This window comes from Entomohabitans teleogrylli (assembly GCF_001484765.1).
GTDB lineage: Bacteria > Pseudomonadota > Gammaproteobacteria > Enterobacterales > Enterobacteriaceae > Entomohabitans > Entomohabitans teleogrylli.
In genome coordinates this window covers 57,672-114,377 of sequence record NZ_KQ947378.1, presented here as the reverse complement: position 1 = coordinate 114,377, position 56,706 = coordinate 57,672, and the positions used below count along the sequence as shown (strand labels likewise).

The window sequence follows — 56,706 nt, the reverse complement described above, 5'->3', positions numbered from 1 at the left end:
TGCGTCGCCGGCGTGGTGGATTACGTGGTGAAAATCATCGAACGCGATCTGCTACCCAAATATCCGAATGTTGACGGCGTGGTGGGACTTAACCACCTGTACGGTTGCGGCGTCGCCATCAACGCGCCCGCCGCGGTAGTGCCGATCCGCACGATTCACAACATCGCCCTGAATCCCAATTTCGGCGGCGAAGTCATGGTTATCGGCCTGGGTTGTGAAAAACTCCAGCCGGAGCGCCTGCTGCAGGGCACCGAAGACGTTCAGCCTATCGCCGTGGATAGCGCCAGTATTGTGCGCCTGCAGGATGAACAACACGTCGGTTTCAAATCGATGGTCGACGATATTCTCCAGGTGGCTGAACGCCATCTGGCGAAGCTGAACCAGCGCCAGCGCGAAACCTGCCCGGCCAGCGAACTGGTGGTCGGCATGCAGTGCGGCGGCAGCGATGCTTTCTCGGGCGTCACCGCCAATCCGGCGGTGGGTTATGCCTCCGACCTGCTGGTGCGCTGTGGCGCAACGGTGATGTTCTCGGAAGTGACGGAAGTACGTGACGCTATCCATCTGTTGACGCCGCGCGCCATCAATGAAGAGGTTGGAAAACGCCTGCTGGAAGAGATGGCCTGGTACGACAACTACCTGGATATGGGGAAAACCGATCGCAGCGCCAACCCTTCGCCTGGCAACAAAAAAGGCGGGCTGGCGAACGTGGTAGAAAAAGCGCTCGGTTCAATCGCCAAATCCGGCCAGAGCGCCATTGCCGAAGTGTTGTCGCCGGGTCAGCGCCCGACCCGACGCGGCCTGATTTATGCCGCCACGCCGGCCAGCGATTTCGTCTGCGGCACCCAGCAGGTGGCCTCAGGTATTACTGTGCAGGTCTTTACCACCGGACGCGGCACGCCATACGGCCTGCTGGCTGTGCCGGTCATTAAGATGGCGACCCGCACTGAACTGGCCAACCGCTGGTATGATTTGATGGATATTAACGCCGGCACCATTGCCACCGGCGAGGAGACCATTGAGGATGTGGGCTGGAAGCTATTCCACTTGATTCTCGACGTGGCCAGCGGGCGGAAGAAAACCTTCTCCGATCAATGGGGGCTGCATAATCAACTGGCGGTCTTCAACCCGGCACCGGTGACCTGATTCCCCGCGCTTATCTGCCTGGCATGGCCTGCGGGCCATGCTTTTTTATTCCCCTTATCTTGTTTACCTTGCCACGCCAGCCCCCAACTTTCGAATATCAGCGTTTGACCCTCATTAGCCTTCGATTACACTGGCAGGAATTTATTATCGGGCAAATCATAATGAACTCATTCGAACGACGTAACAAAATCGTTGAGATGGTAAACGAGCAGGGCAGCGCGCTGGTGCTGGAGCTTTCGAATACTTTTGGCATCTCTGAGGTGACTATCCGCGCCGACCTGCGCTTACTGGAGGAGAAAGGCCTGGTCACGCGCTTTCACGGCGGCGCCGCTAAACCCGGCAGTCCGCTTGGGGAAAGCGAGGAAGTCCTGCCGGAAGACCACTACAAATTGACCAGCGATCCTAAAAAACGTATCGCCCGGACCGCCGCCGCCATGATTGAGGAGGGGATGACCATCATCCTCGACAGCGGCAGTACTACCCAGTTGATCGCCGAAGCGCTGGCCAAAAAAACCGATATTACCGTCATTACCAACAGCCTTCCGGCGGCTTTTACGCTGGCGGAAAACAAAGACATTACCCTCGTGGTCTGCGGCGGTACGGTACGTCATAAAACCCATTCGATGCACGGCACCATCGCGGAACGTTCTTTACAGGGCATCAGCGCCGATTTGATGTTTGTCGGCGCCGATGGTATCGACACCAGCAATGGAATCACCACCTTTAACGAAGGTTATTCCATCAGCGCCGCTATGGCCGCCGCCGCCCACCAGGTGATAGCGGTTCTGGACGCCACAAAGTTCAAGCGCCGCGGCTTTAACCAGGTACTGCCAATAGAAAAAATCAGCTGTGTGATCACCGATCGCGGCATCAGCGCGGAGGATAAAGCGGAGATGCTGGCCGCCCATGTCGAATTGATTGTGGTGTGACGACGAAGCGCCTGCATCTCCCTGGGCGCAGGAGAGTATTCTCCAACAGCGATTACGACACGATCTCCGGCAATGATGGCGGAGATCAGACGTTCAAGGCCGGCCTGGTGAGTGAATAAAAATCGCCTTCGCCCGGACCAGCACTACTGCTGCGCCAGGGCATATTTGTACAGGGCGTTCTTCTTCACCCCGTGGATCTCCGCCGCCAGCGCCGCGGCTTTCTTGAGCGGTAATTCGGCCTGCAGCAGCGCCAGGGTACGCAATGCCTCGGCGGGCAGCGCGTCCTCCTGTTTCTGGTAGCCTTCCACTATCAGCACCATCTCGCCTTTACGGCGATTGTCGTCTTCCTTCACCCATGCCAGCAGTTCTCCGATCGGCGCGCCGTGAATCGACTCCCAGGTTTTCGTCAATTCCCGGGCCAGCACCACATAGCGGAACTCCCCGAGCACCGCGCAGATGTCTTCCAGACTATCGAGCAGGCGGTGAGTGGATTCGTAGAAAATCAGCGTGCGCGGCTCCTGCTCCAGCGCCTGTAGCGCATCGCGGCGCCCTTTCGACTTCGCCGGTAAAAAACCCTCGTAGCAGAAACGGTCAGACGGCAGGCCGGCAGCGCTGAGCGCGGCAATCGCCGCACAGGGCCCGGGCAGCGGTACCACAGGAATTCCAGCCTCGCGACAGGCACGCACCAGGTGATATCCGGGATCGTTAATCAGCGGCGTACCGGCATCGGACACCAGCGCAATACTCTGCCCTGCGCGCAGCTTCGCCAGCACACTTTCGGACTTTTGCTGCTCATTATGGTCGTGAAGCGCGAAAAGGCGCGCATTAATGGCAAAATGGGCGAGCAACAGCCCGGTATGTCGGGTATCTTCGGCAGCAATAAGATCAACAGCCTGTAACACTGATAGCGCACGCTGCGTGATATCACCAAGATTGCCGATGGGCGTCGGAACAATGTATAGCGTACCGGGTGAAATCACCGCCAAATCGTGTTGTTTCATTGTTTCATCCGTATTGCCGATTTAATATTGAACATTGGGTAAAATAAAACCATGCCCATCAGGCCTGGTATTGCCGTCAGTTTGAACATGGAAAGTCGCGCCGCAACGCATACTACGTAAAGATGCGAGCACTGCCCAGGGTCAACATGGCGTCGGCAATCGCCCTGATGGACCTGGCTACAACACTGGATACAGTATGGTACCACTAACCTTTTTACGTTCTAATGCCAGGCGCTGTTTGCCGGTCGTACTGGCATCATTGCTTTTCGCTGGCTGTAGCACACAACCGCCGGATCAGTCGGGTACTTATCTGCAGGGCGGCGTTCAGGCCGACTCCGCATTCTATCTGGATCAGATGCAGCAAAGCGCAAATGATACCAGGATCAACTGGCAATTACTCGCCATTCATGCCCTGCTGACCGAAGGGAAAACCCAACAGGCTGTCGATCTGTATAACCAGTTACCCCAGTCGCTGAACGCGATACAGCAGCGCGAGCAGTCGCTGCTGGCCGCAGAAGTCCGGCTGGCGCAGCGTGATTATGCCGGCGCCAGCAATCTGCTGGCCGATATGCAAATCGGGCAGTTCAACCAAAGCCAGCAGGCGCGCTACTGGCAGGCGCAGATCGACGCCAGTCAGGGGCGCCCCTCCCTGCCGCTACTGCGTGCGTTGATAGCCCAGGAACCGCTGCTCAGCGGCCAGGCGAAACAGAAAAATATCGACGCCACCTGGCAGGCGCTCAGCCAGATGACCCGCGAACAAGCCAATAGCCTGGTGATCAACGCCAATGAGAATGTTCTGCAGGGCTGGCTGGATCTCCAGCGTATCTGGTTCGATAACCGCAACGATCCCGACATGATGAAAGCCGGAATCAAAGACTGGCAGATTCGCTATCCGCAAAACCCCGGCGCGCGACTGCTGCCCAGCCAACTGGTGAATGTCCAGCAGTTTAAACCGGCCTCAACAGAAAAGATTGCCCTGTTGCTCCCGCTCAGCGGCCAAGCGGCTATTTTTGGCCAGACGATCCAGCAGGGCTTTAATGACGCCAAAAATAATGGCGTAACGCCGGTTATGGCAACCGCCAACACGATGCCGCAAATCCCCGTTCCACCGCAGGAGCCCGCCGATGCTCAGACGCCGACCGTCGCGGATAATGGCATCGCCAGTCCATCCGCGGCATCGGTCAACGATCTGACCGGCGAACAGCCGGCGCCGGCAGTGCCGTCAGCCCCGGCTCCGGTTCAAACGGTAGCGGCCACGCCGGCCAATCCCGGGGCGGAAGTGAAGGTGTATGATACCAGCGCCCAACCGCTGGCGCAGATTCTGGCCCAGGTCCAGCAGGACGGCGCCTCTATCGTGGTCGGTCCGCTGTTGAAAAACCAGGTGGAACAACTGCTGGCCAGCAATACGCCGATGAATGTTCTGGCGCTGAACCAGCCGGAAAGGGTAGAAAATCGCCCTAACGTCTGCTACTTCGCCCTCTCCCCGGAAGATGAAGCCCGGGATGCCGCCGGCCATATCTGGCAGCAGGGGCAGCGCTCGCCGCTGATCCTGACCCCGCGCAATAACCTTGGCGAGCGCGTGGCGCAGGCCTTCGCCAGCGAGTGGCAAAAACTGGGCGGCGGCACAGTGCTACAGCAAAAATTTGGTTCGGTGGCCGAGCTGAAAGGAAATATCAACAGCGGCGCCGGCATTGCGCTTTCCGGAACGCCAGTGACCGTAAATCAACCCCAGTTTGCAACACCGGACGGCATGTCCATGGCCTCCACGGTCAGCGATATGGCGGTGAGCGGCGGCGGCGTGGATGCGGTTTATATCCTCGCCAGCCAGGATGAACTGGCGCTGATCAAACCGATGATCGCCATGCGCGCCGGCAGCCGTAGCGGCGCGCAACTGTACGCCAGTTCGCGCAGCGCCCAGGGCAGCAACGGCGCCGATTTCCGTCTGGAGATGGAAGGTCTGCGCTACAGCGAAGTCCCGATGCTGGCCGGCGGCAACCCGCCGCTGATGCAACAGGCGCTCTCCCGGGTACGTAACGACTATTCGCTGGCGCGGCTGTATGCCATGGGTGTGGACGCCTGGTCGCTGGCTAACCACTTCTCACAAATGCGTCAGGTTTCCGGTTACCAGATCAAAGGTAATACCGGTACGCTGAGCGCCACATCGGACTGCATCATTAACAGGAAGTTATCATGGCTGCGCTACCAGCAGGGACAGGTAGTCCCGGAAAGCTAAGCCGCCAGCAGTCAGGGGCGGCGTATGAACAGCGCGCCCGCCGCTGGCTGGAAAGCAAGGGACTGCGCTTTATCGCCGCGAATATGCGTACCCGCGGCGGCGAAATTGATTTGATTATGGCGGAAGGCGCCGTCACGGTATTTGTGGAGGTTCGCTACCGGCACAGCGCGGCGTTCGGCGGCGCGGCGGCCAGCGTAACGCGCCACAAGCAGCAGAAAGTGTTGCAGGCGGCCCGGGTGTGGCTGGCAAGCCACAATGGGAGCTTTGATACTGTGGATTGCCGTTTTGATGTGATAGCCTTCACCGGTTCCCACGTCGAATGGCTGAAAAACGCCTTCGCCTGACGCCAGGCCGCCAGCCGGCCCGGCATCAACAACCGGCGTTAATTGCTAAGGATCACCGTGCTCGAAAGAATTAAAGTCTGCTTTACGGAAAGTATTCAAACCCAGATTGCAGCGGCGGAAGCGCTGCCGGATGCCATTTCCCGGGCGGCCATGACGCTGGTTCAGTCACTGCTGAACGGTAATAAAATTCTCTGTTGCGGCAATGGTACCTCCGCAGCGAACGCACAGCATTTTGCCGCCAGCATGATCAACCGTTTTGAAACCGAACGGCCTGGCCTGCCGGCGATCGCACTTAACGCCGATAATGTGGTCTTAACGGCAATCGCCAACGATCGTCTGCATGATGAAGTGTATGCCAAACAAGTCCGCGCGCTGGGTCAGACCGGGGATGTACTGCTGGCTATCTCAACCCGCGGCAACAGCCGGGATATCGTTAAAGCCGTAGAGGCGGCGGTAACCCGCGATATGACGATTGTCGCCCTTACCGGCTACGACGGCGGAGAGCTCGCCGGTCTGCTCGGGCCGCAGGATGTGGAGATTCGTATTCCCTCCCATCGCAGCGCGCGCATTCAGGAAATGCACATGCTGACGGTGAATTGCCTGTGCGATCTGATTGATAACATGCTATTTCCACACCAGGATGATTAAGGAGTACTTATGAAGGCTTTCAGGCCGCTGGCAGTCCTTATTACGGCATTACTGCTACAGGGTTGTATTGGCGCCGTGGTGGTAGGCAGCGCCGCGGTAGCGACCAAAACCGCCACCGATCCGCGAACGGTCGGCACTCAGGTGGACGATGGCACTCTGGAACTGCGCGTCAATAACGCCCTGTCGAAAGATGAACAGTTGAAGAAGGAAGCCCGGGTTAGCGTCACCGCTTACCAGGGGAAAGTCCTGCTGACCGGCCAGGCGCCGAATACCGAACTTTCCCAGCGGGCAAAACAGATAGCCATGGGCACCGAGGGCGTAGCGGAAGTGTATAACGAAATCCGCAACGGCAGCCCGGTTGGACTGGGCACCGCCTCATCCGATACCTGGATCACCACCAAAGTCCGTTCGCAGTTGCTGACCAGCGATCAGGTGAAATCCTCGAACGTGAAAGTCACCACCGAAAACAGCGAAGTGTTCCTGCTGGGCGTCGTTACCGAGCGTGAAGGCAAAGCTGCCGCCGATATTGCCAGCCGGGTCAGCGGCGTGAAACACGTTACGACCGCATTCAGCTACCTGCAGTAATCTATGCCTGTATCAGCGCTGCCCGGACGCAGCGCTGATACGTCCTACTGCCACGCCCTGTCTGTTCAGCGCCGCTTCGCCGCCATGTCGTGCATCTGTTGATTGGTCAATACCGTAACGCCATGCTGCGCCGGCGTCAGCATCTCTTCCAGCATAGCGCTGGCGACATCGCTGGCGGCAATCGATCGCCAGCCAGTCGGCAGCATCCGGAACAGCGGCGCCAGCAGCTCTTCGCTCCAGCGCTTTTGCTGGCGTTCCCCCAGCAACATAGAAGGGCGGGCGATGGTCAGATACGGCCACTGCTGAGCGATCAGCGCCGCCTCCATCTCCCCCTTTACCCGATTGTAGAAAAAGGGCGACACGGCGTTGGCCCCCGCAGCGCTGACTACCAGCATATGGCTGGCGCCCAGTCGCCGGGCAGCCAGCGCGGTATCAATCACCCTGTCCTTATCCACGGCGCTGAACGCCTCGCGACTGCCGGCCTGGCGGCGCGTAGTGCCAAGACAGCAAAAAGCGCTATCCAGCGGCGTCTCAAGCTGGCTCAAAGCCTCTTCGAGGCGCGGATTGACGATATTGGTGACGTTGTCCAGCGGCGGCAGCGCGCGGCGGGTCACGGCGATAATCTGGCCGACGCGCGGTTCCGCCGCCAGCTTATTCAGCAGCGCCTGCCCGACCATCCCCGTCGCGCCGGTTATCAGTACCCGGCTCATAACGGCCTCCTTTTGCAGAGTAATCTGTTGGTCATTCTCCCCCCATGATCCAGGCTTACTGGTCTGTGTCGTTAATTATTCATCATCTGATAAAAAATGTCGGCACAGTTTCTGAAACCAAAACCACGGAGGCGCTATGAACAAGCGTATTGCTGTACTGATCACCGACGAGTTTGAAGATTCAGAGTACACCTCGCCGGCCCAGGCACTGCTGGATGCCGGGCACGACGTGATCACCATCGAAAAACAGGCCGGGAAATCGGTCACCGGCAAACGTGGCGAGGCCCACGTGATGATTAACGCCGCCATTGATGATGTCAGCCCGGAACAGTTTGACGCCCTGCTACTGCCCGGCGGTCACTCCCCGGATACCCTGCGCGGCGACGATCGCTTTGTACACTTCACCCGTGAAATAGTGAACAGCGGTAAGCCAGTATTCGCTATCTGCCACGGACCGCAGCTACTGATCAGCGCCGACGTGGTACGCGGCCGCAAACTCACGGCAGTGAAACCGATTGTCGTGGATGTGAAAAACGCCGGCGCCGACTTTGTGGATCGGGAAGTGGTGGTGGACAGCGAACAACTGGTGACCAGCCGGACGCCGGACGATTTACCGGCCTTTAATCGGGAAATGATCCGCTTACTCAGCGCCTGATTCGCGCTCCCAGTGAAGTTTCTTGCCAAAACCCAGCGTGTTGTCGGTAAATTTCAGCTCATCGATGCGGATTTCCCACAGCGGCGCCGACATCGCTCTGGCGACCGGAAAACGCTGGTTATACAAACTGCGCAGCGCCGCGCTCTCCTCGCCGTCGACCAGACGAATTTCACCGCGAAACTGGACGCCGCGGATCAGCGCCACGGTTTTTGGCTGGCCGTTCACCGTACCGGCGACCGGCGCGCGGCGGCCGGCCATCTTACCGTGGCGGGTATCCGTATCGCTCAGCAGATAGAAGGCGACACGCCCGGCATCATAGACATAAAAGGCATTGGCGCACCACAGTCTGGCGTCTTTTGCCACACACCAGGTCACAACGTGCTGTTTACTGAGCCAGCGGCTAATCGCGGCGAGGGTTTCCATAATGACTCTCTGAAAAACGGCTTTACGATGCGGCGGATGCCGCCGCCCGCTAAAGCGTGATAAGGTGGTGCGACTGATTATCCCGCGATTTTACGCCCATGTCTGACTGGTTTTTGTATTTGATCCGCACCGCCGATGACCGCCTGTATACCGGCATCACCACCGATGTCACGCGCCGCCTTACCCAGCACCAGCGGGGGAAAGGCGCCAAAGCGCTGCGGGGAAAAGGCGAGTTAATCCTGGCTTATAGTACGCCGGTCGGCGATCGCAGCCGGGCGCTGCGCGCGGAATATCGCATTAAACAGCTGAGCAAAGCCCATAAAGAGTCGCTGGTGGCGGGGCAGATGGCGTTTGAAGATCTGCTTGCCGACCTGCCAGCACCGCTTAAAAACGATTAAAGTGGTCGTGATAATCCACCTGACCGCTGACGCCATTAAGCGCATCGTCCGCCAGCCGATGCACCTGGAAAGCCGCTTCGCTCCCCGGCCAGCGGCAATGCAGACCATAGCGCGCCGCTGGCTCAAACCCCAGACGGCCATATAAAGCCGGGTCGCCAAGCGCCACCGCCGCCGCATAGCCAAACTCGTTCAGCGAGTCCAGCCCTTCATACACCAGTTGCCGGGCCAACCCCTGGCCGCGCCAGGCTTCGTCAACCGCCAGCGGCGCCAGACCGACCCACTGGAGATCTTCGCCGTCGACGCTGACCGGGCTAAAGGCGACATAGCCTACCACCTGACCATCATCATCGGTCGCCACCAGCCCAAGGGTTAACAGGCCATCCTCCCGCAGGGAATGGACCAGTTGCGCTTCGTCGTCGCGTTTGAACGTACGCCGCAACAGCGCATCAATCCCCGGCGCATCAATGGGAATCTCAACACGAATTAACATGGCTCACCTACCGAATGTTCTCTGGATGTCGGCGTCGCTTTCAGCCCCGCCTCCACAAAATCCGCCAGTTGCAGCAACACCATGCGTAATGGCTTCGGCATTGCCTCCAGCTCAATGGCGTCCATTAAATTTTTGACATACAGACCGAGTTCCGTGTCCCCTTCAATCACCAGACGCCGCTGGAAAAACAGAGTATCCGGATCCTGCTTGCGGGCGGCGATCATCAGCAGATCGTTCGCGTCAGCGCTGAAGCTGACATCGGCGGCGGCGTTATCGCGCACCACCAGTTTGCCGTCTGCCACCGACGTGAACCACTGCAGGCCGATATCCCGCACTTCAATACTCAGCCAGCGCCCGTCGAGGAACGCCAGATCGCCATCTTCCAGCGCCTGGCGGAACTGCCAGCCGAGCAACTGTTCCAGAACCTGGCGTTTTAGCGCAAAAGGCGCCAGCCTGACCGGCGTTCTGATTAATGACGGCCCAAGGCGCACCAGGCGCGCATGCAGTTTCTCCAACACGAACTTTACTCCCTGAAACGAAATATGCCGTTATTGTGCCACAGTGCTGAAATGGCATCGCGGCGTAAAATCAACAATTGCGCTGCTTGTGATACCACTAAATTGCCGGTCCGCGCTATTCATCAATACGCGATTAACTGCCTTAAATCAAAAATTGTTGCCAGCAGGTTAACTAGAATCGCTCATCACTCACTTTTTTAGCCGCCCGGCGACGGCGCGGCGTAGCCTGCATTGAATGCAGCCAGGATATGTTATGGAGTTACTTTGCCCCGCGGGTAATCTTCCGGCCCTTAAGGCGGCCATCGAAAATGGGGCCGACGCGGTCTACATTGGCCTGAAAGACGATACCAATGCCCGCCACTTCGCCGGGCTGAATTTTACCGAGAAGAAACTACAGGAAGCAGTCAGTTTTGTGCATCAGCACCGCCGCAAACTGCATATCGCTATCAACACCTTCGCTCACCCGGACGGCTATGAGCGCTGGCAGCGGGCGGTGGATATGGCCGCGCAGACTGGCGCCGATGCGCTGATCCTCGCGGATCTGGCGATGCTGGAATATGCCGCCGAACGCTATCCGCATATTGAGCGCCACGTCTCCGTGCAGGCTTCCGCCACGAATGAAGAGGCAATTCGCTTTTACCAGCGCCATTTCGATGTCGCCAGAGTGGTGCTGCCGCGCGTTCTGTCGATTCACCAGGTGAAACAGCTGGCGCGCGTGACGCCGGTTCCGCTGGAGGTGTTTGCTTTCGGCAGCTTGTGCATCATGGCGGAAGGCCGCTGCTATCTGTCCTCGTACCTGACCGGTGAATCGCCCAATACCGTCGGCGCCTGTTCGCCGGCGCGCTACGTTCGCTGGCAGCAAACCCCTCAGGGGCTGGAATCGCGGCTCAACGACGTACTTATCGACCGCTATCACGACGGCGAGAACGCCGGTTATCCGACGCTGTGCAAAGGGCGCTACCTGGTCGACGGCCAGCGCTATCACGCCCTCGAAGAGCCGACCAGCCTGAATACCCTGGAGCTGCTGCCGGAACTGCTGGCGGCGAATATCGCTTCGGTGAAAATCGAAGGACGCCAGCGCAGCCCGGCCTATGTCAGCCAGGTCGCCAGAGTCTGGCGTCAGGCCATCGATCGCTGCATGGCGGATCCGCAGAGCTATACGCCGCAGGCCGCGTGGATGGAAACCCTCGGCGCCATGGCAGAGGGCACCCAGACCACGCTGGGCGCGTATTACCGGAAATGGCAGTAGAGGAGCCACAATGCAATATTCATTAGGGCCGGTACTGTACTACTGGCCAAAAGAGACCCTGGAAAGTTTTTATCAGCAGGCCGCCGCCAGTAGCGCGGACGTTATCTACCTCGGCGAAGCCGTATGCAGTAAGCGCCGCGCTACAAAAGTCGGCGACTGGCTGGAAATGGCGAAAACCCTTGCCGCCAGCGGCAAGCAGGTGGTGATATCCACCCTGGCGCTGGTTCAGGCCCCTTCAGAGCTGGGTGAGTTGAAGCGCTATGTCGACAACGGCGAGTTCCTGATCGAGGCTAACGATCTGGGAGCCGTGAATCTCGCCGCTGAGCGCAGACTGCCCTTTGTCGCCGGCCATGCCCTGAACTGCTACAACGCCGTGACGCTACGCCTGCTACTCAAACAAGGTATGACCCGCTGGTGCATGCCGGTGGAACTCTCCCGCGACTGGCTGGTGAATCTACTCGACCAGTGTGAGGCGCTGGGGATCCGCCGTCAGTTCGAAGTGGAAGTGCTCAGCTACGGCCATCTGCCGCTGGCCTATTCGGCGCGCTGTTTTACCGCCCGTTCCGAGAACCGCCCGAAAGACGAATGCGAAACCTGCTGCATCCATTATCCAAACGGCCGCGATATGCGTTCCCAGGAAGATCAACAGGTATTCGTACTCAACGGCATTCAGACCATGAGCGGCTATGTCTATAACCTGGTCAACGAACTTCCTTCCATGTCCGGGCTGGTGGATATGGTGCGTCTGTCGCCGTTAGGCAGCGAGACTCTGGCGATGATCGATATTTTTCGCGCCAATGAAAACGGCGCCGCGCCACAGCCGCTGGCGGTGAATAGCGACTGTAACGGCTACTGGTGGCGGCTGGCCGGTCTGGAGTTACAGGCCTGAGAAAAAGCTCGCTTTGTTAACAGCAATCGTCAATGCTTAATGCAGTATTAGAAATACAGCTTTCCGGCGCTCTGGCGGGCAAAAGACACCCGCCAGAGCAATCCGGAAGAAGACCTTCAATCTGACGTAATGCTGTAATCAAGTGAGCTTATTATGCCTGCACAATCTGTTATTCCTTTTTCCGTACTTGATCTGGCGCCGATACCTGAAGGCTACGCGGCGGCAGACGCTTTTCGCCACTCGCTGGATCTGGCGCGCCTTGCCGAACGCCTCGGTTACCATCGCTACTGGCTGGCCGAACACCACAATATGACCGGCATCGCCAGCGCGGCGACCTCAGTGCTGATCGGTTATCTGGCCGCGAATACCCAAACTCTGCATCTCGGTTCCGGCGGCGTGATGCTCCCCAATCACTCACCCCTGGTGATCGCTGAGCAGTTCGGCACCCTCAACACCCTTTACCCGGGGCGTATCGATCTTGGGCTGGGCCGCGCGCCGGGCAGCGACCAGCGCACCATGATGGCGTTACGTCGCCATATGAGCGGCGATATCGACAATTTTCCCCGCGACGTTAGCGAGCTGGTCGACTGGTTCGACGCCCGGGACAGCAACCCGCCGGTGCGGCCGGTACCCGGCTATGGCGCCAGAATCCCGGTCTGGCTGCTGGGCTCCAGTCTGTACAGCGCCCAGTTGGCCGCACAGATGGGGCTTCCGTTCGCTTTCGCCTCTCACTTCGCGCCGGATATGCTCTTCCAGGCGCTGCACCTGTACCGCAGCAGTTTCCGGCCTTCAGAGCGGCTGGCGAAACCTTATGCGATGGTATGTATCAACATCATCGCCGCCGACAATAACCGCGATGCGCAATTCCTGTTTACCTCCATGCAGCAGGCGTTCGTCAAACTGCGGCGCGGAGAAACCGGCCAGCTACCGCCGCCAATCGACAATATGGATACCTTCTGGAGCCCGGCGGAACAATACGGCGTCGACCGGGCGCTGGGAATGTCGCTGGTAGGCGATCAAGCCAAAATACGCCATGGATTGCAGTCGCTGCTGCGCGAAACCGCGGCCGATGAAATCATGGTTAACGGCCAGATTTTCGATCACGATGCGCGCCTGTACTCCTTTGAACTGGCGAAGCAGGTACATGAGTCGCTGACGGATTAATCGTCACCATCGCTTCACCTCCGGAGCCCCTTTGCTCTGGAGGTGATGATGACTCTCCGCAGGATTGAGAATATTTACCCTCAGCCATCATCACTCTGGAGGGTAATGACGCGTGCCCGAAAATCTCCCCTTCGTGGAAGAATTTTTGACAAATATGCCCGGAGCCAGACTAAAAGCCTGGCGTTCAGGAATTAATGATAAACCGGCAGTAAGTTAAAGCTGGAAAGGATATGCACCAGCGCATTGCCAATACCGAATACCAGAATAAGCGCGATCATCCCTTTCCCTCCCCATACCCGAAAAGCCGGGCTGCCAAAACGTTTCCGGGAAGCATTCGCCAGTAGCGCAGGCACAATCGCCGCCCAGATGGTCGCCGCCAGCCCGGCATAGCCGATGGCGTATAGAAAACCATTCGGCCACAAAACCCCGCCAATCATCGGCGGCAGGAAGGTAATCAGCGCCGTTTTAAAACGCCCGAAGGCAGAGTCGTCAAATTTAAACAAGTCGGCCAGGTAATCAAACAGGCCCAGCGTAACCCCAAGGAAAGAACTGGCTACCGCAAAGTTGGAAAAAATCACCAGCAGCAAATCAAGCATGCGGCTGTTCAGTACACCGCTCAACGCCTGGACCAGCACATCAATATTACCGCCTTTATCAGCAATATCGATAAAGGCCGGTCGGGCAATATTTCCCATGGTGCCCAGCAGCCAGATAACATACAGGCCAAGGGCGATCAACGTTCCCCATACCAGGCAGCGGGTGATAATGCGCGGATCTTTACCATAATATTTCATCAGGCTCGGGACATTGCCGTGATAGCCGAACGATGCCAGACAGAATGGTAACGTCATCAGCAGATAAGGCGCGTAGCTCGGACTCGCCTCCGCGACGTTGAACAGTGTCGCCGGCGTGACATGCCCCAGCAGACTGCCGAAAGTCAGGAAGAAGGTGATCACTTTGGCGCCGAGGACAATCGCCGTGAGGCGGCTGACCGCTTTTGTGCTCATCCAGACCACCAGCGCAACAATCAGCGCGAACCCCAGCCCGGCGAGACGCGCCGGTACCGCCAGCGACATCTCCGCGAAGGTGTGTTGCAGAATAGAGCCGCTCGCCGATATGTAGGCGTAAGTCAGGATATACAGCACAAAGGCGATCGACAGGCCGTTAATCGCATTCCAGCCTTTACCCAGCAGATCTTTAGTGATGGTGTCAAAACTGGCGCCGGCGCGATAGTTAAGATTAGCCTCAAGGATCATTAACCCGGAATGCAGCATGCAAAACCAGGTAAAAACCAACGCCGCCAGCGACCAGAAAAACCATGCCCCGGACATGACTACCGGCAGGGAAAACATACCGGCGCCAATAATGGTGCCGGCAATAATAACTACGCCGCCCAGTAAACCCGGCGTGGTGGTGCTGGTTGTTGCCAGTGTTGCCATAACTCTCTCTGCTGTGAATAGATGTTTTATTTTTCAGTGATGATACATCGTACCAGTACATGAGTACAACGCAGAGAGAAAATTTACTCTATATCTGAAACGTAAATTTATCGCTACACGTTACGTCAGATTTACAGTATAAAATATAACCACCGACGATCGCGGAGCAAAAAAAAGCCCCGACTCGCGTCAGGGCTCAGATTTATTTTCTGGTGATTCGGGTAAGTTCTGAAGCCGGGTTACTGTTTATCTCCGGCCTTAGTATCACTTACGCATCGCCAAAACGGCGACGACCACTGGAATCATCACGGCGCGGGCCGCGACCTTCACGACGTTCGCCGAAACTACGTCCACCTTCACGGCGCTCACCGCTGAAACGGCGTTCACCACGCGGTGCGCCTTCACCGCGACCACCTTCACGACGCTCGCCGCCGCCGAAGCCACGACCACCGCCACCGCCACGACGTTCGCCGCGCGGCTGTGCATCGCCCAGCAACTGCATGTTCATCGGCTTGTTCAGGATGCGTGTACGGGTAAAGTGCTGCAGCACCTCGCCCGGCATACCTTTCGGCAGTTCGATAGTCGAATGGGAAGCGAACAGCTTAATATTGCCGATATAACGGCTGCTGATATCCCCTTCGTTAGCAATCGCACCCACGATGTGACGAACTTCGACACCATCGTCACGGCCGACTTCGATACGGTAGAGATCCATTTCACCCACGTCACGACGTTCACGGCGCGGACGTTCACTACGCTCGCCACGCTCACCACCGCGGCGCTCAAAGCGATCGTCACGATCGCGGAATTCACGCTTCGGACGGCGCTCAATAACCTGATCCGGCGGCAGAATCAGCGGACGCTCGCCCTGAGCCATTTTCAGCAGCGCTGCAGCCAGGGTTTCCATATCCAGCGACTCTTCAGGCTGCAGTTTCTCCAGCAGAGCACGATACTGGTCCAGATCGCTGCTTTCCAGCTGCTGCTGAACTTTAGCGGCGAATTTTTCCAGACGGCGTTTGCCCAGCAGTTCCGCGTTCGGCAATTCCACTTCCGGAATGGTCAGCTTCATGGTGCGCTCGATATTGCGCAGCAGGCGACGTTCGCGGTTTTCGACAAACAACAGCGCACGGCCTGCACGACCGGCACGGCCAGTACGACCAATACGGTGCACGTAGGATTCAGCGTCCATCGGGATATCGTAGTTCACCACCAGGCTGATACGCTCAACGTCGAGGCCGCGAGCGGCAACGTCGGTGGCGATCAGAATATCCAGACGCCCGTCTTTCAGGCGTTCCAGGGTCTGCTCACGCAGCGCCTGGTTCATATCGCCGTTCAGCGCCGCGCTGTTATAACCGCTGCGCTCCAGAGCTTCCGCTACTTCCAGCGTGGCATTCTTGGTACGTACGAAAATAATCGCCGCGTCAAAGTCTTCCGCTTCCAGGAAACGCACCAGCGCTTCGTTTTTACGCATCCCGTAAGCCGTCCAGTAGCTCTGGCTGATGTCCGGGCGAGTGGTCACGTTAGTCTGAATGCGCACTTCCTGCGGCTCGTTCATAAAGCGGCGGGTAATGCGGCGAATCGCTTCCGGCATAGTGGCGGAGAACAGCGCGGTCTGGTGACCTTCCGGAATCTGCGCCATGATCGTTTCTACGTCTTCGATAAAGCCCATACGCAGCATTTCGTCGGCTTCATCCAGCACCAGACCTTTCAGGTTAGAAAGATCCAGCGTACCGCGCTTCAGGTGGTCCAGCAGACGACCCGGCGTACCGACGACAATCTGCGGCCCCTGGCGCAGGGCGCGCAGTTGAACGTCATAACGCTGACCGCCGTAAAGGGCCAGTACGTTCACGCTACGCATATGTTTAGAGAATTCCGTACAGGCTTCCGCCACCTGCACCGCCAGCTCGCGCGTCGGAGCCAGCACCAGGATCTGCGGCGCACGCAGATCCGCATCAATATTGTTCAGCAGCGGCAGAGAGAATGCCGCTGTTTTACCACTGCCGGTCTGAGCCATACCCAGCACGTCGCGGCCGTCCAGCAGGTGCGGGATGCACGCGGCCTGAATCGGTGACGGTTTTTCATAACCGAGATCGTTCAGTGCTTCAAGGATGGGAGCCTTCAGGCCCAGATCGGAAAAAGTGGTTTCAAATTCAGCCATGTAGTACAAATGCCTCTGGTTCATTGGCGGCCAGTCTACATAACTCGTCGTGAAAATGTTCTGCAATTTTCATTGAAAAGTGTGAACCGGCTCAAAGTAGGTTAATCGACGAACAAAACGCCCTCGCCTGTTAAGGCGATGACTTACAAAACGTTTTGGGCTGATAATGTCCGTCAGCTATTGCTGGTCCGATTCTGCCAGGTCGTCTTGCTCCTGGCCCAAGAGCGCTAATTCCAACAATGCATAACGGTGCTCAACAAAATTATGGACGTTGTTGGCAACCGCTAATTTGAACAGAGCCGCAGCGCTGTCCCTATCCCCCAGACTTAGGTAATACTTACCTAAATAGAAGTTGGTTTCACTGAGATGCTCAGCGAGCGAGGTGTTATCCGTTGCGTCTGCCTGAAGGCGCTCCATTAGCGTTTTCTCGCTAATATTGCCCAGGTAGAATTCGACGATATTCCATCCCCATTGATCTTTGGTCGCCTTATCGAAGCGCTGCTGTAGCGCCGCTTTGGCCTGTTTTCCATCCAGTCTGCTCTCTACAACGTAGAGCCAGAGACTGCGGAAAGGATCATTGGGATCGTCTTGATAAAACGCCAGCAGATCATCTTGCGCTAACCGGTAACGGCCCCCGTAATACAGGGCGATACCACGGTTCAAGTACGCGTAGTTGTAAGTTGGATCAAGCTCAAGTACAGAATCAAACGCTTCATAGGCAGCATCAAAATTGCCTGCCTGCGTTAAATAAATGCCTAAGTAATTGAATACTTCAGGCATATCAGGTCTTATGGCCAGCGCTTGCGAAAAATCGTTACGCGCCAGTGCCCGCAGACCGAGGCTATCATACAATACTCCGCGCTCATATAAAAGCTGTGCGCGTTCGTCATCGGTTAAAGCCCGACTGGCAAGAATCTGCTCCATGCGCGCCAGAATGACTTCTTGCTGCAAAGTCGGCTGCAATGGCACCGCGAGCACTTCGTTCTTACGCCAGGCAGAGTTGCTGCATCCCGCCAGCGTAAGAGCTGTCGCAACAAGACACCAGCGCAAAAAAGGCTTCATTTCCCACTCCCGAAGACAACAATTGGATGAACGTCCTGTCCCCCGGCTGCAAAAGGGCGTGTCCTGCCCTCTAATAAGCAGCTCTCCATGTCGCCACAGAGAGCTGAATCAGCGGCCTGAATTACTCGGCTTCAGGCGCGGCTGGTGCTGCAGACTCCGCTGCCGGAGCCGCCGCAGTGGCTTCTTTAATGCTCAGACGAACGCGGCCCTGGCGATCAACTTCCAGTACCTTCACCGGCACTTCCTGACCCATCTGCAGATAATCAGTCACTTTCTCTACGCGCTTGTCGGCGATCTGAGAAATATGCACCAGACCTTCTTTACCGCCGCCAATGGCCACAAAGGCGCCAAAGTCAACGATACGGGTCACTTTACCATTGTAGATACGGCCAACTTCGATCTCCGCGGTGATCTCTTCAATGCGGCGAATCGCGTGCTTCGCTTTATCACCGTCGGTCGCAGCGATCTTCACAGTACCGTCATCTTCGATTTCGATAGTCGTGCCAGTCTCTTCGGTCAGCGCGCGAATTACCGAACCACCCTTACCGATCACGTCTTTGATCTTATCCGGGTTGATCTTAATGGTATGAATACGCGGCGCGAACTCAGAGATATCGCCGCGCGGGGCATTGATAGCCTGTTCCATTACGCCCAGGATGTGCAGACGCGCGCCCTTCGCCTGGTTCAGCGCAACCTGCATGATTTCTTTGGTGATACCTTCAATTTTGATATCCATCTGCAGGGCAGAGATACCATCGCGGGAACCCGCTACTTTGAAGTCCATATCGCCCAGATGATCTTCGTCGCCGAGAATATCGGACAGAACAACATAGTTGTCGCCTTCTTTCACCAGACCCATGGCAATACCGGCTACCGCCGCTTTGATCGGCACCCCGGCGTCCATCAGCGCCAGTGACGCGCCACAGACAGAAGCCATTGAGGAAGAACCGTTGGATTCGGTGATTTCCGACACAACGCGAACGGTGTACGGGAACTCTTCCATCGTCGGCATCACGGCCAATACGCCGCGCTTCGCCAGGCGACCATGACCAATTTCACGGCGCTTCGGCGAACCGACCATCCCCGTTTCACCTACGGAGTATGGAGGGAAGTTATAGTGGAACAGGAAGGAATCCGTACGCTCGCCCATCAGTTCATCGATAACCTGAGCGTCGCGCGCGGTACCCAGCGTTGCGGCAACCAGCGCCTGAGTTTCACCACGGGTAAACAGCGCGGAACCGTGAGTACGCGGCAGTACGCCGGTACGTACGTCCAGCCCACGGATCATATCTTTTTCGCGGCCATCGATACGCGGCTCGCCAGCCAGCACGCGGCTACGCACCACGTTTTTCTCGATAGCGTGCAGAATTTCGCCCAGCTCATTGGCGTCGAGAGTTTCATCTTCGGCAGTCAGAGCGGCGATAACGTCAGACTTGATCACATCAACCTGAGCATAACGTTCTTGCTTGTCGGTGATGCGGTAAGCATCGCTCAGACGCGCTTCGGCCAGCGCAGCAACGCGCGCGTTCAGCGCTTCGTTGACCGCTTCCGGCTGCCAGTCCCAGCGAGGTTTGCCCGCTTCTTTCACCAGGTCATTGATGTTCTGAATCACGATCTGCTGCTGCTCGTGACCAAACACCACGGCGCCCAGCATCTGATCTTCACTCAGCAGATCGGCTTCTGATTCCACCATCAGTACTGCCGCTTCTGTACCGGCAACCACCAGATCCAGTTTGCTGGATTTCAGCTCTTCGGCCGTCGGGTTAAGGACATACTGATCGTTGATGTAGCCCACGCGCGCCGCGCCAATCGGACCATTGAACGGGATACCGGACAGTGACAGCGCAGCAGAAGCGCCAATCATCGCGACGATATCCGGGTTAACCTGCGGGTTTACAGAAACGACAGTCGCAATCACCTGCACTTCGTTAACAAAACCTTCCGGGAACAGCGGACGAACCGGGCGGTCGATCAGACGGGCGATCAGGGTTTCCCCTTCGCTCGGGCGACCTTCACGGCGGAAGAAACTGCCCGGGATACGGCCGGCAGCATAAGTACGTTCCTGGTAGTTCACCGTCAGCGGGAAAAAGTCCTGACCCGGTTTAGCTTTTTTGGCGCCAACCACGGTAACGAATACCGCGGTATCGTCCATGCTGACCATTACGGCGGCCGTTGCCTGGCGCGCCATCATACCGGTTTCAAGCGTAACCGTATGTTGACCATACTGGAATTTACGAACGATCGGATTAAGCAAAATGTTGTCCTTTCAAATGAATAGCGGCACGCCACCGGCCATGCCACTGTTAACACCCGATCTCCATCGCATCCTCGCGACTAATGACAACCCTAATCCGCCTGGCGGATAAAGCCTCTCATTAGCCGCGCGAACCTCTGCAACAGAAATCCATTTTTGCAACAATACATGACTTTCCACGAAATTGCTGCGGTTTGGTTGAAAAAAGGGGCCTTTCTGAAGGCCCCTTTTCCGAAACTGGCAAGAGTTAGCGACGCAGACCCAGGCGCTCAATCAGCGCAGAGTAGCGAGCCACATCTTTACGTTTCAGGTAGTCGAGCAGCTTACGACGCTGAGAAACCATACGCAGCAGACCACGACGGCTGTGGTGATCTTTTTTGTGCTCTGCAAAGTGACCTTGCAGGTGGTTGATCTGGGCAGTCAGCAGGGCTACCTGAACTTCAGTAGAACCGCTGTCATTAGTGCCACGACCGAACTCAGAAACGATTTTAGCTTTAGCTTCAACGCTTAGAGACATTTTTCAACTCCAGAATTATAGATAAAAAATTAAGGGTGCCGATCTCTAATTCAGCAACCCGAGCAGGCGGCGAAAATGCACAGCAAATTACCGCCTGGTTAAGCCGGAACATTCTACCCGTCACGGCCTGTTATCGCAAGGTGACGACGGTTTATGCCGGGAACTCCACCACCAGACGGCGGGGCGCCACCCGGCCTTGATCGTCAATTTCACCCATACCGATAAATCGTTGCTCATCCCCTTCGGTCACCCGCACCAGCCCGGCTGCCGGCGCGCCGGCGGCCCGGACAGCCTGTCCGTTCCTGAAATATCCCGCAACCGCCGGGGGAATATTCACCGCCGGGAATTCCGCCGCCGGACTGTCCATCGGCATCAGCAGCGGATCCAGCAATTCATCTGCCGCAATGCCCTGCGCCTCGGCCTGCTCCTGCAACATTCTTAACTGTTCCAGGGTAACCATTTTGTCGACCGGATATTTACTCACCGCCAGACGACGCAGGAAAATCACATGCGCGCCGCATCCCAGCTTCTCACCCAAATCGTCAATGATGGTGCGAATATAGGTTCCTTTGGAACAGTGGATCTCCAGCTCCAGCTCATCCTCTTCATGGCGAATAAACAGCAGTTCATACACCACAATAGGACGCGCCTCTCTGGGCACCTCGATGCCCTGGCGAGCGTATTCATACAGCGGCCTGCCCTGGTGTTTCAGCGCCGAATACATCGACGGAACCTGTTGCGTGGCGCCGCGAAAGCAGTCCAGCGCCTCAAGCAATTGCTGATTGCTGAAATTTACCGCCCGCTGCTCGACGACTTTGCCGTCAGCGTCGGAAGTATCGGTGCGCTGACCGAGCTTCGCGATTACCCGGTAACGTTTGTCAGAATCCAGCAGGTAGCGGGAAAATTTCGTGGCCTCGCCCAGGCAAATCGGTAGCATACCGGTAGCCAGAGGATCGAGCGCGCCGGTATGACCGGCGCGGTTAGCGTTAAAAATCCGCTTAACTTTTTGCAGCACATCGTTTGACGACGCGCCCTGCGGCTTATCAAGCAACAGCACGCCGTGAACGTCGCGACCGCGACGACGAGGACGACTCATCAGTCCTCCTTCGAATCGTCCGCCGGATTTACGCGGCGCTCTTCATCATGTTTCACCACGTTGGTCACCAGATTGGACATACGCATCCCTTCCACCAGCGAGTTATCATAGAAGAACGTCAGTTCCGGCACGATGCGCAGACGCATCGCTTTACCCAGCAGCGTACGGATATAGCCGGACGCGTCCTGCAATGCCTTTACACCTTCTTTTACTGCTTTTTCGTCCTGATCGTTCAGGAAAGTGACGTACACTTTGGCGTAGGCCAGATCCCGGGAGATCTCCACCCCGGAAACGGTTGTCATCAATCCGACGCGCGGATCTTTAATTTCGCGCTGCAGGATGATGGCAATCTCTTTCTGCATTTCCTGCGCCACGCGCTGCGGGCGACCAAATTCTTTCGCCATGATGTTATTCTCCAGACTAATAAGGGGGCCATAGCCCCCTTCAGAGTATTACTTACCTTGTCACTACCGGGTGTATCAGGAAATGGTACGCTGAATTTCGATCACTTCGAACACTTCGATGACATCGCCGGTGCGTACGTCGTTATAGTTCTTCACGCCGATACCGCATTCCATCCCGTTACGGACTTCGTTCACGTCATCTTTGAAGCGGCGCAGAGATTCCAGCTCGCCTTCATAGATAACCACGTTATCGCGCAGTACGCGGATCGGGTTGTGACGTTTGACCACGCCTTCGGTAACCATACAGCCTGCGATGGCGCCGAATTTCGGTGATTTGAACACGTCACGGACTTCAGCCAGACCGATAATCTGCTGTTTCAGCTCCGGAGACAGCATACCGCTCATCGCCGCTTTCACTTCGTCGATCAGGTTATAGATGACGGAGTAGTAACGCAGATCCAGGCTTTCCGCCTCAATCACCCGGCGGGCCGAAGCATCGGCACGGACGTTGAAGCCGACCAGAATCGCGTTGGACGCGGCTGCCAGGGTAGCATCGGTTTCGGTGATACCACCAACGCCGGAACCGATAATCTTGACTTTCACTTCGTCAGTAGACAGTTTCAGCAGCGAATCGGTAATAGCTTCCACAGAGCCCTGAACATCGGCTTTCAGCACGATATTCACTTCGGACACTTCGCCTTCGGCCATGTTCGCGAACATGTTCTCCAGCTTGAGTTTCTGCTGGCGAGCCAGTTTCACTTCGCGGAATTTACCCTGACGATAGAGCGCCACTTCACGGGCTTTCTTCTCGTCACGCACCACGGTGACTTCATCACCGGCAGCCGGAACGCCGGACAGGCCGAGGATCTCCACCGGAATAGACGGACCGGCTTCAGAAACTTCCTGACCCAGTTCGTCGCGCATCGCGCGCACGCGGCCATACTCGAAGCCACACAGAACGATATCGCCTTTATGCAGAGTACCTTCGCGTACCAGTACGGACGCAACCGGGCCGCGGCCTTTGTCGAGGAACGATTCGATAACCACGCCGCTGGCCATGCCACTGCGTACCGCTTTCAGCTCCAGAACTTCCGCCTGCAACAGGATAGCGTCCAGCAGCTCATCAATACCGGTACCGGCTTTCGCGGAAACGTGGACAAACTGGCTTTCGCCGCCCCACTCTTCCGGAATGATGCCGTACTGGGACAGTTCGTTTTTCACGCGATCCGGATCGGCTTCCGGCTTATCGATTTTGTTCACCGCCACCACAACCGGCACCTGCGCCGCTTTGGCATGCTGGATAGCTTCAATCGTCTGCGGCATCACACCGTCGTCCGCGGCCACTACCAGTACCACGATATCCGTCGCCTGGGCGCCGCGAGCACGCATAGCGGTAAACGCGGCGTGGCCTGGGGTATCCAGGAAGGTGATCATACCGTTGTCGGTCTGCACGTGGTACGCACCAATGTGCTGGGTAATACCACCCGCTTCGCCGGAGGCCACTTTGGTGGAGCGAATGTAGTCGAGCAGCGAGGTTTTACCATGGTCGACGTGACCCATGATGGTCACAACCGGCGCGCGCGGCTCAGCCTGAGCACCGGTATCACGGTCGCTCATTACCGCCTCTTCCAGCTCGTTCTCGCGACGCAGAATGACTTTGTGGCCCATCTCTTCAGCAACCAGCTGTGCGGTTTCCTGATCGATGACCTGGTTAATGGTCGCCATTGCGCCCATCTTCATCATTGCTTTAATGACCTGAGAACCTTTCACCGCCATTTTGTTGGCCAGTTCAGCCACGGTGATGGTTTCGCCAATCATTACGTCACGGTTAACGGCCTGAGCGGGCTTCTGGAAGCCCTGCTGCAGCGCGCTGCCTTTACGCCTGCCGCCTTTACCACCGCGGATGGCAGCGCGGGCCTCTTCGCGATCGGCTTTAGATTCCGCATGCTTGTTGGTTTTCTTCGGGCGGGCCGCTTTCGCGTTGCGGCCGCGGCCACGGCCGCCTTCCACTTCGCGATCGCTGTCGTCTTCCGCCTGACGAGCGTGCTGGGATGTCGTGACGTGATAGTCGCTCCCCTCATCGCTCTCATCTTTATTGGTCCAGCGGCTTTCGCTTTCTTCCGCCAGACGACGCGCTTCTTCCGCCGCCAGACGGGCACTCTCTTCGAGTTTACGACGCGCTTCTTCTTCCGCCTTACGCTTCAGTTCCGCCGCTTCAGCTTCACGACGGGCTTTCTCGGCCTGGGCGCTTTTGGTCGATTCGTCAGATTGTTGGTTAATCACTTTGTCTTTTTCCGCAGCTTCACGTTTCGCCTGTTCAGCGACGTCACGCTTAGCCTGTTCTTCAGCTTCGCGTTTCGCTTTTTCCTGCGCCTCGCGTCTGGCAGTTTCTTCTGCCTCACGACGGGCTTTCTCTTCCGCCTCACGCTTCGCCTGTTCTTCCGCGGCGAGACGCTCAGCCTCCAGCGGATCACGTTTTACAAAGGTGCGTTTTTTGCGGACTTCAATTTGTACCGACTTACTTTTACCACCGGTACCCTGAATGCTCAAAGTACTGCGCGTTTTGCGCTGTAAAGTCAACTTGTCCGGCCCGGAACCATGTTCACGGTTCAGGTGAGCAAGCAGCGTTTGTTTCTCTTGTGCCGTTACAGAGTCTTCAGCGGACTTCGGGATCCCTGCATCAGCAAATTGCTGTACCAGGCGATCCACGGAGGTCTGAATCTCTGCAGCCAGCGTTTTTACGGTTACATCTGTCATGCTGTTCCTTCCTGCTACAGTTTATTACGCTTCATCGCCAAACCAACAAATATTGCGGGCAGCCATGATCAATTCACCGGCTTTTTCATTGGTGAGCCCTTCAATATCTGACAGGTCGTCCACGCCCTGTTCGGCGAGGTCTTCCAGCGAACAAACTCCACGGGCGGCCAGTTTCAGTGCGAGAGTACGATCCATCCCCTCAAGGTTGAGCAGATCTTCCTGCGGCTTGTTATCGCCGAGGCTCTCTTCCTGGGCCAGCGCCAGGGTGGTGAGCGCGTTTTTAGCGCGCTCGCGTAATGCTTCTACGGTCGGTTCATCCAGGCCATCGATCTCCAGCAGCTCTTTCATCGGCACCCAGGCCAGTTCTTCGAGCGTGGAGAAGCCTTCTTCTACCAGTACTGTGGCGAAATCTTCATCGATATCGAGATACTTCGTAAACGTATCAATCGCCGCATGCGCTTCAGCCTGGTGCTTGGCCTGCAGGTCTTCAACGGTCATAACGTTGAGTTCCCAGCCGCTCAGCTGCGACGCCAGGCGTACGTTCTGGCCGTTACGACCAATGGCCTGCGCCAGGTTACCCGCTTCAACGGCGATATCCATGGTGTGCTTATCTTCGTCCACCACGATAGACGCTACGTCTGCCGGCGCCATGGCGTTGATCACAAATTGCGCCGGGTTATCGTCCCACAGCACAATATCGATACGCTCGCCGCCCAGTTCGGTTGATACCGCCTGAACGCGCGCACCACGCATACCGACACAGGCGCCGACCGGATCAATACGCTTATCGTTGGTTTTCACAGCGATTTTGGCGCGGGACCCCGGATCGCGGGCTGCGGCTTTAATCTCAATGACTTCTTCGCCAATTTCAGGCACTTCAATGCGGAACAGTTCGATCAACATTTCCGGTTTGGAACGGGTGACAAACAGCTGAGCGCCGCGCGCTTCCGGGCGAACAGCATACAGCACGCCGCGAATACGATCGCCAGGGCGGAAGTTTTCACGCGGCAGCATATCTTCGCGCAGAATCACCGCTTCGGCGTTATTGCCCAGATCCAGAGTGATGTTTTCACGGTTCACTTTTTTCACCACGCCGGTGATTATCTCACCTTCATGCTCGCGGAATTGATCCACAACCATTGCGCGTTCAGCTTCACGAACCTTTTGAACGATTACCTGTTTCGCCGTTTGCGTCGTAATGCGGTCGAAAGTGACAGATTCAATCTGATCTTCTACATAATCGCCGACATTCAGGGACGGGTCTTCGAAACGCGCCGCATCCAGGGTGATTTCCCGGGTCGGCATGGTCACTTCTTCAACCACGACCCAGCGGCGGAAAGTATCAAAATCGCCGCTCTTACGATCGATGCTGACGCGCACATCAATCTCTTGCTCGTATTTCTTTTTTGTCGCCGTTGCCAGAGCACTTTCCAGCGCCTCGAAAATCTTTTCGCGCGGAACCGCTTTTTCGTTAGAAACAGCTTCTACAACAGCCAAAATTTCTTTGTTCATCCTGGGTTTCGCCTCAATCCGGACTGTTTAAAAGTGGGGAACCAGGTTCGCTTTCTGGATATTGCTCAGCGCGAACACTTCATCTTTGCCTTCGACCGTGACTGTGATCATTTCACCCTCAACGGCTTTGATTACACCCTGCCACTTGCGGCGATTTTGTACCGCCATCCGCAGTACCAGCGAGACGTCCTCACCCAGGAAACGGGTGTAATGATCGGCCGTAAACAGGGGGCGGTCGAGGCCGGGTGAGGAGACTTCCAGGTTATAAGCCACCGTAATGGGATCTTCTACGTCCAGTACCGCACTCACCTGGTGGCTGACATCAGCACAATCATCAACATTGATGCCATCTTCACTATCAATATAGATGCGCAGCGTGGATGTGCGACCCCGAACGAATTCAATGCCGACAAGCTCAAAACCCAGCGCTTCGACCGGTGCTGTAATCATCTCTGTTAATTTTTGCTCTAACGTGGACAACGCCACCTCCAGGACATAAAAAAAGGGCCTAAAGCCCAGTTATACTGTTGTCAGATAACAAAAAACCCCGATAAATCGGGGCGTTATATAACTGAACCCTTGTAAGTCGGATGCTTTCCGGGAGAATTCTTTTCAAAATCGACAATAAAAGCGCCAGTGACGCGTAACTGCCTGCTTGAAAAACAACTCTCAGGGAAAGTGGTTGCGGGGGCCGGATTTGAACCGACGACCTTCGGGTTATGAGCCCGACGAGCTACCAGGCTGCTCCACCCCGCGTCCGAAAACGTGGCGAATTCTACGCCGATAATGCAAAAAATGCAAATATTGTTGGGATTTGGTACCGAAGACGGGACGTAAAACCGGGGGAGATTATATTGCCTGAATTCACATTCTGTCAACACAGCGTTCCATGTCCGACATTGAATGATTCCCCGGCGGTTTCTGGCTGATGGATAAGCCCCTCCGCCAGTAGTGGCCACCAGGGAAATTTTAACTAAATATGCACGAATCCCTTCCGGTAATAGATAAAAGATGATTAAATGAAAACTCATTTATTTTGCATAAAAATGCAATAATGGCGAAAATGGTCACTCATCAGTCAATTAAGCAGGGTTTTATTTTATGACGACGATTCTCAAGCATCTACCCTCAGGACAACGTATTGGCATCGCTTTTTCCGGCGGTCTGGATACCAGCGCTGCGCTGCTGTGGATGCGACAAAAGGGAGCTGTGCCCTATGCATATACTGCAAACCTGGGGCAGCCGGACGAGGATGACTATGAAGCGATTCCTCGTCGTGCAATGGAATATGGCGCGGAGAATGCTCGACTGATTGATTGCCGCAAGCAACTGGTGGCGGAAGGCATTGCGGCGATTCAGTGCGGCGCGTTCCACAACACTACCGGCGGCCTGACCTATTTCAATACCACTCCCCTGGGACGCGCCGTAACCGGCACAATGCTGGTTGCGGCAATGAAAGAAGATGGCGTGAATATCTGGGGCGACGGCAGTACCTATAAAGGTAACGATATTGAACGTTTCTATCGTTACGGTCTGCTGACCAACGCCGAACTACAGATTTACAAACCCTGGCTGGATACCGATTTTATTGATGAACTGGGCGGCCGCCAGGAGATGTCTGAGTTCATGGTCGCCTCCGGCTTTGACTACAAAATGTCCGCAGAAAAAGCCTACTCGACCGACTCCAACATGCTGGGCGCGACGCACGAAGCGAAAGATCTTGAATACCTCAATTCCAGCGTGAAAATCGTCAACCCGATCATGGGGGTAAAATTCTGGGACGAAAGCGTCAAAATCGCCGCTGAAGAAGTCACCGTGCGTTTTGAACGCGGCCACCCGGTCGCCCTTAACGGCAAAACCTTTACCGATGATGTGGCGCTGATGATGGAAGCGAACCGTATCGGCGGGCGCCACGGTCTGGGCATGAGCGATCAGATTGAAAACCGTATCATTGAAGCGAAAAGCCGCGGTATCTATGAAGCACCGGGAATGGCATTGCTGCATATCGCTTATGAGCGCCTGCTGACTGGCATTCACAATGAAGACACCATTGAGCAGTATCATGCTCATGGACGCCAGTTGGGCCGTCTGCTCTACCAGGGCCGCTGGTTCGATCCGCAGGCGCTGATGCTACGTGACTCCCTGCAACGCTGGGTCGCCAGTGCGATTACCGGTGAAGTCACTCTGGAACTGCGTCGCGGCAACGACTATTCGATCATGAATACGGTCTCAGACAATCTGACCTATAAAGCGGAACGTTTGACCATGGAGAAAGGCGAGTCGGTGTTCTCTCCTGACGACCGTATCGGCCAGTTGACGATGCGCAACCTGGACATCACCGATACCCGTGAGAAGCTGTTCAACTACGCGGAAACCGGCCTGCTCACCTCTTATTCTGAAGCCTGCCTGCCGCAGATTGAGAACCTCGACAAATAATGGTCTTATCCACTATCCCGGGTCGCCTTGAGCCCGGGATAGTACATGATCAGGATGAGATAGCCGTCGGAAAGTATGCTGAAGATTCATCCGTTTGTCGTGGACCAAAACAACCCTGAGACTTTGCTAATCCAGTATCACTAACAGGATGAAAACATTCCGGAACGCGACCACTCGGGGATATGGCTACCGTGAGAGTGAGTTAAACTCTTCGGTTTACACCCTCATTGATATCACTCAAGCGCAGACCCTCTGCCATCATTCAGCACCGGAGGCAGATTCACCGTTCACGGTATCCCCGGTTTCTTCTTCGTGCATCGGCCCCACCACAAGGTGAAATACGGATTGACACTAAACCCGCTATCCAGGCAGCGGCATGCCCTGAATGATACCTGACAGGCACTTCTCAACTGACCATGATTTGCCGTCGCTGCTGGCTCAGTTTGCGGTATTGCAGTGGCGACATGCCGACAAATTTGCTGAATGTGCTGTAAAAACGACTGCTTGAGCGAAACCCGGCAGTATGAGCTATATCAAGAATCGTTTTGTCAGTATCGCTCAATAATGCACGAACATGATTAATGCGCATTGCCGTAATGTACTGTTTCATCGTCAGTTGCATCACGCGCTGAAATATCCCCATCGCATAGTTAGCATTGAGCTTCACATGTTCAGCGACATCATTAATAGTCAGAACCTGATCGTAGCTACCAGCAATAAATTCCAGCATCTGGCTCACGTAAAACTGCGCGTGGCGCGAGACCCTGTTTTTATGTGTGCGGGTGGTTTTGTTGAACAGAATGGGCTGCCAGCCAGAAAGACTAAAGCGCTTAAGCATCAGGCCTATTTCATCGATTGCCAGTTGGCGAATTTGCTCGTCATGACTTTCCAACTCTTGCCGCCAGCGCTGGACTTCAAAAGCGCTTAACTGCTGGTGGGACAGCGATTTAATGACCATCCCATGAGTGACATGGTTAATGAGATCCCGGTCCAGCGGCCAGGAGAGGAACAGGTGCATCGGCAGGTTGAAGATCGCCATCTGCTGACAGGTACCTGTCCGGGTAAGCTGATGAGGTGTACAGGCCCAGAACAGGGTGATGTGTCCTTGTTCTATCTGCACAACATCATTGTTGATCAGGTATTCCACATCGCCATCAAAAGGAACATTCACTTCCACCTGACCATGCCAGTGGCTGTTGCTCATAACCTGCGGCGATCGCAATTCAATATCCATTCGCTGACTTTCTGAATAAAGCGACAAAGGACCGCGACTCTGCTTTTCATCGCTACAGCACATATATAGATCAGGCGAAAAACGAGATGTCAGAGGTGTATTCATAGCCTTTTCCTGAATTATAAGAATCATACCCCCTCGGCAGAGGCTGGGCCGGGAATAAGGACACAAAATCAACAGCCAATTTCGATAATAAACTGATTTTCAGACCGGATACTCTTCTTTTTCAGTCATTTTATCCCAAAAAGTCATTTCGCTTTACTTATAACACTGGATCTGGATTTACGGGAATACTCATCCGGGAAGACGGAGGCTTTCACCCGAAGTCCGTGCCACCATGGCGTTGTTCAACACATTCGGGAGAGTCATGGTGAGAGAACCTAAAATTACCTTTATCGGCGCAGGCTCCACGATTTTCGTGAAAAACATCCTGGGCGATGTATTTCAACGTGCAGCCCTTAAGTCTGCGCATATTGCCCTGATGGATATTGATGATGCGCGTCTGGAAGAGTCGCATATCGTTGTCCGTAAGCTGATGAGTTCTGCTGGCGCATCCGGACAAATCACCTGCCATACCGACCGCAAAGCGGCGTTACACAATGCGGACTTTGTGGTGGTCGCCTTCCAGATTGGTGGTTACGAGCCCTGTACAGTCATCGATTTTGAGGTCTGCCGTCGTCATGGGCTGAAGCAAACCATCGCCGATACGCTTGGCCCGGGCGGTATTATGCGAGCGCTGCGCACTATCCCGCATCTGTGGCAGATTTGCGAGGATATGACGGAAGTCTGTCCAGATGCCACGCTGCTCAATTATGTTAACCCGATGGCGATGAATACCTGGGCGATGTATGCACGCTATCCGCACATCCGACAGGTGGGCCTGTGCCACTCCGTGCAGGGGACAGCGGAAGAATTGGCTCGCGACCTGAATATTGATCCCGCCTCGTTGCGTTATCGCTGCGCCGGTATTAACCATATGGCTTTTTATCTTGAACTGGAACGTAAAACCACTGGCGGTAGCTACGTTAATCTCTACCCCGAACTGCTGGCGGCATATCAAACCGGACAAGCACCAAAGCCAAACATTCACGGTAACGGGCGCTGCCAGAACATTGTGCGCTATGAGATGCTCAAAAAACTGGGCTATTTCGTAACGGAATCGTCGGAGCACTTTGCCGAGTACACGCCGTGGTTCATCAAGCCCGGGCGTGAAGACCTGATTGAACGTTACAAGGTGCCGCTGGATGAGTATCCGAAACGCTGCGTGGAACAACTGGCAAACTGGCATAAAGAGCTGGAAGAGTTCAAGACCGCAGAACGAATCGAGATTAAGCCTTCGCGGGAATATGCCAGCACTATCATGAACGCTCTCTGGACTGGAGAGCCGAGTGTGATTTACGGCAACGTACGTAACGATGGCCTGATAGACAACCTGCCACAAGGGTGCTGCGTGGAAGTGACCTGTCTGGTGGATGCTAACGGTATTCAGCCGACCAAAGTGGGCAAACTGCCAGCTCATCTGGCAGCCATGATGCAGACCAATATCAACGTTCAGACTCTACTGACCGAGGCAATCCTCACTGAAAATCGTGACTACGTCTACTATGCGACCATGATGGACCCGCATACGGCGGCAGTGCTGAGCATTGAGGAGATTTATACGCTGGTAGATGACCTGATCGCGGCCCACGGCAACTGGTTACCAGCCTGGATACACCGCTAATATCTGGCTACACCGGGCATACATTTTGGTGTGCAAATTCTCTGATAACAGAAGGCGGGCGCTGGTAACAGCGGCCCGGTACCTTATGAGCATCTCCCTGACAACAAAACTAAGTTATGGGTTCGGCGCGTTTGGTAAGGATTTTGCCATTGGCATTGTGTATATGTACCTGATGTATTACTACACCGATGTGGTGGGACTATCGGTCAGCTTCGTCGGGACTCTCTTCCTGATTGCACGGATTTGGGATGCGGTTAATGATCCCATTATGGGCTGGATTGTTAACGCTACGCGTTCGCGGTGGGGAAAATTCAAACCCTGGATATTAATCGGTACGCTGACGAATTCACTGGTGCTGTTTCTGCTCTTCAGTGCGCATCTTTTTGAAGGGAACGCACAGATAGCTTTTGTCTGCGTGACCTATATTCTGTGGGGTATGACCTATACGCTCATGGACATTCCGTTCTGGTCGCTGGTACCGACCATTACCCTTGACAAGCGTGAACGTGAGCAACTGGTGCCATTTCCCCGGTTTTTCGCCAGTCTGGCCGGATTCGTCACCGCTGGAGTAACGCTGCCATTTGTAAACGCGGTGGGTGGTGTGGACCGAGGATTTGGCTTCCAGATGTTCACATTGGTACTGATCGCATTCTTTATTGTTTCGACGATCGTTACTCTACGTAAAGTACATGAAGTTTACTCTTCCGATTGCGATGCAACAGCGGACAGTTCGCGTCTGTCATTAAAGGCCATAGTGGGATTAATTTACAGGAATGACCAGCTTTTATGCCTGCTGGGAATGGCGCTGGCCTACAATGTTGCAGCCAATATTATTACCGGCTTTGCGATTTACTATTTCACCTATGTGATTGGTGATGCTGACCTTTTTCCTTACTACCTGTCCTACGCAGGCGCTGCCAATTTGCTGACGCTGATAATCTTTCCCCGGCTGGTAAAAACGTTGTCCCGACGTATTTTATGGGCGGGTGCATCGGTGATGCCGGTTCTAAGTTGCGGAGTGCTTTTTGCAATGGCGCTGGCAAGTTACCACAATGCTACCCTGATCGTTATTGCGGGGATCTTCCTGAATATCGGTACGGCACTGTTCTGGGTACTACAGGTAATTATGGTGGCGGATACCGTCGATTATGGTGAGTTTAAGTTGAATATTCGCTGTGAGAGCATTGCCTATTCCGTACAGACGATGGTGGTGAAAGGCGGCTCGGCATTTGCAGCGTTTTTCATCGCCATAGTGCTGGGGCTTATCGACTATATCCCTAATGTGGCGCAGCCCGCTCACACGATCCTGGGAATGCAGTTCATCATGATAGCCCTGCCCACACTATTCTTCATTGTCACCCTGACTCTCTACTTTCGTTATTACCGCCTGAATGGTGATACGTTGCAGAAAATACAGATCCATCTACTGGATAAGTACCGTAGAACACCGCCGCCAGTTGTGCAGCAGGAAATACCGGAGGCCCTTGTTGGAACGACCGGAGATGTGAAAGCGTGAACATGGAATGGACTTCACTAATTGGCTACATTGCGGCAAGCCTGACAACGCTCTCTTTTTTACCACAGGCAATTAAGGTTATCACCACCCGTAATACGCAAGGGATTTCCCGGCTGATGTACATAATGTTCGTCTGCGGGTTGATGATGTGGCTGATTTACGGGCTGTTGATTGATGATGCAGTCGTTAGCGTAGCGAACTTTCTGACACTGGTGTTCGCCCTGCCGATTCTGGTGATAAAGTACCGTAGCGAGTAATACCGGCTGACGAATGGTATGTGGACCAAACTATCCGATGAATCGTACCGCTAACACTATGCCTGGATGATCAATCCAATAACCTGTGGATTGTACTCACAAACATGTCGATGGATGTTGAATTTTGTTGATATGGGAAGATACAGAAGAGCCGGGACTTACGCGGATTGCAACTAATTGCACATAAAAAAAAGACGTCCTGCGACGTCTTTTTTCCGGAATATTGGTACCGAGGACGGGACTTGAACCCGTAAGCCCAATCGGGCACTACCACCTCAAGGTAGCGTGTCTACCAATTCCACCACCTCGGCACTTCATTTACCTACGCGATGACACTTCACCGCGTTAAAACTGGCAAGTTACTGCGGGATATCGCTAACCGGTTTATTGGTTTCCGCCGGCTGCGTGGTCTGCTCCGTTTGTGCGGGCTGAGACAGATTATCCCACTCGCTTCCTTTATTCGTCTTGTTGCTATTGATGTTCCCCAGCACCAGGCTGATGATAAAGAACAGCGTCGCCAGCACCGCAGTCATACGGGTCATGAAGTTGCCAGAACCACCTGAGCCGAACAACGTGGCGGATGCGCCTGCACCGAAAGAGGCTCCCATATCCGCACCTTTACCTTGCTGCAGCATGATCAGGCCAACCAGGGCCACTGCCACAATAAGGAAAACTATCAGAAGAGCTTCGTACATAATCGACCTATTCCTTGCGGTATCACCGCACACCAATTGCTTCTTACCAGACAAAGCAGGGTTTATTTGTCATTCCCCACTGAAGCGGGTGTGAATACTAACCAAAGCGTCTGCCCTTAGCAAGGGCAATTTTTTAATAACGCTTTGATTGCGGAAAAAATGGTCACGGCAGTCGCGGCTGCGCCAGTTTCTCCCAACAGCGCTGTAATACCGACCGGTTTTCCCCGCGATTGCACCAGACAGTAATCGGCACTTCACAGGTTAACGCGCGCTCATCAGGGCTATACTGTACCAGCTCGCCGCTGGCCAGTTGTTCCGCCACCGTCGACGCCGGCAACCACGCCATCCCGATATGGCGTAACACCATCTCCCGGACACTCTCGCTCAGTCCGCTCTCAAACACTTTGATCAAACGCGATTGCAGCTTTTCCTCTGCCGGGCCGACAATGCGCCGCACAATCGTATAATCGCTGTAGCTCAGCCAGGGAATCGGCGCGTTCTGACGCTCAATGCCGTTAATCAGCCGTGATGAGATGACCGGAATAAAGCGTTCATAGCGCCACACAATGTTCTGTAACTGTTGCGCCACTTCCGGTTCCGGACGCGCCTGCAGTGAATCGTAGGTGATTAGCAGATCGATCTGCCGATTGAGCAAGGCTTCAAAATGGTTATCCACCCCCTGCACCGATGAGTTCACATTAAAACGCAGCCCGGACTCGCTCTGGCGTAAAAAGCCGATAATATCGGGCAATACGTTGATCGACAGGGTGTGAAGACTGACCATAACGATAGTATTTTCCGAAGCGGGCGAGAGGGTTCCCAGCTCATAGCGCGCCTGGGAGAGGGTCTCCAGCACGCGCCGGGCATAGGGTTCGAAGCGCACCCCGAAACAGGTCAGGGTGACCGGTGTGGTGGTGCGATCAAACAGCGGCGCGCCGAGGGTTTCCTCCAGCGTTCTGATGCGCCGGCTCAGGGCGGGCTGGGTCACATGGCGGGCGCGGGCCGCCCGGGAAAAGCTACCGTACTGGCTCAGACATAAGAAATCTTCCAGCCATTTACTGTCCATGGGTCATTCCTGGCAATCTGTGTCGTTTCACTGGCGTACATCTCTGGTACGTTTCTGATTTTTATCGCCGCGTAAAGCCGGGCATTACTCCGCCGTATCACATAAAAAAGGCCGGAATAACCGGCCTTAAACACTATGCTGCGGTTAGACGTTTTTTACTGCATCAGCAATACGGTTGGCAAACGCCGTCACCTGCCCCTCATCTTCGCCTTCCACCATCACGCGAATCAGCGGTTCAGTACCGGATTTACGCAGCAGCACACGCCCACGCTTACCGAGCGCCGCTTCCACTTCGGCAGTGACGTTTTTCACCGTCTCATTTTCCAGCGGATCGACGGAACCCGCGGTGTAGCGCACATTCACGAGGATCTGTGGGAATAGTTTCATGCCGCTGCACAAGTCATGCAGACTCATATTATTACGCACGATTGCAGTAAGTACTTGCAAACCTGCCACAATACCATCGCCAGTGGTGGTCTGGTCCAGCAGGATCACATGGCCCGAGTTTTCGGCACCGATTCGCCAGCCTTTCTCCTGCATCAGCTCCATAACATAGCGATCGCCGACTTTCGCCCGGGCAAACGGTACCCCCAGTTGCCTGAGCGCGACCTCCAGCCCCATATTGCTCATCAACGTACCGACCGCGCCGCCGTGCAATTGCCCCTGACGCAGCGCCTCCCGGGCGATGATATACAGGATCTGATCGCCGTCGACTTTATTGCCTTCGTGGTCAACCATAATCACCCGGTCGCCATCGCCATCGAAAGCGATACCAAGATCGGCCTGTTCTTTGATCACCCGCTCCTGCAACATGCGTACATCCGTGGCGCCACATTTGTCGTTGATATTCAGGCCATTGGGCTCACAGCCGACGGTAATCACCGTTGCCCCCAGTTCGCGCAATACATTCGGCGCGATGTGATAGGTCGCCCCATTGGCGCAATCAACGACAATTTTCAGGCCGTTGAGGCTAAGTTCGTTAGGGAATGTGGCTTTACAGAATTCGATGTAGCGACCGGCGGCATCAACAATACGGCTCGCTTTTCCGAGCTCAGCGGAATCCACGCAGCTAATCTCTTTTTCCAGCTCCGCCTCGATAGCCTCTTCAACGTTATCCGGTAGCTTGGTACCGTCAATGGAAAAGAATTTGATGCCATTGTCATAGAACGGGTTGTGCGAGGCAGAGATAACAATTCCCGCTTCGGCGCGGAAGGTGCGCGTCAGGTATGCCACTGCCGGGGTCGGCATCGGACCAGTAAAAGCGGCGGAAAGGCCGGCAGCGGCAAGGCCAGCCTCAAGCGCGGACTCCAGCATATAACCAGAAATGCGCGTATCTTTACCAATAATCACTTTACGCGAACCATGACGCGCCAGCACTTTACCGGCCGCCCAGCCCAGCTTCAGGACAAAATCAGGGGTGATAGGCACATCGCCAACCCGCCCGCGGACACCATCGGTGCCAAAATATTTACGGTTACTCATAACGTTTGTTATCCCTTGCTGACAGTGTGGCTTCAACCACCCTCATCGCTTCAACTGTCTCTTTCACATCGTGTACACGAATAATCTGAGCCCCCTGCATCGCGGCAATCACCGCACACGCCAGACTACCGCTCAGACGCTGATCCGGTCCAACATTCAGCAACTGCCCCACCATCGATTTACGCGACATCCCCACCAGAAGCGGCAGGCCGAAATGGTGAAGTTCAGAGAGTCTGGCCAGAAGCTGATAATTATGGTTGAGATTCTTACCGAAACCGAACCCCGGGTCGAGTAACAATTTTTCTTTTGCGATGCCTGCGGCTTCGCAGCGGGCAATGTGCTCAACGAAAAAACGCTGCACATCAACAAACACATCATCATAGACCGGCGCCTGCTGCATGGTCTTCGGCTGCCCCTGCATATGCATCAGGCACACCGGCAGCCCACTCTGCGCCGCCGCCTCCAGCGCCCCCGGCTCGGTCAGGGAGCGAATATCATTAATAATGTGAGCGCCCACTCGCGCCGACTCGCGAATCACTTCAGGTTTCGAGGTATCCACAGAGATCCACACCTCAAAGCGCCGGGCGATCGCCTCAACGACCGGCACCACGCGCGCAAGCTCCTCTTCCACACTGACTTCCGCTGCGCCCGGGCGCGTGGATTCGCCTCCCACATCGATAATCGTTGCCCCGGCATTAAGCATCAAATTAGCGTGTTTGACCGCCTCAACCAGCGTGTTGTGAGTTCCGCCGTCGGAAAAGGAGTCTGGCGTGACATTGAGAATCCCCATCACATGGGGGTGTGAAAGGTCCAGTGTTGAGCCCTGGGCAAAGAGTTTCATTGCTATCCCTTGTAAATCCTGAGGTTAAGGCAAAAGAAAAACCCCGGAGCAGGCCCCGGGGTTTTCAGTTTCAAACAATATCATATGGCGCGGTAATTACTTATCGCCCAACTCTTCTGACATGGTATTGCCCGGGTTTGGCGTACGCGGTTCATCAACCGGACGCGGCGCTCGAGGAGTACCGTTATTGTCAGAATTACCGTTTGTATTCGGATCTTCCCAGCCAGCCGGCGGGCGCACTTCACGGCGCGCCATCAGGTCATCGATCTGCGGCGCATCAATAGTCTCATATTTCATGAGCGCATCTTTCATCGCGTGCAAGATGTCCATGTTATCGTTGAGGATCTGACGCGCGCGATTGTAGTTACGTTCAATCAGCGCCTTCACTTCCTGGTCGATAATCCGCGCAGTCTCATCAGACATATGCTTGGCTTTCGCCACGCTACGACCAAGGAAGACTTCACCATCTTCTTCAGCATACAGCAGCGGCCCCAGCTTGTCGGAGAAACCCCACTGGGTCACCATGTTGCGTGCCAGGTTAGTCGCCACTTTAATGTCGTTGGAAGCGCCGGTAGAGACATGCTCTACGCCATAAATGATCTCTTCCGCCAGACGGCCGCCGTACAGAGTGGAAATCTGACTTTCCAGCTTCTGACGGCTGGCGCTGATAGCATCGCCTTCCGGCAGGAAGAAAGTCACACCCAGCGCACGCCCGCGCGGAATAATAGTCACTTTATGCACCGGATCGTGTTCCGGCACCAGACGGCCAATGATCGCGTGGCCTGCTTCGTGGTACGCGGTAGACTCTTTCTGCGCTTCCGTCATCACCATGGAGCGGCGTTCCGCGCCCATCATGATTTTGTCTTTCGCTTTCTCAAACTCCACCATGGAAACCACGCGCTTGTTGCCGCGAGCGGCAAACAGCGCCGCTTCGTTCACCAGGTTAGCCAAATCGGCGCCAGAGAAACCCGGCGTACCGCGGGCAATAATCGCCGCGTCAATATCGGTCGCCAGCGGCACCCGACGCATATGCACTTTCAGGATCTGCTCACGTCCGCGCACGTCCGGCAGGCCAACCACGACCTGACGGTCAAAACGACCAGGACGCAGCAATGCCGGATCCAGAACGTCCGGGCGGTTAGTCGCCGCGATAACGATGATACCTTCGTTGCCTTCAAAGCCATCCATTTCGACCAGCATCTGGTTCAGGGTTTGTTCACGTTCATCGTGACCGCCACCCAGACCCGCGCCGCGCTGGCGACCCACGGCATCGATTTCATCGATAAAGATAATGCAGGGCGCCGCTTTCTTGGCCTGTTCGAACATATCACGCACGCGGGATGCCCCCACGCCAACGAACATTTCAACAAAGTCAGAGCCGGAAATGGTAAAGAAAGGCACTTTCGCTTCACCGGCGATAGCCTTTGCCAGCAGCGTTTTACCGGTACCCGGCGGCCCCACCATCAGGATACCTTTAGGGATCTTACCGCCCAGTTTCTGGAAACGGCTCGGCTCGCGCAGGTATTCCACCAGCTCGCCCACTTCCTCTTTTGCTTCGTCGCAGCCGGCAACGTCCGCAAACGTGGTTTTGATCTGGTCTTCAGTCAGCATCCGCGCCTTGCTCTTACCGAACGACATGGCGCCTTTGCCGCCGCCGCCCTGCATCTGGCGCATAAAGAAGATCCACACCCCAATCAGCAGCAGCATCGGGAACCAGGAGATAAAGATCGAAGCCAACAGGCTCGGCTCTTCCGGTGGTTCGCCTACGACCTTCACGTTCTTGGTCAGAAGGTTATCAAGCAATTTGGGATCGTTAACCGGAATATACGTCGTGTAACGGTTACTGTCTTTCTTGGTAACGTTAATCTCACGTCCGTTGATACGCGCTTCGCGAACCTGGTCCTGGTTGACTTCTTGCAGGAAGGTAGAGTAATCCACCCTACGGCCATTTGACTCGCTGGGCCCAAAGCTCTGGAAAACTGACATCAGCACAACTGCGATGACCAGCCAGAGTATTAGGTTTTTCGCCATGTCACTCAAGGGATTAACCTCTTATTACAACTGTGTTAAAAACAGCGTCAGGATACTATATATCCAGCGTCTTTCAAGCGACAGCGGTGGTTTATGCCGCCGGGGCCCGAATACTCATGGTTATACTTTACGCCCGGTCGCTACAATATACACTTCGCGCGAACGGGCGCGCGAAGAGTCCGGTTTACGAACTTTAACTTTCGTAAACAGAGAACGAATTTCCCGCAGGTACTCATCGAAACCTTCGCCCTGAAACACTTTCACTACAAAACTCCCCCCGGGAGCCAGTACGTCGCGGCACATTTCAAGCGCCAGCTCTACCAGATACATGGCGCGGGGAATATCTACAGCAGGCGTCCCGCTCATGTTCGGCGCCATATCGGACATGACAACCTGTACCTGACTATCACCTACACGTTCCATAAGGGCTTTCATGACTAATTCATCACGAAAATCCCCCTGAAGGAAGTCCACACCAACGATTGGATCCATAGGTAAAAGATCGCAAGCGATGATACGACCACTGCCACCTATCTGGGTTACCACATATTGCGACCATCCACCAGGGGCGGCGCCGAGATCGACCACCGTCATTCCCGGTTTAAAAAGCTTGTCACTCTGTTGTATTTCATCAAGTTTAAACCAGGCGCGGGAACGTAGCCCCTTTTTCTGCGCCTGTTGAACATATTTATCGCTAAAGTGTTCCTGAAGCCAGCGACTGGAGCTGGCAGAACGCTTTTTACCTGTCATTTCACATTCCATCCGGGTTCATCGAACACCTCCGCCCCGAAAAAAGGAGGTTGTTATTTGGCTACTGAGGGGAGATGGCGGTAGAATGAACCGTTTTCAATCCCAACTAAGCAAAAAATACGATGAATCTGAGTACTAAACAAAAACAGCACCTGAAAGGTCTGGCACATTCGCTCAAGCCGGTAGTCATGCTTGGCAACAATGGTTTGACCGAAGGGGTACTGGCCGAGATTGAACAAGCGCTTGAGCACCATGAGTTAATCAAGGTGAAAATCGCCACTGAAGAACGCGATACCAGGACCTTGATCGTGGAAGCTATCGTGCGGGAAACCGGCGCCTGTAATGTACAGGTCATCGGTAAAACGCTGATTCTTTACCGCCCCACCGAAGAGCGTAAGATTTCGCTGCCGCGCTAAAAAGGCGTTGTTCCGGCCAAATTGGCTACCAGAATCAACACCCTTCTGGCGGCGAGTGTGAACATGCCACGCCTCAACCATGGTTAAAAGGCCGCACCGCGGCCTTTTACCTGGTTTTACAAAACCCCACTGATGTAGAGCGTAGCAGATATCACAGGTACTCGACCTTCACGATATCAAATTCTACCTGCCCCCCAGGCGTGTCGATGACGACCGAATCGTCTACTTCTTTGCCGACCAGGCCGCGCGCTATTGGCGAGTTCACGGAAATCAGGTTCTGTTTAAAATCCGCTTCATCATCGCCGACAATGCGATAGGTCTGCTCTTCATCCGTGTCGAGGTTCAGCACGGTGACCGTCGCGCCAAAAATCACCCGCCCGTTGTTCGGCATTTTGGTGATATCAATCACCTGGGCATTAGAAAGTTTGGCTTCAATATCTTTGATTCGGCCTTCACAAAATCCCTGCTGCTCGCGGGCGGCATGGTACTCTGCGTTTTCTTTCAGATCGCCATGTTCGCGCGCTTCCGCAATCGCGGCGATGATTTCCGGACGCCGAACCGACTTCAGAAACTCCAGTTCTTCACGCAATTTTTCAGCACCACGTAGTGTCATCGGAATAGCTTGCATTTGTTATACCTCTTAAATAAAACACCCCAGCAATCGGTAAAATCTGCAGGCGTGTATTTACCACTCATCCGGCGGCGCACACCCTTTACCGGACGAAAAACAAAAGAAAACTGACCCGGAGCGCATCCTCCAGGTCAGTATCGATTTTTCATTTTGATAAACATTTTACCCTGAAGTTCCCTGAGGGTCATCGTTTACTTTACGGGGCGATGCGCCTTAGTATGACGGCACCGTGTTTCCAGGCTGTAACCGCGAGATTATGCAATTTTCCAGATTTGTCGTCGCCATGTTGGGCTGCTCGGCGGCGTTAACCGCCCATGCCGCCAGTGTAGAAGAGTACGTTAATCAGTTACCGGCGGGAGCAAACCTGGCGTTAATGGTTCAAAAAGTGGGCGCCAGTGCGCCGGTTATCGATTATCACAGCCAGCAAATGGCGCTGCCCGCCAGTACTCAGAAAGTGATCACCGCCCTGGCCGCTCTGCTGCAACTCGGTGCGGATTACCGATTCACCACCACGCTGGAAAGCCGCGGCGCGATAAAAAATGGTGTACTGGAAGGTGATCTGATCGCGCGCTTTTCCGGCGATCCGACCCTGAAGCGCCAGCAATTGCGCAATATGATCGCCACCCTGTCAAAAGCCGGAGTGCGCCAAATCCGCGGTAACGTGATGATCGATACCTCCGTATTCGCCAGCCATGATAAAGCCCCCGGCTGGCCGTGGAACGACATGACCCAGTGCTTCAGCGCACCGCCTTCGGCGGCTATTGTCGATAAAAACTGCTTTTCCGTGTCGCTGAGCAGTGCGCCAAAGGCCGGCGATCCGGCTTTTGTACGCATCGCGTCTTATTATCCGGTCACCGTTTTCAGTCAGGTGAAAACGCTGGCGCGGGGCTCCGCGGAAGCTCAGTACTGCGAGCTGGACGTGGTCACCGGCGATCTTAACCGCTATACCCTGACCGGCTGCCTGTCTCAGCGCAGCGATCCACTTCCGCTGGCGTTCGCCATTCAGGACGGCGCCAGCTATGCCGGCGCTCTGCTAAAAGCCGAGCTGAAGAGCGCCAGTATTGATTATACCGGCACGCTGTTGCGCCAGACACAGCCGAACCCGCCCGGTACCGTACTCGCCAGCACTCAGTCAGCGCCACTGCATGAGCTGTTAACAGTGATGCTGAAAAAGTCTGATAACATGATTGCCGATACCGTCTTTCGAACCATTGGGCACAGCTACTATGGCGTCCCCGGTACCTGGCGCGCCGGCGCTGATGCAGTACGCCAGTTATTGCGCCAGAAAGCGGGCATTAGTCTCGGCAACACGATCGTGGTTGACGGCTCCGGTCTTTCGCGCCATAACCTGATCGCCCCCGCAACCATGATGCAAATTTTGCAGTACATTGCTCAGAACGACAGCCAGTTGAATTTTATTACAATGCTACCGCTGGCGGGGCACGATGGTTCGCTACAGTACCGTGCCGGCCTGAATCAGGCGGGCGTGGACGGTAAAGTGTCGGCAAAAACCGGATCCCTGCAGGGGGTCTATAATCTGGCTGGGTTTATTACCACCGCCAGCGGTCAGCGCATGGCGTTTGTCCAGTATCTGTCGGGTTATGCCGTCGAGCCAGCCGATCAGCGCAACCGGCGTATCCCGCTGGTGCGTTTTGAGAGTCGTCTGTACAAAGACATCTACCAGAATAATTGACGATGAAGCTACTGATTGTTGAAGACGATACGCTGCTGCAGGAAGGGCTTTCAATTGCGCTCAGTAAAGAGGGCTATGCCCTGGATTGCGCAGGCAGCGCCGCCGAAGCCGACGCGTTATTGCAAAGCGGAGAATATAGCCTGGTGATCCTCGATCTCGGTCTGCCGGATAAAGACGGCGCGGAGCTGCTTGGTCAGTGGCGCCGCCGGGGGGTCAGTACGGCAGTATTAATACTGACCGCCCGCGATGCGCTGGAAGATCGGGTCAGCGGCCTGGATGCCGGCGCCGACGACTATCTGGTGAAGCCGTTTGCGCTGGTAGAGCTTCAGGCGCGCGTTCGGGCGCTGATTCGCCGCTACCAGGGCCAGAGCGATAATCTGATTCAGCATGATAATCTGACCCTTAATCTTAGTTCCCGTCAGGTGTTGCTGGACGACATGCCAGTGGAGGTGACGCCCAAAGAATTCGCCCTACTGACGCGGCTTATCATGCGGGTTGGCCAGACGGTGCACCGCGAAACGCTGCAGCAGGATATCTACAGTTGGCAGGATGATCCGGGCTCCAATACCCTGGAGGTACATATTCACAACCTGCGCCGCAAACTGGGTAAAGATCGCATCAAAACGGTGCGCGGCGTCGGTTACCGTCTGGAGAGCCATTCGTGACCAGCATGCGCCGCCGCCTTATGATTCTGCTGGCGATCATTCTGCTGTTTTTTCAGCTTATCAGCGTTATCTGGCTGTGGCATGAGAGCCGCGAACAGATCGGTTTCCTGGTCAATGAAACGCTGTCTGCCAGGGCGCGCAATCAGCATGTCGAAAAAGAGATCCGCGAGGCCATCGCCTCACTACTGGTTCCTTCCCTGGTGATGGTCGGCTTCACGCTGTTTTTCTCCTTCTGGGCCGTAACCTGGATCACCCGCCCGTTAAACCGGCTGCGTACCAGTCTGTCTGGCCGTTCAGCGGATAACCTGACGCCGCTGCCTATGTATTCGGATATGGAAGAGATGGTGGCGGTGACCAGTTCCCTTAACCAGTTACTGGCCCGGCTCGACCATACTATTCAACAGGAGCGGCTCTTTACCGCCGATGCCGCCCATGAGCTGCGCACACCGCTGGCGGGGATCCGCCTGCATCTGGAGTTAATGGAGCAGGCAGGCACGGCTCAGGCCGGGATGCTGGTCGAACGGGTTGATCTGCTGATGCATACCATCGAGCAATTGCTGATGCTGTCACGGGCTGGCCAGGCGCTGGCCAGCGGCCACTACAGCGATATCAACTGGAGTGAACAAATCGTCGCCCCGTTGACCATGGAAATGGAGGAGCTGGCCGCCCGACGGCGGCAACAGATCGCCTGGCCTGCCCCTTCTTCACTGGCTGTTCAGGGCGATGCGGTGCTGTTACGTCTGCTACTGCGCAATCTGCTGGAAAATGCATCCCGCTACAGCCCGGAAGGCAGCATGATTCGCGTCGAGCTGCGGGAAGAGGCCACGGGGACACGGCTCAACGTGCTTGACGAAGGACCGGGGATTGACGAGCAGCATCGCAAAACCCTTGTGGAGCCCTGGCGCCGTCTCGATCAGCGCTATGGCGGCAGCGGCCTCGGGCTGAGTATCGTCCAGCGCATTACGCAGTTACATCATGGCAGGTTGATTCTCGACAACCGCACTGACGGACCGGGGCTGAACGCCGGCTGTTGGCTGCCGCATACCATCCAGTAATATTTCCCGTCCCCAGGGCGACAGCGAGACAGGCAACATCCGGATATCTGGCGCAAACCTCCACTGGCGGTCATGGCAGCCGGTGCACCGGAAGAAATATTTCTAAGGGTCAAAACACACCGGGAGCCTTCAGGCTCCCGGTCGTTAATTAGCGCTTATAAATAAACTCTACGCCTTCTTCGTCGTCCTCATCCCAGTCGTCATCCCACTCTTCTTCAGCTTCGGCTTCCGCCTCTTCAAGCTGCTGACGGTGGTAATCGTCCCACATGAATTCGACTTTTTCCGGCGATGCGCTCTCTTCCTCATCGACAATTGGGTTTTCAATGATAAAGTTCATGACATCCCAGCACAGCGCATTAACCCCGTCGCGGCTGGCGGCGGAGATCAGGTAATGCTTACCTTCCCAGCCCAGCGCCTGAGCAATTTCCTGGGCTTTGGCTTCCGCCTCTGCGCGATCCAGCAGATCAATTTTATTGAATACCAGCCAGCGCGGTTTAGAAGCCAGCTTTTCACTGTACTTTTCCAGTTCGCCGATGATAACCCGGGCATTCTCTACCGGATCAGAACCGTCGATCGGCGCCAGATCGATCAGATGCAGTAGCACGCGGCAGCGCTCCAGATGCTTCAGAAAACGGATCCCCAGACCCGCGCCTTCCGCGGCCCCTTCAATCAGACCGGGGATATCGGCCACCACAAAGCTTTTCTCGTTATCCATACGCACCACGCCAAGGCTTGGCACCAGGGTGGTAAACGGATAATCGGCTACCTTCGGCTTCGCGGCGGATACCGCACGGATAAAGGTTGATTTACCGGCGTTGGGCAGCCCCAGCATACCGACATCCGCCAGCAGCATCAGCTCCAGCTGCAGATCGCGTTTCTCACCGGGCGTACCGTTGGTTTTCTGGCGCGGGGTACGGTTAACGGACGATTTAAAACGGGTGTTGCCCAGACCATGCCAACCCCCTTTCGCCACCATCAGGCGCTGCCCGTGTCGGGTCATATCGCCCATGGTCTCGCCGGTTCCCTGGTCGATAACCCGGGTGCCCACCGGCACTTTGATGGTGACATCTTTACCACGTTTCCCGGTGCAGTCGCGGCTTTGACCATTCTGCCCACGTTCGGCACGAAAAGACTTCTCAAAGCGGTAATCGATTAGGGTATTGAGGTTCTCGTCGGCTTCCATCCAGACATCGCCGCCATCGCCGCCATCGCCGCCGTCCGGACCGCCTTTAGGAATATACTTTTCACGACGGAAACTCACGCAGCCGTTGCCGCCATCTCCCGCCGCGACCAGAATCGTTGCTTCATCAACAAACTTCATTTTACTTCTCCGAAAATCATTCGCCCGGACGAGGTGCCTGCACAACCGTGTCGTTTTTGCGCCAGCGTCCCCACAGGCGGTGGCCGATGGCGGAATACATCGCTCCCGCGACCACCACAAAGGCACCCAGATACCCGACCATATTCAGTATCGGCATGGCAAAGTACTCAGGCCAGGCGAGTGATAATAAATCTGAAAACAGCAGCGTAAACAATGGCGTCAACGTGATCAGGGCGCTCACCTGCGCCGCCTGCCAGCGGGCCATCGCCTCTGCCAGTGCGCCGTACCCAATCAGGGTATTCAACCCGCAAAAAATCAGACACGCCAGTTGCCAGTTACTGAGCTGCATAATGACCGCCGGCTGCGCCAGCGGCAGTAATACTATCGTACATAAAGTGTACAGCAAAAGCAGGATTTGTTGTGAGGCAAGACGACGCAACAAGATCTTCTGCGCCACACCGTAGCTCACCCACACCATTGACGCCCCGACCCCGAAAATCACCCCCCAGGTGTAATCGGTCAGCCGGGTAAATATCTCCACCAGACTGGTGTTGAAAAACATCACCAGGCCGCACAACAACATCAGCGCGCCCACCACCTGGGTACCGCGCATTTTCTCTTTCAGAATGATGACGCTGGCCACCATCATCCCCACCGGAGAGAGCTGACCTATCACCTGAGACGCCGTCGGGCTGACATACTGCAGTGAAGAGCTGAACAGGATGAAGTTCCCGACCAGCCCTGCCGTCGCGATAATCAACAAAATCAACCAGCGGGGTTTACGAAACATCTTCAGCGGCGGCAACTTGCCGCGTACGGCGAGGATGATCCCCAGGCCGGCGCCAGCCATCAGGAAACGATAAAAAACAATGGTGGGCGGTTCCATCACTTCCAGCACCTGTTTCATCGCAATCGGCAGCGCTCCCCAGAACATAGCCGTTGTCAGCGCCAGGATGATACCGATGCCCGCCTGCTGTTTCATTACCAATTCCTTTACCGTACCGCCATCAAACGCCCGCTGGATCTGAGGCGTCGGTGTAAGAATGTAAAAAGCCCCGCAACACGTTGCGGGGCTTCCATCCGTTACCGGGACACGAAAAACTTATTCAGCGACGATGCTGACGAATTTACGGTTTTTCGGGCCTTTAACTTCGAACTTAACTTTACCGTCAGCCAAAGCGAACAGAGTGTGGTCGCGGCCGCAACCTACGTTGCTACCAGCATGGAATTTAGTACCACGCTGACGAACGATGATGCTGCCAGCCAGAACTGCTTCACCGCCGAAACGTTTTACGCCCAGACGTTTAGCTTCAGAATCGCGACCGTTACGAGTTGAGCCGCCAGCCTTTTTGTGTGCCATTTATATATGCTCCCCTGGTAATTAAGCGCTGATACCGGTGATTTTCACATCAGTGAACCACTGGCGATGGCCTTGCTGCTTACGGTAGTGTTTACGACGGCGAAACTTAACGATTTTCACCTTTTCGCCACGGCCGTGAGCAACGACTTCTGCTTTGATTACGCCGCCATCAACGAACGGAACGCCGATTTTGACATCTTCACCATTTGCGATCATCAGAACTTCAGCGAACTCAATGGTTTCGCCAGTTGCGATGTCCAGCTTTTCCAGGCGAACGGTCTGACCTTCGCTTACTCGGTGTTGTTTACCACCACTTTGGAAAACCGCGTACATAAAAAACTCCGCTTTCCGCGCGCCTTCTGTGTTTCTCAGAGCGCGCTATAAATATTCACAATAGGGCGCGAATATTACGCAAATCGTGAGGCTTTGACAAGTGCGATTGTCATTCTGCGTAGAAAAAAAACGCAACCGTGATTGCAGCGTTTAACTGTCGCCGTTTTTCGGTACAATCAGCACTACGGTAGGTATTTTAACAATCTCGTTAATTCCATAGATCACCTGTGGTAACGGAACGATGGCCAGATTTTTGCGATGAATTTAGAAAATATTAACCAGTTAACCGCGCAAGATATGGCGGGAGTCAACGCGACAATCCTCGAACAACTCAGTTCCGACGTTCAGCTCATCAACCAATTGGGCTACTACATCATCAGCGGCGGCGGAAAACGTATTCGCCCAATGATCGCGGTACTGGCGGCACGGTCGCTCGGTTATCAGGGTGAGGCCCACATCACCATTGCGGCGCTCATCGAGTTTATCCATACCGCCACGCTGCTTCACGATGACGTTGTAGATGAGTCCGACATGCGCCGCGGTAAAGCCACCGCGAATGCCGCCTTTGGCAACGCCGCCAGCGTACTGGTGGGCGATTTCATCTATACCCGCGCCTTCCAGATGATGACCAGCCTCGGCTCCCTGAAAGTCCTGCGTATCATGTCAGAGGCCGTTAACGTGATTGCCGAAGGCGAAGTGCTACAGTTGATGAACGTCAACGATCCGGATATCAGCGAAGAGAACTACATGCGCGTCATCTATAGTAAGACCGCGCGTTTGTTCGAAGCGGCTTCCCAGTGTTCTGCGATTCTGGCCGGCGCAGACGCAGCCCAGGAACAGGCGATGCAGGATTACGGACGCTACCTCGGTACGGCGTTTCAGTTAGTTGACGATCTGCTGGATTACAGCGCTGACGGTAAAACGCTGGGTAAAAATGTTGGCGACGATCTTAATGAAGGTAAACCGACGTTGCCGCTGCTGCACGCCATGCGCCACGGCACCCCGGAACAGGCGCAGATGATCCGCGATGCGATTATCCAGGGTAATGGTCGCCATTTACTGGAACCGGTTCTGGAAACCATGGCCGCCTGCGGCTCTCTGGAGTGGACGCAAATGCGCGCCGAGCAGGAAGCCGATAAAGCCATTGCCGCGCTGGCCGTTTTGCCCGACTCTCCTCACAAAGAAGCGCTGATTGGTCTGGCGCACCTGTCAGTTCAACGCCATTATTAATCCCTGGCCTGCGTTTGCGCGCGGGCCGCTTTCCCTGCGATTCCTTATTTCACCCCAATTACATCACTGTGTGTCGCCCTGCACATTTCCGAATACATTAAGAATTTATTGAAACCATTTGGAAACGTTATACGGTAAAGTAAGCTTCCGCATAAAGCGATTGCCGAAAGCTTGACATTGAGTACAGGGAGAAAAAATGGAAAGGAAATTCATCGACTGGCATCCGGCCGATATTATTGCTGCGCTGCGTAAACAGGGAACGTCACTCGCCGCCGAGTCCCGCAAAGCCGGGCTGAGTTCTTCTACACTGGCGAATGCGTTGACCCGCCCCTGGCCAAAAGGTGAATGGCTTATTGCGCAGGCAATCGGCGTGGAGCCGTGGGTTATCTGGCCTTCGCGCTATCACGATCCGATCACTCATGAGTTTATCGATCGCCAGAAACTGATCCGTAACCGCTAAAAAAACGGGGCGATTAACGCCCCGGCATTTCTGTAACGCTGCGGTCGCCGCTTATTCGCCTTTCACGCGCTCGATCTTCGCGCCCAAAGCACTCAGCTTATCTTCAATCCGCTCATAGCCGCGATCGATATGGTAAATACGATCGACGATTGTCGTACCTTCAGCGATACACCCGGCCAATACCAGGCTGGCGGAAGCACGCAGATCGGTGGCCATTACCTGAGCGCCGGACAGTTTTTCAACGCCGTGACAAATAACGGTATTGCTTTCAATTTCCGCGTGCGCCCCCATACGAATCAGCTCCGGCACATGCATGAAGCGATTCTCGAAGATCGTTTCGGTAATCACCCCGGTACCTTCAGCCACCAGATTGAGCAGCGTAAACTGTGCCTGCATGTCAGTCGGGAACCCCGGATGCGGCGCAGTACGCACGTTCACCGCCTTCGGACGCTTACCGTGCATATCAAGGCTGATCCAGTCTTCGCCCACTTCGATATCCGCGCCGGCTTCACGCAACTTGGCCAGCACCGCATCCAGAGTATCCGGCTGCGCCCGATGGCAGACAATCTTACCGCCGGAGATCGCCGCAGCGACCAGAAAGGTCCCGGTCTCAATGCGATCCGGCAATACCCGGTAGACGCCGCCGCCAAGACGCTGCACGCCTTCAATGGTGATGCGGTCAGTGCCCATACCGGTGATTTTCGCTCCCAGCGTATTGAGGAAATTCGCCGTATCGACAATTTCCGGCTCACGGGCGGCGTTTTCAATGATCGTAGTGCCTTCCGCCAGTGTCGCGGCGGACATAATCGTCACCGTCGCGCCGACGCTGACTTTATCCATCACGATATGCGCCCCTTTCAGGCGCCCCTGAACAGAGGCCTTAACGTAGCCCTCCTCCAGTTTGATCTCGGCACCCAGTTGCTCAAGGCCGGTAATATGCAGATCCACCGGACGAGCGCCGATGGCGCAACCGCCAGGCAGAGAAACCTGCCCCTGACCAAAACGGGCGACCAGCGGGCCCAGCGCCCAAATTGATGCGCGCATAGTTTTAACCAGTTCATAGGGCGCGCAGAAAATATTAACTTCACTGGCGTCAATCCACACCGAACCGTTACGTTCGACTTTAGTGCCCAACTGGCTGAGCAACTTCATGGTGGTATCAATGTCTTTCAGCTTCGGGACATTCTGGATTTCTACCGGCTCTTCAGCCAACAGCGCAGCAAAAAGGATGGGCAGCGCCGCATTCTTTGCCCCGGAAATTGTTACTTCACCACTCAGCCGGCCCGGCCCCTGCACGCGAAATTTATCCATCAACCTGCTCTCTGTTATTCAATTACATTGCTACCGACGTCGGGCCGATAACTCAAAAACCATTCAATTTACGATCGCGTTCCCATTCCTGCGGGGTGTAGGCTTTGATCGACAGCGCGTGGATGCGGTTATCCGCGATGTATTCCATCAGCGGCGCGTAGATCGCCTGCTGTTTTTTGACACGACTTAAATCGGCGAACATATCCCCTACGGCAATCACCTGAAAATGGCTGCCATCGCCGGAGACGTGGACTTCCTGGAGGGGCAGTGCGTTCATCAGCACGGTCTGAATTTCATGATTTTCCATGGGATCTACTAATCGTCGGTTAACAAACAGCATCACATCTTAGAGGAAAGTGCTGTGGTCTTAAATATGAAAAAAGGCCCCGACTCAATATTTTCGGGGCCCTTCCAGTAACGCGCTGAAAACACCGCGGTTATGCCAGCGGTAGTAAATCAGGCGACAAATTATACAACTGCGCCAGCGTCGTCAGTTTATCACCGGCGCCGGTGACCTGAAGGTCTTTGCGCTGGCGCTGCGCCAGCGACACCAGGTGCACCAGCAGCGCCAGCCCGGCGGTATCCACACGCGAAAGTCCGGAGACATCAATATGCGAGATATCCCGGGTAACCTGCTCGCGTTCATCCCATAACGGATTCAGCGTTTCGCTTTCCAGCTCGCCGCTCAGCGCCAGACGACCCGCTTTATGTTCCCAGCGTAAGGCGCTGGCCATTACTTTTTCTCGTCCAGGGTGATTGGCTGGCTGGCTGCGGACTTCAGCAGAGCAGTTAAGCCGTCAACGCCTTTAGTGCGCAGCACGTCGCTCCACTCATTCTGCTTGGTGGTGATCATACTGACTCCTTCGGCAATCATGTCAAAGGCCTGCCAGTGACCGGTCTGAGTATTCTTGCGCCACTGGAAATCCAGGCGCACCGGCGGACGACCATTAGGATCGAGGATAGTCACACGAATAGGCAGGATAGTCGCGTCGCCCAGCGGCTGCTCAGGGGCTATCTGGTAGGTCTGACCATGATACATCGCCAACGCCTGGCCGTAGGCCTGCTTGAGGTATTCGCGGAACGCCGCGAAATAAGCGTCCCGCTGCGCCGGCGTCGCGTCTTTGTAATAACGGCCCAGCACCAGCGCGCCGGCGTATTTAATCTGCACGTACGGCAGCAACTCCTGATCGACGATATCGCGTAGATAGTTAGGGTTCTGGCGAATCTGCGGCTGCTCGTTTTTCAGGCGGCTAAAGGTTTTTTCCGCAGCCTGATCCATCAGCTTATAAGGGTTGGACTGATCCGCGGCTGTTGCCGTCGCCAGCGGGGCAATCACCAGCGTGGCGATCATTAACAGGCGTTTAAACATAGTCATACTCTCCTTAATTTGATACGTCGAACCGGATTACGGCGCGGCAGGAACATTATTCTCTGTGCCGGACGCCGGCGCATCGCCAGAATTCTTATTATCAGATCCTTTGCTGTTGTACAGGAACTGACCGATCAGATCTTCCAGCACCATCGCGGATTTGGTGTCCTGAATTTTATCGCCGTCTTTCAGAATAGCGGTTCCCAGCTCAGGGTCCTCAAACCCCACGTTGAGCGCCAGATACTGCTCCCCCAGCAGGCCGGAGGTACGGATCGCCAGTGAACTGGTATCCGGAATGTGGTTATAGCGCTCATTGATATTCAACGTAACGCGCGGCAGGTAAGTTTGCGGATCCAGCGTAATATCGCTCACCCGACCGATCACCACCCCGCCAACACGCACCGGCGAACGCACTTTGAGACCGCCGATATTGTCAAAAGTGGCATACACCCGATAGGTAGCCTCGCTGCGCAAGGAAGTCACATCCGCCACTTTCAGGCACAGGAAAATTATCGCCACCAGCGCAACCAACATAAATGTGCCGACCCAGACTTCAAATTTCTTTGTTTGCATGACTTAATTCCCGAACATCAGTGCAGTGAGCACAAAATCAAGGCCAAGTACGGCCAACGATGCGTGTACAACAGTACGTGTAGTCGCCCGGCTGATCCCTGCGGAGGTCGGAATCGCATCATAGCCATTAAATAACGCAATCCACGTTACCGTAATGGCGAACACCACACTCTTAATAACACAGTTAACGACATCCATACGCCATTCAACAGCGTCCTGCATCGCCGACCAGAAGAAGCCGGCGTCGATGCCTTTCCAGCTTACCCCGACCAGCGCGCCGCCCCAGATACCCACGGCGACGAAAATCAGCGACAGCAGCGGCAGAGAAATAACGCCGGCCCAGAAACGCGGGGAGATCACCCGACGCAGCGGGTCAACGGCCATCATCTCCATACTGGAAAGCTGTTCGGTGGCCTTCATCAGCCCTATCTCCGCCGTCAGCGCCGAGCCGGCGCGCCCGGCGAACAACAGAGCGGACACCACCGGCCCCAGCTCACGCAGCAACGATAGCGCCACCAGCATGCCAAGACTGGTTTCCGCGCTATAAGTGGTCAGCACCAGATAGCCCTGCAGCCCAAGCACCATACCGATAAACAGACCGGAAACAATGATGATCAGCATCGAAAGGACGCCGACGTAATACAGCTGGCGAACCAACAGCGGCGCGTGTTTGCGGAACTCGGGACGCCCCACCAGCGCGTTGAATAACATCAGCCCGGCTCTGCCGAAGGTGGCGCAGGTATTAATCCCCCGCCGCCCCAGTGATGCCAGTGAATTTAACAGCATAGGTTACTTAACTCCCTGTTCCTGTCGAAATAAATCAGATGAGTAACTCCCGGCGGGAAAGCGGAAGGGAACCGGCCCATCGGCAATACCATCAAGGAACTGGCGCACCCGGGGATCGCCATTGGTCTGCAGCTCGTTCGCCGTACCGTGGGCCACAACCTGCCGATCGGCGACAATATAAGCGTAGTCGGCGATGCTCAACACTTCGGGGACATCATGAGAAACCACGATACAGGTGACGCCGAGGGAGCGATTAAGTTCAGAGATGAGTTTAACCAACACCCCCATGGTGATCGGATCCTGGCCGACAAAAGGCTCGTCAAACATGATCAGGTCAGGCTCAAGGGCTATCGCTCGGGCCAGCGCGGCGCGACGCGCCATCCCACCGGACAGTTCAGAAGGCATTAGCATAGCCGCGCCGCGCAGCCCCACGGCTTCCAGCTTCATCATTACGGTGCTGTGCAGCAACGGTTCCGGCAGTTGAGTATGTTCGCGCAGCGGATAAGCCACGTTTTCAAATACATTGAGATCGGTAAACAGCGCGCCAGACTGAAACAGCATACTCATGTGTTTACGCACACTGTATAACCGTGAGCGCGACATCGCAGGAATATTCTCGCCGTTAAACAGGATCTCCCCCCGCTCAGGGCGAATTTGCCCGCCGATCAGCCGCAACAACGTCGTTTTGCCGATCCCCGAGGGCCCCATAATCGCCGTGATCTTCCCACGCGGAACGGTCAGCGAAATGTCGTCAAAAATACAACGTTCGCCGCGGGAAAACGTCACCCCCCGCACATCGACCAGGTTCGTCTGCGACTGACTCATTCGCTTGTCCTTTCCCACTAAATCGTAAGGGTTAAGCATGGCGCGAAACCACACCACAAACCCAACATTTTTACAGAATATTACCAGCGGCAGTTAGCGAAAACTGGCATTTGTTTTACTTTTCCGCCGCATACCGTCAAAATTAGGAGATCTACAACCCCCGGGCAATTTGTCAGCGCGACCAGGTCCTTCAGGCCACTGGGCCGGCGATTATACCTGAATATAGGATTCTGCATGCTTCTGGCGACGACCCTGTTAATAATCGGTTTACTCCTGGTGGTCTACGCCGCCGATCGTCTGGTCTTCGCCGCTTCCATATTGTGCCGCTCACTGGGGATCCCACCGCTGGTTATCGGCATGACGATTGTCAGCGTCGGCACCTCGCTACCGGAGATGCTGGTCTCCAGCGTAGCAGCGCTCCACGGGCAGCTTGACCTGTCCGTGGGCATTGTGCTGGGCTCCAACACCACCAACATTCTGCTGATCCTCGGTCTGGCGGCCTTATTGCACCCATTTACCGTGCATTCTGATATCCTGCGCCGGGAATTACCGCTAATGTTGATAGCCAGCCTGCTGGCGGGATGGCTGCTGTCCGACGGCGCGCTCAGCCGCATCGACGGAGTAATTTTGCTACTGGCCGCGGTGTTTTATCTTTTCTTTATCATTAAGATAGCCCGGCTGGCCGAGCGCCAGGGCAACGACAGCCTGACCCGGGAGCAACTGGCAGAGCTACCGCGCGAAGTAAACGGTTCGGTCGCCTTTCTGTGGCTGGGAGTGGCGTTGATCCTGATGCCGGTCGCCACCCGCATGGTGATCGACAATACGGCGGTGATCGCCAATTACTTTAACTTTAGCGAACTGTTGATCGGGTTAACCCTGATATCAGTCGGCACCAGCCTGCCGGAGCTGGCCACGGCGATCGCCGGCGCACGGAAAGGTGAAGACGACATTGCGATTGGTAATATTATTGGCTCAAGTATTTTCAATATTACCCTCGTTCTGGGCCTGCCGGCGCTGATTGCCCCGTCAGAGGTCGATCCGCTCGCCATCGCTCGCGATTACTGGGTGATGCTGGCCGTCAGTGTGATTTTCGCCGCGCTATGCTGGCAGCGTCGCCGCATCGGAAAACGCGCAGGGGCGTTGCTACTGAGCAGCTTCGTGGTATGGGTATCGGCGCTCTTTATTTTTTCCGCCTGAACACCGGCGCAGTAAAGAGCACCAGGGTCGGAACAACTGAGAAATCATTTATGTCGCATGCAGATTTACCTCCGGGCTTTGACTTTCAGCAGGCGGGGAAAACGGTCCTGAAGATTGAACGTGAGGCCCTGGATCAGCTCGATCAGTACATTAATGAAGATTTCACCCGCGCCTGCGAGAAAATATTCTGGTGCGCCGGCAAAGTGGTGGTGATGGGTATGGGCAAATCGGGCCATATCGGACGTAAGATGGCCGCCACCTTCGCCAGCACCGGCACTCCGTCGTTCTTCGTGCACCCCGGCGAAGCCAGCCATGGCGATTTGGGGATGGTCAGCGCTCAGGATATTGTCCTCGCCATCTCCAACTCCGGCGAATCCAATGAAATTCTGGCGCTCATTCCGGTGCTTAAGCGCCTGCAGGTGCCGTTGATCTGTATGACTGCCCGTCCCGACAGCGCGATGGCCCGGGCGGCGGATATTCATCTGTGTATTAAAGTTCCCCAGGAGGCGTGCCCGCTGGGGCTGGCGCCGACCTCCAGCACCACGGCGACGCTGGTAATGGGCGACGCGCTGGCGGTCGCTTTGCTGGAAGCCCGCGGTTTTACCGCAGAAGATTTCGCGCTCTCCCACCCCGGCGGCGCGCTTGGGCGTAAACTGTTACTACGGGTCAATGATATTATGCACACCGGGCAGGAGATCCCCCACGTCAGCCGCGACGCCACGCTGCGCGACGCGCTGCTGGAGATCACCCGTAAAAACCTGGGAATGACGGTTATTTGCGACGATCTGATGAAAATCGAAGGTATTTTTACCGACGGCGATCTGCGCCGGGTCTTCGATATGGGACTCGATCTGAACAACATGAAAATTGTC

58 protein-coding genes and 2 tRNA genes (2 of these 60 running past the window's edge) are annotated in these 56,706 nt (G+C 55.4%); 23 read left to right on the top strand and 37 right to left on the bottom strand.

Features of this window, described 5'->3' with window-relative positions; translation table 11 throughout:
* Positions 1–1,143, top strand: partial view of a galactarate dehydratase gene (gene garD, locus AQ981_RS06120; protein WP_058910874.1) — the 3' portion only. 429 nt of this gene lie to the left of the window's left edge; only the last 1,143 of its 1,572 coding nucleotides appear in the window; the start codon falls outside the window, past its left edge; its stop codon occupies positions 1,141–1,143.
* A 161-nt stretch (positions 1,144–1,304) separates the two neighbouring features.
* Positions 1,305–2,072 (top strand): DeoR/GlpR family DNA-binding transcription regulator, encoded by a 768-nt coding sequence (locus AQ981_RS06115; protein WP_058910873.1) that lies wholly within the window; start codon positions 1,305–1,307, stop codon positions 2,070–2,072.
* Between the two features lie 143 nt (positions 2,073–2,215).
* Here the strand turns inward: AQ981_RS06115 and rsmI are convergent, their stop codons facing one another.
* Positions 2,216–3,073 (bottom strand): 16S rRNA (cytidine(1402)-2'-O)-methyltransferase, encoded by an 858-nt coding sequence (gene rsmI / locus AQ981_RS06110; protein WP_058910872.1) that lies wholly within the window; start codon positions 3,071–3,073, stop codon positions 2,216–2,218.
* A 196-nt stretch (positions 3,074–3,269) separates the two neighbouring features.
* On the opposite strand from rsmI, the gene AQ981_RS06105 reads away from it, so the two are divergent.
* From AQ981_RS06105 to dolP, 4 genes are read left to right on the top strand one after another with little or no spacing between them, the layout of a single operon-like run.
* Positions 3,270–5,306 (top strand): penicillin-binding protein activator, encoded by a 2,037-nt coding sequence (locus tag AQ981_RS06105; RefSeq protein WP_058910871.1) that lies wholly within the window; start codon positions 3,270–3,272, stop codon positions 5,304–5,306.
* Positions 5,264–5,650 (top strand): YraN family protein, encoded by a 387-nt coding sequence (locus tag AQ981_RS06100; RefSeq protein WP_058910870.1) that lies wholly within the window; start codon positions 5,264–5,266, stop codon positions 5,648–5,650. The genes AQ981_RS06105 and AQ981_RS06100 overlap by 43 nt, the downstream gene beginning before the upstream one ends.
* Before the next feature lie 57 nt (positions 5,651–5,707).
* The gene (gene diaA, locus AQ981_RS06095) at positions 5,708–6,298 is read left to right on the top strand and encodes a DnaA initiator-associating protein DiaA (RefSeq protein WP_058910869.1); all 591 of its coding nucleotides are present in this window, start codon (positions 5,708–5,710) and stop codon (positions 6,296–6,298) included.
* Positions 6,299–6,307: 9 nt separating this feature from the next.
* Positions 6,308–6,883, top strand: a complete 576-nt coding sequence (gene dolP, locus AQ981_RS06090; RefSeq protein ID WP_058910868.1) for a division/outer membrane stress-associated lipid-binding lipoprotein — start codon at positions 6,308–6,310, stop codon at positions 6,881–6,883.
* A 65-nt stretch (positions 6,884–6,948) separates the two neighbouring features.
* Here dolP and AQ981_RS06085 read toward each other — a convergent pair whose 3' ends face one another.
* A complete protein-coding gene (locus AQ981_RS06085; RefSeq protein ID WP_058910867.1) occupies positions 6,949–7,593 on the bottom strand; it encodes an NAD(P)H-binding protein in 645 nt (214 codons plus the stop codon).
* A 136-nt stretch (positions 7,594–7,729) separates the two neighbouring features.
* On the opposite strand from AQ981_RS06085, the gene AQ981_RS06080 reads away from it, so the two are divergent.
* Positions 7,730–8,248, top strand: a complete 519-nt coding sequence (locus AQ981_RS06080; protein WP_058910866.1) for a type 1 glutamine amidotransferase domain-containing protein — start codon at positions 7,730–7,732, stop codon at positions 8,246–8,248.
* Here AQ981_RS06080 and AQ981_RS06075 read toward each other — a convergent pair.
* Positions 8,234–8,671: a YhbP family protein gene (locus tag AQ981_RS06075; protein ID WP_058910865.1), complete on the bottom strand. Its 438-nt coding sequence runs from the start codon at positions 8,669–8,671 to the stop codon at positions 8,234–8,236. The two genes, AQ981_RS06080 and AQ981_RS06075, sit on opposite strands and share 15 nt — an antisense overlap.
* 98 nt (positions 8,672–8,769) lie before the next feature.
* On the opposite strand from AQ981_RS06075, the gene AQ981_RS06070 reads away from it, so the two are divergent.
* Positions 8,770–9,069 (top strand): GIY-YIG nuclease family protein, encoded by a 300-nt coding sequence (locus AQ981_RS06070; protein WP_058910864.1) that lies wholly within the window; start codon positions 8,770–8,772, stop codon positions 9,067–9,069.
* Here AQ981_RS06070 and AQ981_RS06065 read toward each other — a convergent pair.
* Positions 9,056–9,559, bottom strand: a complete 504-nt coding sequence (locus tag AQ981_RS06065) for a GNAT family N-acetyltransferase (RefSeq protein ID WP_058910863.1) — start codon at positions 9,557–9,559, stop codon at positions 9,056–9,058. The two genes, AQ981_RS06070 and AQ981_RS06065, sit on opposite strands and share 14 nt — an antisense overlap.
* Positions 9,553–10,077, bottom strand: coding sequence for a ubiquinone anaerobic biosynthesis accessory factor UbiT (ubiT, locus tag AQ981_RS06060; protein WP_058910862.1), 525 nt, complete (start codon positions 10,075–10,077; stop codon positions 9,553–9,555). The genes AQ981_RS06065 and ubiT overlap by 7 nt, the downstream gene beginning before the upstream one ends.
* Before the next feature lie 253 nt (positions 10,078–10,330).
* Between ubiT and ubiU the strand changes: the two genes are divergently transcribed.
* The 3 genes from ubiU to AQ981_RS06045 all read left to right on the top strand — a co-directional run bounded on the left by ubiU (position 10,331) and on the right by AQ981_RS06045 (position 13,379).
* The gene (gene ubiU / locus AQ981_RS06055; RefSeq protein ID WP_058910861.1) at positions 10,331–11,326 is read left to right on the top strand and encodes a ubiquinone anaerobic biosynthesis protein UbiU; all 996 of its coding nucleotides are present in this window, start codon (positions 10,331–10,333) and stop codon (positions 11,324–11,326) included.
* Positions 11,327–11,336: 10 nt separating this feature from the next.
* Positions 11,337–12,215, top strand: coding sequence for a U32 family peptidase (locus tag AQ981_RS06050; protein WP_058910860.1), 879 nt, complete (start codon positions 11,337–11,339; stop codon positions 12,213–12,215).
* Between the two features lie 153 nt (positions 12,216–12,368).
* Positions 12,369–13,379, top strand: coding sequence for a luciferase-like monooxygenase (locus tag AQ981_RS06045; RefSeq protein ID WP_058910859.1), 1,011 nt, complete (start codon positions 12,369–12,371; stop codon positions 13,377–13,379).
* A gap of 191 nt (positions 13,380–13,570) precedes the next feature.
* On the opposite strand, the gene mtr is transcribed toward AQ981_RS06045, so the two are convergent.
* The 12 genes from mtr to AQ981_RS05990 all read right to left on the bottom strand — a co-directional run bounded on the left by mtr (position 13,571) and on the right by AQ981_RS05990 (position 27,334).
* Entirely contained in the window at positions 13,571–14,818 is a 1,248-nt protein-coding gene (gene mtr / locus AQ981_RS06040) for a tryptophan permease (RefSeq protein ID WP_058910858.1), read from the bottom strand.
* A gap of 268 nt (positions 14,819–15,086) precedes the next feature.
* Entirely contained in the window at positions 15,087–16,976 is a 1,890-nt protein-coding gene (locus tag AQ981_RS06035) for a DEAD/DEAH family ATP-dependent RNA helicase (protein WP_058910857.1), read from the bottom strand.
* Positions 16,969–17,049, bottom strand: a complete 81-nt coding sequence (gene yrbN, locus AQ981_RS28490; protein ID WP_121500620.1) for a protein YrbN — start codon at positions 17,047–17,049, stop codon at positions 16,969–16,971. The genes AQ981_RS06035 and yrbN overlap by 8 nt, the downstream gene beginning before the upstream one ends.
* Positions 17,050–17,153: 104 nt before the next feature.
* Entirely contained in the window at positions 17,154–18,038 is an 885-nt protein-coding gene (gene nlpI / locus AQ981_RS06030; protein ID WP_058910856.1) for a lipoprotein NlpI, read from the bottom strand.
* Positions 18,039–18,159: 121 nt separating this feature from the next.
* Complete coding sequence (pnp, locus tag AQ981_RS06025; protein ID WP_058910855.1) at positions 18,160–20,292, bottom strand: polyribonucleotide nucleotidyltransferase; 2,133 nt, start codon at positions 20,290–20,292, stop codon at positions 18,160–18,162.
* A gap of 247 nt (positions 20,293–20,539) precedes the next feature.
* On the bottom strand, positions 20,540–20,809 hold the full coding sequence (gene rpsO, locus AQ981_RS06020) for a 30S ribosomal protein S15 (protein WP_013098914.1): 270 nt from the start codon (positions 20,807–20,809) through the stop codon (positions 20,540–20,542).
* A 151-nt stretch (positions 20,810–20,960) separates the two neighbouring features.
* Complete coding sequence (truB, locus tag AQ981_RS06015; protein ID WP_058910854.1) at positions 20,961–21,905, bottom strand: tRNA pseudouridine(55) synthase TruB; 945 nt, start codon at positions 21,903–21,905, stop codon at positions 20,961–20,963.
* A complete protein-coding gene (gene rbfA, locus AQ981_RS06010) occupies positions 21,905–22,309 on the bottom strand; it encodes a 30S ribosome-binding factor RbfA (RefSeq protein WP_058910853.1) in 405 nt (134 codons plus the stop codon). Before rbfA ends, truB begins: the two co-directional genes overlap by 1 nt.
* Positions 22,310–22,384: 75 nt before the next feature.
* Positions 22,385–25,066, bottom strand: coding sequence for a translation initiation factor IF-2 (infB, locus tag AQ981_RS06005; RefSeq protein ID WP_058910852.1), 2,682 nt, complete (start codon positions 25,064–25,066; stop codon positions 22,385–22,387).
* 24 nt (positions 25,067–25,090) lie between these two features.
* On the bottom strand, positions 25,091–26,578 hold the full coding sequence (gene nusA / locus AQ981_RS06000) for a transcription termination factor NusA (protein ID WP_058910851.1): 1,488 nt from the start codon (positions 26,576–26,578) through the stop codon (positions 25,091–25,093).
* Between the two features lie 27 nt (positions 26,579–26,605).
* Positions 26,606–27,058, bottom strand: coding sequence for a ribosome maturation factor RimP (gene rimP / locus AQ981_RS05995; protein WP_071608819.1), 453 nt, complete (start codon positions 27,056–27,058; stop codon positions 26,606–26,608).
* 199 nt (positions 27,059–27,257) lie between these two features.
* Positions 27,258–27,334: transfer RNA gene (locus AQ981_RS05990), tRNA-Met, on the bottom strand.
* A gap of 345 nt (positions 27,335–27,679) precedes the next feature.
* Here AQ981_RS05990 and argG point away from each other — a divergent pair.
* Complete coding sequence (argG, locus tag AQ981_RS05985; RefSeq protein ID WP_058910849.1) at positions 27,680–29,014, top strand: argininosuccinate synthase; 1,335 nt, start codon at positions 27,680–27,682, stop codon at positions 29,012–29,014.
* A gap of 406 nt (positions 29,015–29,420) precedes the next feature.
* On the opposite strand, the gene melR is transcribed toward argG, so the two are convergent.
* On the bottom strand, positions 29,421–30,353 hold the full coding sequence (melR, locus tag AQ981_RS05980; protein WP_058910848.1) for a transcriptional regulator MelR: 933 nt from the start codon (positions 30,351–30,353) through the stop codon (positions 29,421–29,423).
* 262 nt (positions 30,354–30,615) lie between these two features.
* Between melR and melA the strand changes: the two genes are divergently transcribed.
* From melA to AQ981_RS05965, 3 genes are all read left to right on the top strand, one after another.
* A complete protein-coding gene (melA, locus tag AQ981_RS05975; RefSeq protein WP_058910847.1) occupies positions 30,616–31,971 on the top strand; it encodes an alpha-glucosidase/alpha-galactosidase in 1,356 nt (451 codons plus the stop codon).
* Between the two features lie 85 nt (positions 31,972–32,056).
* Positions 32,057–33,487, top strand: coding sequence for a melibiose:sodium transporter MelB (gene melB / locus AQ981_RS05970; protein ID WP_058910846.1), 1,431 nt, complete (start codon positions 32,057–32,059; stop codon positions 33,485–33,487).
* A gap of 2 nt (positions 33,488–33,489) precedes the next feature.
* Positions 33,490–33,744 carry a SemiSWEET transporter gene (locus AQ981_RS05965; protein WP_058910845.1) on the top strand — a complete coding sequence of 85 codons (255 nt, stop codon included), beginning with the start codon at positions 33,490–33,492 and terminating at the stop codon, positions 33,742–33,744.
* 224 nt (positions 33,745–33,968) lie between these two features.
* Here AQ981_RS05965 and AQ981_RS05960 read toward each other — a convergent pair.
* The 7 genes from AQ981_RS05960 to rlmE all read right to left on the bottom strand — a co-directional run bounded on the left by AQ981_RS05960 (position 33,969) and on the right by rlmE (position 40,609).
* Positions 33,969–34,055: transfer RNA gene (locus tag AQ981_RS05960), tRNA-Leu, on the bottom strand.
* A 48-nt stretch (positions 34,056–34,103) separates the two neighbouring features.
* Positions 34,104–34,439 carry a preprotein translocase subunit SecG gene (gene secG / locus AQ981_RS05955; RefSeq protein ID WP_058910844.1) on the bottom strand — a complete coding sequence of 112 codons (336 nt, stop codon included), beginning with the start codon at positions 34,437–34,439 and terminating at the stop codon, positions 34,104–34,106.
* A gap of 163 nt (positions 34,440–34,602) precedes the next feature.
* A complete protein-coding gene (locus tag AQ981_RS05950) occupies positions 34,603–35,505 on the bottom strand; it encodes a LysR family transcriptional regulator (protein ID WP_058910843.1) in 903 nt (300 codons plus the stop codon).
* A gap of 144 nt (positions 35,506–35,649) precedes the next feature.
* The gene (gene glmM, locus AQ981_RS05945; protein WP_058910842.1) at positions 35,650–36,987 is read right to left on the bottom strand and encodes a phosphoglucosamine mutase; all 1,338 of its coding nucleotides are present in this window, start codon (positions 36,985–36,987) and stop codon (positions 35,650–35,652) included.
* Positions 36,980–37,828 (bottom strand): dihydropteroate synthase, encoded by an 849-nt coding sequence (folP, locus tag AQ981_RS05940; protein WP_058910841.1) that lies wholly within the window; start codon positions 37,826–37,828, stop codon positions 36,980–36,982. The genes glmM and folP overlap by 8 nt, the downstream gene beginning before the upstream one ends.
* A gap of 96 nt (positions 37,829–37,924) precedes the next feature.
* The gene (ftsH, locus tag AQ981_RS05935) at positions 37,925–39,859 is read right to left on the bottom strand and encodes an ATP-dependent zinc metalloprotease FtsH (protein WP_058910840.1); all 1,935 of its coding nucleotides are present in this window, start codon (positions 39,857–39,859) and stop codon (positions 37,925–37,927) included.
* A gap of 120 nt (positions 39,860–39,979) precedes the next feature.
* Positions 39,980–40,609 (bottom strand): 23S rRNA (uridine(2552)-2'-O)-methyltransferase RlmE, encoded by a 630-nt coding sequence (rlmE, locus tag AQ981_RS05930; protein ID WP_058910839.1) that lies wholly within the window; start codon positions 40,607–40,609, stop codon positions 39,980–39,982.
* Positions 40,610–40,731: 122 nt separating this feature from the next.
* Here rlmE and yhbY point away from each other — a divergent pair, with 122 nt between their 5' ends.
* A complete protein-coding gene (yhbY, locus tag AQ981_RS05925) occupies positions 40,732–41,025 on the top strand; it encodes a ribosome assembly RNA-binding protein YhbY (protein ID WP_058910838.1) in 294 nt (97 codons plus the stop codon).
* A gap of 151 nt (positions 41,026–41,176) precedes the next feature.
* On the opposite strand, the gene greA is transcribed toward yhbY, so the two are convergent.
* Positions 41,177–41,653 carry a transcription elongation factor GreA gene (gene greA / locus AQ981_RS05920; RefSeq protein ID WP_058910837.1) on the bottom strand — a complete coding sequence of 159 codons (477 nt, stop codon included), beginning with the start codon at positions 41,651–41,653 and terminating at the stop codon, positions 41,177–41,179.
* Positions 41,654–41,912: 259 nt separating this feature from the next.
* On the opposite strand from greA, the gene dacB reads away from it, so the two are divergent.
* Genes dacB through pmrB form a run of 3 tightly spaced genes read left to right on the top strand, consistent with a single transcriptional unit; the run spans position 41,913 to position 45,069 of the window.
* Entirely contained in the window at positions 41,913–43,349 is a 1,437-nt protein-coding gene (gene dacB / locus AQ981_RS05915; RefSeq protein WP_058910836.1) for a serine-type D-Ala-D-Ala carboxypeptidase, read from the top strand.
* A 2-nt stretch (positions 43,350–43,351) separates the two neighbouring features.
* Entirely contained in the window at positions 43,352–44,014 is a 663-nt protein-coding gene (pmrA, locus tag AQ981_RS05910) for a two-component system response regulator PmrA (protein ID WP_058910835.1), read from the top strand.
* Positions 44,011–45,069 carry a two-component system sensor histidine kinase PmrB gene (pmrB, locus tag AQ981_RS05905; protein ID WP_058910834.1) on the top strand — a complete coding sequence of 353 codons (1,059 nt, stop codon included), beginning with the start codon at positions 44,011–44,013 and terminating at the stop codon, positions 45,067–45,069. The genes pmrA and pmrB overlap by 4 nt, the downstream gene beginning before the upstream one ends.
* A 148-nt stretch (positions 45,070–45,217) precedes the next feature.
* On the opposite strand, the gene cgtA is transcribed toward pmrB, so the two are convergent.
* The 4 genes from cgtA to rplU all read right to left on the bottom strand — a co-directional run bounded on the left by cgtA (position 45,218) and on the right by rplU (position 48,083).
* Positions 45,218–46,390: an Obg family GTPase CgtA gene (cgtA, locus tag AQ981_RS05900; RefSeq protein WP_058910833.1), complete on the bottom strand. Its 1,173-nt coding sequence runs from the start codon at positions 46,388–46,390 to the stop codon at positions 45,218–45,220.
* 16 nt (positions 46,391–46,406) lie between these two features.
* The gene (locus AQ981_RS05895; protein ID WP_058910832.1) at positions 46,407–47,372 is read right to left on the bottom strand and encodes a DMT family transporter; all 966 of its coding nucleotides are present in this window, start codon (positions 47,370–47,372) and stop codon (positions 46,407–46,409) included.
* A 120-nt stretch (positions 47,373–47,492) separates the two neighbouring features.
* Positions 47,493–47,750: a 50S ribosomal protein L27 gene (gene rpmA, locus AQ981_RS05890; protein WP_058910831.1), complete on the bottom strand. Its 258-nt coding sequence runs from the start codon at positions 47,748–47,750 to the stop codon at positions 47,493–47,495.
* A gap of 21 nt (positions 47,751–47,771) precedes the next feature.
* Positions 47,772–48,083 carry a 50S ribosomal protein L21 gene (gene rplU, locus AQ981_RS05885; protein WP_024554649.1) on the bottom strand — a complete coding sequence of 104 codons (312 nt, stop codon included), beginning with the start codon at positions 48,081–48,083 and terminating at the stop codon, positions 47,772–47,774.
* Positions 48,084–48,341: 258 nt separating this feature from the next.
* On the opposite strand from rplU, the gene ispB reads away from it, so the two are divergent.
* Both ispB and sfsB read left to right on the top strand, forming a co-directional pair.
* Positions 48,342–49,313: an octaprenyl diphosphate synthase gene (gene ispB, locus AQ981_RS05880; RefSeq protein WP_058910830.1), complete on the top strand. Its 972-nt coding sequence runs from the start codon at positions 48,342–48,344 to the stop codon at positions 49,311–49,313.
* 196 nt (positions 49,314–49,509) lie between these two features.
* Positions 49,510–49,773 (top strand): DNA-binding transcriptional regulator SfsB, encoded by a 264-nt coding sequence (gene sfsB, locus AQ981_RS05875; protein WP_058910829.1) that lies wholly within the window; start codon positions 49,510–49,512, stop codon positions 49,771–49,773.
* A 51-nt stretch (positions 49,774–49,824) separates the two neighbouring features.
* On the opposite strand, the gene murA is transcribed toward sfsB, so the two are convergent.
* The 7 genes from murA to mlaF all read right to left on the bottom strand — a co-directional run bounded on the left by murA (position 49,825) and on the right by mlaF (position 54,637).
* A complete protein-coding gene (murA, locus tag AQ981_RS05870; protein ID WP_058910828.1) occupies positions 49,825–51,084 on the bottom strand; it encodes a UDP-N-acetylglucosamine 1-carboxyvinyltransferase in 1,260 nt (419 codons plus the stop codon).
* Positions 51,085–51,136: 52 nt separating this feature from the next.
* Positions 51,137–51,391, bottom strand: coding sequence for a BolA family iron metabolism protein IbaG (ibaG, locus tag AQ981_RS05865; protein ID WP_058910827.1), 255 nt, complete (start codon positions 51,389–51,391; stop codon positions 51,137–51,139).
* 130 nt (positions 51,392–51,521) lie between these two features.
* Positions 51,522–51,818, bottom strand: a complete 297-nt coding sequence (gene mlaB, locus AQ981_RS05860) for a lipid asymmetry maintenance protein MlaB (RefSeq protein WP_058910826.1) — start codon at positions 51,816–51,818, stop codon at positions 51,522–51,524.
* Positions 51,818–52,453 carry a phospholipid-binding protein MlaC gene (gene mlaC, locus AQ981_RS05855; RefSeq protein WP_058910825.1) on the bottom strand — a complete coding sequence of 212 codons (636 nt, stop codon included), beginning with the start codon at positions 52,451–52,453 and terminating at the stop codon, positions 51,818–51,820. The genes mlaB and mlaC overlap by 1 nt, the downstream gene beginning before the upstream one ends.
* Before the next feature lie 36 nt (positions 52,454–52,489).
* Complete coding sequence (mlaD, locus tag AQ981_RS05850) at positions 52,490–53,026, bottom strand: outer membrane lipid asymmetry maintenance protein MlaD (RefSeq protein WP_058910824.1); 537 nt, start codon at positions 53,024–53,026, stop codon at positions 52,490–52,492.
* 3 nt (positions 53,027–53,029) lie between these two features.
* Positions 53,030–53,812 carry a lipid asymmetry maintenance ABC transporter permease subunit MlaE gene (gene mlaE, locus AQ981_RS05845; RefSeq protein WP_058910823.1) on the bottom strand — a complete coding sequence of 261 codons (783 nt, stop codon included), beginning with the start codon at positions 53,810–53,812 and terminating at the stop codon, positions 53,030–53,032.
* 3 nt (positions 53,813–53,815) lie between these two features.
* On the bottom strand, positions 53,816–54,637 hold the full coding sequence (gene mlaF / locus AQ981_RS05840) for a phospholipid ABC transporter ATP-binding protein MlaF (protein ID WP_058910822.1): 822 nt from the start codon (positions 54,635–54,637) through the stop codon (positions 53,816–53,818).
* A 234-nt stretch (positions 54,638–54,871) separates the two neighbouring features.
* Between mlaF and AQ981_RS05835 the strand changes: the two genes are divergently transcribed.
* Together AQ981_RS05835 and kdsD are read left to right on the top strand one after the other, a co-directional pair.
* Entirely contained in the window at positions 54,872–55,834 is a 963-nt protein-coding gene (locus AQ981_RS05835; RefSeq protein WP_058910821.1) for a calcium/sodium antiporter, read from the top strand.
* A 50-nt stretch (positions 55,835–55,884) separates the two neighbouring features.
* Positions 55,885–56,706: the 5' portion of an arabinose-5-phosphate isomerase KdsD gene (gene kdsD / locus AQ981_RS05830; protein WP_058911080.1), read on the top strand. 165 nt of this gene lie beyond the right edge of the window; 822 of the gene's 987 nt are visible here — the first part of the coding sequence; it begins with the start codon at positions 55,885–55,887; its stop codon lies off the right edge, out of view.

Bases quoted from the DNA above. Each gene is read 5' to 3' on its own strand.
- rpmA (WP_058910831.1), bottom strand. From the start codon at position 47,750: ATGGCACACAAAAAGGCTGGCGGCTCAACTCGTAACGGTCGCGATTCT.
- secG (WP_058910844.1), bottom strand. From the start codon at position 34,439: ATGTACGAAGCTCTTCTGATAGTTTTCCTTATTGTGGCAGTGGCCCTG.
- nlpI (WP_058910856.1), bottom strand. From the start codon at position 18,038: ATGAAGCCTTTTTTGCGCTGGTGTCTTGTTGCGACAGCTCTTACGCTG.
- murA (WP_058910828.1), bottom strand. From the start codon at position 51,084: ATGGATAAATTTCGCGTGCAGGGGCCGGGCCGGCTGAGTGGTGAAGTA.
- AQ981_RS05965 (WP_058910845.1), top strand. From the start codon at position 33,490: ATGGAATGGACTTCACTAATTGGCTACATTGCGGCAAGCCTGACAACG.
- sfsB (WP_058910829.1), top strand. From the start codon at position 49,510: ATGGAAAGGAAATTCATCGACTGGCATCCGGCCGATATTATTGCTGCG.
- yrbN (WP_121500620.1), bottom strand. From the start codon at position 17,049: ATGAAAATTGCAGAACATTTTCACGACGAGTTATGTAGACTGGCCGCC.
- cgtA (WP_058910833.1), bottom strand. From the start codon at position 46,390: ATGAAGTTTGTTGATGAAGCAACGATTCTGGTCGCGGCGGGAGATGGC.
- mlaB (WP_058910826.1), bottom strand. From the start codon at position 51,818: ATGGCCAGCGCCTTACGCTGGGAACATAAAGCGGGTCGTCTGGCGCTG.
- nusA (WP_058910851.1), bottom strand. From the start codon at position 26,578: ATGAACAAAGAAATTTTGGCTGTTGTAGAAGCTGTTTCTAACGAAAAA.
- rsmI (WP_058910872.1), bottom strand. From the start codon at position 3,073: ATGAAACAACACGATTTGGCGGTGATTTCACCCGGTACGCTATACATT.
- mlaD (WP_058910824.1), bottom strand. From the start codon at position 53,026: ATGCAAACAAAGAAATTTGAAGTCTGGGTCGGCACATTTATGTTGGTT.
- glmM (WP_058910842.1), bottom strand. From the start codon at position 36,987: ATGAGTAACCGTAAATATTTTGGCACCGATGGTGTCCGCGGGCGGGTT.
- rbfA (WP_058910853.1), bottom strand. From the start codon at position 22,309: ATGGCGAAAGAATTTGGTCGCCCGCAGCGCGTGGCGCAGGAAATGCAG.
- AQ981_RS06045 (WP_058910859.1), top strand. From the start codon at position 12,369: ATGCCTGCACAATCTGTTATTCCTTTTTCCGTACTTGATCTGGCGCCG.
- mlaE (WP_058910823.1), bottom strand. From the start codon at position 53,812: ATGCTGTTAAATTCACTGGCATCACTGGGGCGGCGGGGGATTAATACC.
- rlmE (WP_058910839.1), bottom strand. From the start codon at position 40,609: ATGACAGGTAAAAAGCGTTCTGCCAGCTCCAGTCGCTGGCTTCAGGAA.
- infB (WP_058910852.1), bottom strand. From the start codon at position 25,066: ATGACAGATGTAACCGTAAAAACGCTGGCTGCAGAGATTCAGACCTCC.
- melB (WP_058910846.1), top strand. From the start codon at position 32,057: ATGAGCATCTCCCTGACAACAAAACTAAGTTATGGGTTCGGCGCGTTT.
- AQ981_RS06105 (WP_058910871.1), top strand. From the start codon at position 3,270: ATGGTACCACTAACCTTTTTACGTTCTAATGCCAGGCGCTGTTTGCCG.
- AQ981_RS06070 (WP_058910864.1), top strand. From the start codon at position 8,770: ATGTCTGACTGGTTTTTGTATTTGATCCGCACCGCCGATGACCGCCTG.
- ispB (WP_058910830.1), top strand. From the start codon at position 48,342: ATGAATTTAGAAAATATTAACCAGTTAACCGCGCAAGATATGGCGGGA.
- greA (WP_058910837.1), bottom strand. From the start codon at position 41,653: ATGCAAGCTATTCCGATGACACTACGTGGTGCTGAAAAATTGCGTGAA.
- ubiU (WP_058910861.1), top strand. From the start codon at position 10,331: ATGGAGTTACTTTGCCCCGCGGGTAATCTTCCGGCCCTTAAGGCGGCC.
- AQ981_RS06080 (WP_058910866.1), top strand. From the start codon at position 7,730: ATGAACAAGCGTATTGCTGTACTGATCACCGACGAGTTTGAAGATTCA.
- ibaG (WP_058910827.1), bottom strand. From the start codon at position 51,391: ATGGAAAATCATGAAATTCAGACCGTGCTGATGAACGCACTGCCCCTC.
- AQ981_RS06035 (WP_058910857.1), bottom strand. From the start codon at position 16,976: ATGGCTGAATTTGAAACCACTTTTTCCGATCTGGGCCTGAAGGCTCCC.
- mtr (WP_058910858.1), bottom strand. From the start codon at position 14,818: ATGGCAACACTGGCAACAACCAGCACCACCACGCCGGGTTTACTGGGC.
- ftsH (WP_058910840.1), bottom strand. From the start codon at position 39,859: ATGGCGAAAAACCTAATACTCTGGCTGGTCATCGCAGTTGTGCTGATG.
- AQ981_RS06115 (WP_058910873.1), top strand. From the start codon at position 1,305: ATGAACTCATTCGAACGACGTAACAAAATCGTTGAGATGGTAAACGAG.
- truB (WP_058910854.1), bottom strand. From the start codon at position 21,905: ATGAGTCGTCCTCGTCGTCGCGGTCGCGACGTTCACGGCGTGCTGTTG.
- pmrA (WP_058910835.1), top strand. From the start codon at position 43,352: ATGAAGCTACTGATTGTTGAAGACGATACGCTGCTGCAGGAAGGGCTT.
- AQ981_RS06065 (WP_058910863.1), bottom strand. From the start codon at position 9,559: ATGTTAATTCGTGTTGAGATTCCCATTGATGCGCCGGGGATTGATGCG.
- yhbY (WP_058910838.1), top strand. From the start codon at position 40,732: ATGAATCTGAGTACTAAACAAAAACAGCACCTGAAAGGTCTGGCACAT.
- mlaC (WP_058910825.1), bottom strand. From the start codon at position 52,453: ATGTTTAAACGCCTGTTAATGATCGCCACGCTGGTGATTGCCCCGCTG.
- dacB (WP_058910836.1), top strand. From the start codon at position 41,913: ATGCAATTTTCCAGATTTGTCGTCGCCATGTTGGGCTGCTCGGCGGCG.
- AQ981_RS06085 (WP_058910867.1), bottom strand. From the start codon at position 7,593: ATGAGCCGGGTACTGATAACCGGCGCGACGGGGATGGTCGGGCAGGCG.
- melA (WP_058910847.1), top strand. From the start codon at position 30,616: ATGGTGAGAGAACCTAAAATTACCTTTATCGGCGCAGGCTCCACGATT.
- AQ981_RS06050 (WP_058910860.1), top strand. From the start codon at position 11,337: ATGCAATATTCATTAGGGCCGGTACTGTACTACTGGCCAAAAGAGACC.
- AQ981_RS06075 (WP_058910865.1), bottom strand. From the start codon at position 8,671: ATGGAAACCCTCGCCGCGATTAGCCGCTGGCTCAGTAAACAGCACGTT.
- AQ981_RS06100 (WP_058910870.1), top strand. From the start codon at position 5,264: ATGGCTGCGCTACCAGCAGGGACAGGTAGTCCCGGAAAGCTAAGCCGC.
- rpsO (WP_013098914.1), bottom strand. From the start codon at position 20,809: ATGTCTCTAAGCGTTGAAGCTAAAGCTAAAATCGTTTCTGAGTTCGGT.
- dolP (WP_058910868.1), top strand. From the start codon at position 6,308: ATGAAGGCTTTCAGGCCGCTGGCAGTCCTTATTACGGCATTACTGCTA.
- AQ981_RS05895 (WP_058910832.1), bottom strand. From the start codon at position 47,372: ATGAAACAGCAGGCGGGCATCGGTATCATCCTGGCGCTGACAACGGCT.
- argG (WP_058910849.1), top strand. From the start codon at position 27,680: ATGACGACGATTCTCAAGCATCTACCCTCAGGACAACGTATTGGCATC.
- AQ981_RS05950 (WP_058910843.1), bottom strand. From the start codon at position 35,505: ATGGACAGTAAATGGCTGGAAGATTTCTTATGTCTGAGCCAGTACGGT.
- folP (WP_058910841.1), bottom strand. From the start codon at position 37,828: ATGAAACTCTTTGCCCAGGGCTCAACACTGGACCTTTCACACCCCCAT.
- rplU (WP_024554649.1), bottom strand. From the start codon at position 48,083: ATGTACGCGGTTTTCCAAAGTGGTGGTAAACAACACCGAGTAAGCGAA.
- melR (WP_058910848.1), bottom strand. From the start codon at position 30,353: ATGAATACACCTCTGACATCTCGTTTTTCGCCTGATCTATATATGTGC.
- mlaF (WP_058910822.1), bottom strand. From the start codon at position 54,637: ATGAGTCAGTCGCAGACGAACCTGGTCGATGTGCGGGGGGTGACGTTT.
- AQ981_RS05835 (WP_058910821.1), top strand. From the start codon at position 54,872: ATGCTTCTGGCGACGACCCTGTTAATAATCGGTTTACTCCTGGTGGTC.